This window comes from Candidatus Magnetaquiglobus chichijimensis (assembly GCF_045865675.1).
Classification (GTDB): Bacteria; Pseudomonadota; Magnetococcia; order Magnetococcales; family Magnetaquicoccaceae; genus Magnetaquiglobus; species Magnetaquiglobus chichijimensis.
Map to the genome: position 1 here is coordinate 1 of NZ_BAAFGK010000001.1, position 57,671 is coordinate 57,671.

Sequence of the window (57,671 nt, forward strand, 5' to 3'; positions counted from 1 at the left end):
AGTTTGACCGGTTTGTTGTTGAGGGCCCCCTTGTCCGGGGCCGGGTCGCGGGCCACCTCTCCCGACGGGGCAGGACGGGCCTGTCCGGCCTCGCCGTTGGTCAGAAAATGGGAGAGCCCCTCGACGCGGATGCCGCGTTTGGTGGCGGCAGGAAGCCAGTTGCGCAGGGCGGTCAGGGTTTCGGCGTGGGGGTGGCCGATGCCGATGGCCCGTCCGGTGTGGCGGGCGATCCGTTCCAACTCCGCCAAGCGGGTCTCGATGGCCGAAACCTTCTGCACATTGTCCAGAAAGACGTCGCGTCGGGCCGCGGGCACGCCGTTGGCCTTGGCGCGGGCGTAACCCACGCTGGTTTGACTGGTGCGGCTGTCCAGGAAAAAGAGATGCCGTTCCTTCAACACCCCCATCACCGTATCCATGGCCTCGCGGTTCTGGGTCAGTCGCGAACCCATGTGGTTGTTGATGCCGGTCACCTCCGGATACTTCTCCAGGTTGCGGATCAGAATCGTGCGGATCTCGTCATGCCCCATGCCGTTGAGCAGGGCGCCCGGACCCGGCTTGACGCGCGGATAGCCCAGGGGCTCCATGGGTTGATGAAGGATGATCTCCTTGTGGGTGGACTTGCCGATCGACACCACCTGCCGGGAGAAATCCCCACCCGGCAGAATCGCCAGGGTGATCGCCTCGGGCAGGCGGGCGATGCTCAGGGATACCGGTCCGTTGTAGCCGAGATCGTCGATCACCACCGCCACGCGCGGCGGTCCGCCCCTGGTGTCCGGCGGGGTGGCCGGCGGAACCTCTTCGGGAGTCGGCTCGTGGGGCAGGCTCTCTTCGTATTGCAGATCGAACTGCGGCGTCTCCTCCGTGGCGGGCTTGGGCTGCGCGCTCACCTCGTCGGAGAGCGGGCCGGTCTCGCCGGGGGGGTGTCCCTCCCTGGCGGGACTCCCCTCCTTGGCCGATCCGTTCTCCTTGGCGGGGGTCGTCTCACCCTTGGCCGGAGCGGTCACGGCTGGTCCTGCGTCGTTGACAGTGCCTGGCGCGCTGGTCCCGGAGAGGGCGCCGGGCACCCCCGGCGGGGGGACCGCCATGGTCACCAGGGTCTGTTTGTCGGCGTGGGTCGTTTCATGGCCAAAGGGCCAGCTCAAACCGTCCAGATAGCGTCCGGTGCCGATTCCGGCCAGAAAAAAGATCACCGCCGCCACCAGCGGCAAAATCCACCAGCGGTTTGTGGCCGGATCGTAGTCGTTCTCCTCTTCGGGCTCGTATTCGATCTCCTGACGCGCTGCCCGCTCGGGATCCCGGCCCGTCGCCACCTCGGTCAGGGGCGCGTCGGGCCTGGGGTTGTCCCCTGGGCGCGCTGCCGGCTCCTCTTCCGGCTCGTCGGGCAGATAGATCCGCTTGAGCAGGGTCACCGGACGGTCGTCGTCCGTGTCGGTGGAGAGCGGATGGACGGGCGCGGGTTCGTCCGTCGAAGCCTCCGGTTCGGAGGTTGGTGCGTGGAAGTCGTCTGTCTGAATGGGGCGCTTCTCGCCGACCCGCTCCCCCTGTTCGGACTGCGGCGGGGATGCGAACCCGTCGGCACCCTCTTCGCGCGTGCCGGGCGGCAGGAAGGCCGCGATTCGATCGTCCTCCTCGAACGGCTCTCCGGTCGCATCGGTCGCGATCGGATCGGAGACGGGCCGGTCCGCCTCGAGGGGCTGATTCTCCGCGCCGGTCGTCTCCGCCTCGAGGGGCTGATTCTCCGCGCCGGTCGTCTCTTCCTCAAGGGGCTGGTCCGCCTCAAGGGGCTGGTCCTCCTCGAGGGGCTGATCCTCTTCGAGGGGCTGATCCTCTTCGAGGGGCTGATCCTCTTCGAGGGGCTGATCCTCCTCGAGGGGCTGATCCTCCTCGAGGGGCTGATTCTCCGCGCCGGTCGTCTCCGCCTCGAGGGGCTGATTCTCCGCGCCGGTCGTCTCCGCCTCGAGGGGCTGATCCTCTTCGAGGGGCTGATCCTCCTCGAGGGGCTGATTCTCCGCGCCGGTCGTCTCCTCCTCGAGGGGCTGATTCTCCGCGCCGGTCGTCTCCTCCTCGAGGGGCTGATTCTCCGCGCCGGTCGTCTCCGCCTCGAGGGGCTGATTCTCCGCGCCGGTCGTCTCCGCCTCGAGGGGCTGATCCTCGCGACTCTCCAGGAGCGGCGCGTCCGCGGCGCGCGGGGATGCGCGCCCGTCCGACGGTTCGGATGGTCCATCCGAGCCGTTGCCGGACTCCGGGGAGAGGGGGCTGGTCAGGTCAGCGGTCAAGGTTTACTTGCTCCCCGCCGGCTTGCTCTTCACCCGACCCTCGAGAACCTGGAACCCTTTCAGCAGATCCAGGGCGCGTTGCAGTTGATGATCCTGTTTGATGTGACCGGTGATGCGATCGAGATTCTCCTCGTCGTTCTCCCCGCCCTCCTTTTTCGACCCCTTTTCCGGCTCGGCGCCCGGCTCGGGGGTCTCCTTCTCGTGCTTCGGCTCTTTGTCGGCGTCGGGTTTGGACTCCTCGCCGTTGCCGTTCTCGCCGGACGCACCCTTCTCCGGGGAGTCGGCGTTTTGCAGGTGGCCCTTGAGATCCGCCTCCTTGGGGCGCTGTTGACCTTTTTTGTCCTTCATATCCAGATCCTCGACCACGATATCCGGCGTGATCCCTTTGGCCTGGATGGAGCGTCCGTTCGGGGTGTAGTACTGGGCCGTGGTCAGACGCAGGCCCGAGCCGTCGGCGAGGGGAATGATGGTCTGTACCGATCCCTTGCCGAACGACTGGGTGCCCATGATCACCGCGCGCTTGTGGTCTTGCAGGGCGCCGGCGACGATCTCCGAGGCCGAGGCCGAGCCGCCGTTGATGAGCACCACGATCGGCGCGCCGTTGGCCAGATCGCCGCTCTGGGCGTCGAAGGACATATCCTTGCCCGGAATCCGTCCCTTGGTGTAGACGATGCGTCCCTCTTCCAGGAAGGCGTCGGAGATCGACACCGCCTGATCGAGCAGACCGCCCGGATCGTTGCGCAGATCGAGCACCAGACCCTTGAGCTTGCCGCCTTCGATCTTCCTGGTCAGATCGGCCATGGCGGTCTCCAACAGGGGCTGGGTCTGTTCGTTGAACTGGATGATGCGCACGTAGCCGATGCCGGGGGCCTCTTCGCGCCATTTGACGCTGCGGATCTTGATGATCGCCCGCACCAGGGTGAAGTTGAGCGGTTTGTTTTCGCCCTTGCGCACCACCTGGAGGGTGATCTTGGAGCCGGGTTTGCCGCGCATTTTTTTGACGGCCTCCAACAGATCCATGTCCGCGGTATTGACATCATCGATCTTGACGATGATGTCGCCCGACTTCATGCCGGCGCGGTAAGCCGGGGTATCCTCGATGGGGGAGACCACGCGCACCCCTTTGTCGTCGCGGGAGATCTCGATGCCCAGACCGCCGAACTCGCCGCGGGTATCGACGCGCATCTCCTTGAAATGTTCGGGGGTCAGGAACGAGGAGTGGGGGTCCAGGGTCTTGAGCATGCCTCCTATCGCACCGTAAAGAATGGATTTTTCATCCACCTCTTCGACGTAGTTCTGTTTGATGAGCGAGAAGACCTCCGAAAAGACGCGCAGCTTTTCGTAGGTGATCTGACTGACCGCCAGAACGTTTTCGGCAGTCAGACTGGCCCCGATCAGCACCACCGCCAGCACGCCGCCGAAGAGCCAGGGGCGCTTGCCCCGTTTTGGATTGTTCATACCGTCTCCTGAATCTCTCTTTTCGAAGTCTCGATGGATGCGCCCGAACGTCCCTTGGGTTCGGTCGAATGTATACAAGAATCAGACCCATTGGAATGGGTTCGTCGTTCACCCGGTGTTGGCCAGCCAGTTGAGGGGATTGATGGTCTTGCCGTTGACCCGCATTTCGAAATAGAGTCCGGGCACCCCGTCCAGAACTCCGGTATCGCCGCTTTCGGCGATGGTCGCGCCGGCGCGCACCCGATCGCCCAGGTTGACCAGCAGGCGATCGTTGTGGCCGTAGAGGGTGTAGACCTGCTCGCCGTGCTTGAGGATCAAAAGCAGTCCGAACCCCTTGAACCAATCGGCATAGACCACCTCGCCGGCATGGATTGCCGTGACCTGGGTGTGGGCCGCCACGGGATAGAACAGTCCCGGCGGACGTTTTTCCGACCTGCCGGGCACCGGATTGGGCAGATGACCGCGCCGTTCCTGGATGCGCTCCGGGATGGCCCCCCCGCTTTCGCCGGCCTCCTGGGCGAACGACACACCTTCCGGCTCCGAATAGCCGCTCAGCTTCTCCAGAAAGGCGCTCAAATGGCCCTTGGCCTGGCTCAACTCCTCGACCTTGCGTTGACGCAGCGACTCCTCCTCGCGGGCGCGCCGCAGCAACTCCTGACGCTTGAGCCGTTCCAACTGGCGGTTTTTCTGCTCTTCGGTGAGGCTCGCGGTGAGGCGGTCCAGGGTGGCGGTCAGCTCCTTGCCTTTTTCCAGATCGCCGCGCAGACGTGCCGCAGCGATGCGGAAGTCGATGAACTCCTGGTTGCGCGTCTTCACCAGCCGGCTGTAGTAGAGCATGCCGCGCCGTCCGGCATCCAGCCCTTTTTGCGACAGGAGCGTGCGTGCCACGCCCCCCTTGGCGCCCAGAAGGTACATCAGCCGCAGATGGTTGGCCAGGCGCTGTTTCTGACGCGCCACCTGTTCGCGATTGGTCTGGATGCGTGCCTCCAGCTCCGGTTGCAGCCGCAACGCCACGCTCTGCTCTTCGATCAGCCCCACCAGACGCCGTTCGCTTGCGCTCAAACTCCGGTCGATGGTCTCCAGTTCGGTCAAAAGCGACAGGCTTTGACCGCGCGCCTGCTCCAGGGCCTGCTGTTCCCGCACCAGTTCGCGCACCGTGCGGTTGAGCTGCAACCGTCCCCGTTCCAGGGTGGCGTGCTCCTGGTTGTCGATTTCGCTGACCGCGTTCGTCCGGGTCGTGGAGCCAAAGAACAATGCGCCGGTCAGGAACAGGGATGCGATGATGCGCGACGTGCGGGACACGCGGGTTCCTTGCCTGGTCACGTTCAGATGCGTTCGGCGTGGTCGGGTTTCATGGGCCATCCACCAGCGCCACCCCTTCCATCTCCGGCGGGATGGCGAGCCCCATGAGTTTCAGCAGCGTCGGGGCCACGTCGCACAGCCGGCCATCGGTCAGACGCGGCTCACGCGCGCCCACATGCAGCAGCGGCGCGGGGTTGAGGGTATGGGCGGTGTGCGGTCCGTCGGTCTGGTCGTCGAACATGCAGTCGGCGTTGCCGTGATCGGCGGTGATCAGCAGCTCTCCGCCCGCCGCCAGCACCGCTTGAGCCAGGCGACCGAGACAGCGGTCCACGGTTTCGATGGCCTGGATGGCCGCGTCGAACTTGCCGGTATGGCCCACCATGTCCGGATTGGCGAAGTTCACCACGATCAGGTCGTACACCCCGGATTCGACTCTGGCCACCACCTGGTCGGTCAACGCGATGGCCGACATTTCGGGTTGGAGATCATAGGTGGCCACTTTGGGCGAGGGGATGAGCAGCCGGTCCTCGCCGGGAAAGCACACCTCCTGACCACCATTGAGAAAGTAGGTGACGTGGGCGTATTTTTCCGTCTCCGCGGCGCGCAGCTGGCGCATGCCCAGACCGGAGAGCACCTCGCCGAGGGTCATGGTGGGGATTTGCGGCGGAAAGGCCACCACCACGCCCGGCAGGGTGGCGTCGTGTTCGGTCAGGCACATGTAACCGGAGAGTCGCACCCGGCGCGCGCGGGGGAAGCCGCTGAAACCGGGGCTCCCCGAGGCGGAATCCGGTTCCGGATCGAGCAGGGCGTGGGCGATCTCGCGGGCGCGGTCGGCACGGAAGTTCATCATCAGGATGGCGTCCCCATCCTCGAGCACCACCACCCGACCGGATTCATCCGGGATCATGCTCGGCTGGACGAACTCGTCATCCTCGCCGCGGTCGTAGGCCGCCTGGATGGCCGCCAGGGCTCCCCCGGCCCGCTCTCCCGTTCCTTCGAGCAGCATGGCATACGCGCGGGCCACCCGTTCCCAACGTTTGTCGCGATCCATGACCCAGTAGCGACCGCACACGGTGACGATGCGACCCGCGTTCAACGCCTGCAATCCGGCCTCGAAGGCGGCCACGTACTCCAGGGCGGAACGGGGCGGGGTATCCCGGCCATCGAGAAAGGCGTGCACGAAGATGCGTTTGGCCCCCAGATCCCGCGCCGCGGCCACCGCGCCGAGCAGGTGGTCCGAATGGGCGTGGACCCCACCCGGCGAGAGCAGCCCCATGATGTGGATGGCTCCGCCCGCCGCGCTGGCGTTGTTGACTGTCTGGACCAGGGCCGGGTTGCGAATCAGCTCGCCCGCGCGCACCGCGCGATCCACGCGGGTGAAATCCTGATAGAGTATCCGACCTGCGCCGAGATTGGCGTGACCCACCTCGGAGTTGCCCATCTGTCCTTCCGGCAGGCCGACGGCCTCCCCGGAGGTCTGCAACAGGGCATGGGGTCGGGTTTGCCACCACTGATCGAAATGGGGCGTGGCGGCATGGTGGATGGCATTGAAACGGGTCTCCCCGCGCATGCCCCAACCATCCAGCACCACGAGGGTCATGGGTCTGGGTCGCATGGTCCGTCTGGACTCCTTGCATGGTGTGCGAAATGGAGAAACAATATCTTCGGTCACCCGTGGGACGGTTCTTCAGGAGCGTTCCGCGGGGGGTTGTAGAGGGGATTCTTTCCCCCATCCAGTCAGTTTAGCACGCTTGCGACCTGGGTACCAATCATTAAAAAAAGTTGGCTCTTGACGAACGGGGGGGCAAGCCCCATTTTGTACGATAAGGTTCTTTCAACCGTTGTCCCTTTCATTCATGTTCGCTCGCGAGGTTGCCATGCCCATTTCGTTGACCAAGGGTCAAAGAGTCTCCCTGGAAAAGGATACCGGTAAATCCTATGACAAGATCGTCATGGGTCTGGGTTGGGATGCCCGTGTGCAACCCAAGAAGGGTTTCTTGAGTTTTCTGACCGGGGGCGGCGAAAGCGAAATCGATCTCGACGCCTCGGTGGGCCTGTTCGACAACCGGGGCAACATGGTCGATCAGGTGTGGTTCCGGCAACTGCGCAGCGTGGACGGCTCGGTGGAGCACACCGGGGACAATCTTTCCGGCCAGGGCGCAGGGGATGACGAGCAGATCATCGTCGCCCTGAATCGGGTTCCGCCCCAGGTCCAATCCCTGGTGTTCGTGGTCAGCTCCTACTCCAACGACACCTTCGACAGCATCGACAACGCCTTCTGTCGCATGGTGGACGCCAGCAACGGTCAGGAGATCCTGCGCTATCAACTCACCACCCAGGGTCCCCACACCGCGATGATCATGATGACCCTCTACCGCCGCGAAACCGGCTGGTCGGTGCGCGCCGTGGGCGAAACCGCCCAGGGTCGAACCCTGGGCGATCTGACGGAGCGGATGCGTCAGTACCTCTGAGTCGCGTTGAACCATCAATCTTTCGTTCTCATTCATAATCCAAGGAGAGTTCCAATGCCCGTTTCCCTCACCAAAGGTGGCAATGTGTCGTTGTCCAAGGAGGCCCCCGGCATGAAGGCGGCCATGATCGGTCTGGGATGGGATGTCCGTTCCACCGATGGCCAGCCGTTCGACCTGGATGGGGTGGTCTTCATTCTGGGTGCCAACGGCAAGGTCCGTTCGGATGCCGATTTCGTCTTTTACAACAACGCCCAGGGCGCGGGCGGCGCGGTGCAGCACCAGGGCGACAACCGCACCGGCGCGGGCGAGGGGGATGACGAGCGCATCCTGATGAATCTCGCGGGGATCCCGGCGGACGTGGACAAGGTGGTGATCGCCGCCACCATTCACGAGGGCGAGAGCCGCCGGCAGAATTTCGGTCAGGTCAACAACGCCTACATGCGGGTGATCAACGCCGAGGGTGGCGCCGAGATCGCCCGTTATGACCTTTCCGAGGACGCCTCCACCGAGGCGGCGATGATCTTCGGCGAGATCTACAAGCGCAACGGCGAATGGAAGTTCCGCGCCGTGGGACAGGGTTACGCCGGGGGTCTGGGGCCCTTGGCCAGAAGCTTCGGCGTGGACGTGGGTTGAGTTTCGCCGCGAACTCCCTTACAAGTATTCCAGAGGTTGGGGTGGGGCGCGTCTCCATCCCCACCCCTGGTTTCGTCCCATCCTTAATCACCGCACGGTCTTTGGGGTTCGCACGCGCATGGTCACGCAAACGGATTGGAAAGAGAAGGGTCAACGGGCCATGGGCGCGGCCACCGATCTGGCCACCGGGTTGTTCAAGGGGTTGCAGAATATCGGTTCGCGGGTTCAGTCCGCCCAGTACCGGCCCATCGTCGAGGCCTTCTGTGCCTGGACCGGCCTGATGGCTGCCCAGCACGGCAAGTTGCAACGCACGGAGATCGAGGGATTCCGCAATTTCCTGTTGCAGAATACCCAGCACCCGGTCTTTGGCGGGTTCCCCCTCGAAGAGTTGATCGACAAGTTCCGCGACTACGCCATCAAGGCCTTCCTGGATGAGCGCGCGGTGTTCGATGCCGTGCTCCATCCGATCCCCCAGGATTCGGAAGAGGCCAAACTGATCGTCACCGGCTGTCTCAACGTCATCTACGCAGACGGACAGTGCGACGAGAACGAACGGATGCTGCTGGAGCAGCTGGCCCAGCGTCTGGCGGTCAACACCGAGGTGCTGGCACGGCGCATGGGGATCATCCTGCCGCCTCCGGTGCATGCCGCTCCTTTCCGGGCTGCGCCTTCGCCCTTCCAGGCCGCGCCGCAACCGGCGCCGTACCAGGCTGCGCCGTCGCCCTTCCAGGCGGCTCCGCAACCGGCGCCGTACCAGGCCGCGCCCCCGCCGGTTCAGGCTGCGCCGTCGCCCTTCCAGGCGGCTCCGCAACCGGCGCCGTACCAGGCCGCGCCCCCGCCGGTTCAGGCTGCCCCGACCGCCGTGCGTTCCTCCGGGGGGGAGCCTTGTTCGTTGTGTCAGGGCAAGGGGTGTGTTTTCTGCAATCAAACCGGATTCAAGGGGTGAGTGGAGGGGTGCCATGGAGAGTGCCAGCGCCGCTCAGAAGGCTGAGCTTGTCCGTCTGATTCTCGAGTCCGAGGGGCGTGTCATGCTCTGTCTGGATGCCACCTGGCCCGGCGTGGCCGTGCCCAGGCGGTTCGCTTCGGACACCGGTTTGCGTCTGATCCTCAACCGTACCATGCCGCAACCGATTCACATCGGTCCCGAGGGGATCGAATCCGAGTTGCGTTTCGGGGGAATTCCGCATTATTGCGTGGTTCCGTATGATGCGTTGTGGGGTGCGTTCAATCCCGACAGTCGTCACGGCATGTTCTGGGCCGACTCCATGCCCGAGGAGATCCGTGTCCGGCATGGCATGGAGGAGTCTATGGTGCGGTTGCCGGAAGGGGTGGTGCTGTCCACCCCCCCGATCGAGCCTCTGGCGCCGCCGACTCCGGCGCGGGGCGAGCGGGTGGCCTTGCGGGTGATCGAGGGGGATGGTGCGGCGGCCCCATCTTCCGAAACGACCACCAAGCGGCCCAGGCCCAACCTGCGGGTCGTGTCGTAACCCTTATCATGAGCCGCGAAAAACAACGTTTTGTCTGCGAATCCTGCGGTGCCGATTTCGGGCGTTGGGAGGGCAAGTGTCTCTCCTGTGGCGCCTGGAACACCCTCAAGGCCTTCACGGTCGATCCCTCCGCGCCCAAGCGTGCGCATGTGCATTCCGCCGTTCCCGTCTCCAGGCCCTTGCCGCTTTCGGCCATCGAAGGGGATGTCCGTGTTCGTTTGAACACCGGTGTGGCCGAACTCGATCGGGCCCTGGGGGGCGGGTTGACTCCTGGATCGGCGGTGTTGCTGGCCGGGGATCCGGGCATCGGCAAATCCACCCTGCTCATGACCGCTTTGACCGCTTTATCCGAGCAGGGTGGGGTATTGTATGTTTCGGGCGAGGAGTCTCCCCAGCAGATCCGTCAGCGGGGCGAGCGGCTTGGCATTGCCGGGGACCGGTTGCTGGTGCTCATGGAGAACCGGCTGGAGGCGACTCTTGATGCGGTTTCCGCGTGCGAGCCGCGGGTATTGGCTGTGGATTCGATTCAGACCCTGGCCACGGATGCCGTGCCTTCCGGCGCTGGTTCGGTCTCTCAGGTGCGCGAGTGTGCGGCGCGGTTGATTCAGTTGGCCAAGCAGCGTGGCATGGCTCTGTTTCTGGTTGGTCACGTCACCAAGGATGGTCAGATCGCCGGTCCGCGGGTGTTGGAGCACATGGTGGACACGGTGCTTTATTTCGAGGGGGAGCGTGGTCACGACTACCGCATTTTGCGGGCGATCAAGAACCGTTTCGGTCCGGCCAACGAGATTGGCGTGTTCGAGATGCGCGAGTGTGGTCTGGTGGAGGTTTCCAACCCTTCCGAGTTGTTTTTGCCGGATCGGGGTGTGGGTTCGCCGGGTGGGGTGGTATTTGCCGGCATGGAGGGAACCCGTCCGTTGTTGGTGGAGATTCAATCCCTGGCTGCGCCGTCGCTCATGGCCCAGCCCAGGCGTGCGACGTTGGGGTTTGATCCCAACCGGTTGGCGATGTTGGCGGCTGTTCTCGAGAAGCGGCTGGGGTTGGGGTTGTTCAACCATGATCTGTTCTTGAACGTGGCTGGAGGGTTTCGCATCAGCGAGCCGGCGGCGGATCTGGCGGTGGCGGCATCGTTGTACGCCTCGTATCGCAATCGGGCGTTGGATCCGGGGTTGGTGATTTTTGGCGAGGTGGGGTTGGGTGGTGAGGTGCGGGCGGTATCGCATGTGGGGCCGAGGTTGAGGGAGGCGGACAAGTTGGGGTTCACCCGTTGTCTGGTGCCGGCGCAGAGTGTGAAGAGTCTGCCGAAAGCGCTCAATCTGGAGGTGCGGCCCGTGGCGACGTTGGGGGAGATGGTGGAGCAGTTGGGATAGACAAGTCATCACGGGGGTCCGGGGGCGATTATCGCCCCCGGCGGAGGTCCGGAGGCAGAGCCTCCGGTAGGGTGTGGGACGAAGTACCACGACTTTTCTTTTGACTTTATTTTTTGACTTTATCTTTTGATTTTCGCGCGCTTTACACGACAAGCGATTTTTCGCGTTTTTGCGAAAAATCGCGCAGCGCGCGCGTCTCATGTGCCCCCTCCTGATGCCCGTCAGGGCATAAGGAGGGGGCGAATTGCTCGGGGGCGGATAGCCGCCTCCGGAGGCCAGTTCTGGCAAGGGTCACGGGAGTTGGTTTTGCAAAAATCGCAAAACCAACTCCCGTGACCAAGGCAGCGCGCAGCGTTTTTTCGCAAAAGGCGCGAAAAAACGCTTTTTTGTAGAGCGCGCCAAAGGCAAAGGCAAAGGAAGAGTCAGAACCAAAACCTCGGAGGCTCTGCCTCCGAACCTCCGCCGGGGACCTTCGGCCCCCGGTCCCCCGTAACGGTTTTTCGGGGACCTTTGGCCCCCAGCCCCCGGCCCCCGGCCCCCACCGTTGTTACGTCGCATACCCGAGATGATTCACCAACCGCATCTCAAGAGCCTCCACCGACTCATTCCCAAACCGCGCCAACTCGGCCACCTGCTCCCGATCCAACCCGTCCACCCGCAAATAACGCGCCTGCGGATGGGCCAGATAAAATCCGGCTACCGCCGCCGCCGGATGCATGGCAAAACTCTCGGTCAACCGCATCCCGGTCACCGCACCCACATCCAACAAATCGAAAATCACCCGCTTCTGAGCATGGTCCGGACAGGCCGGATAGCCCGGCGCAGGCCGAATTCCTTGATACCGCTCGCGAATCAAAGCCTCGCTGTCCATCGGCTCACCCTCGGCATACCCCCAGAACTCACGCCGCACCCGCCAGTGCAACTGCTCGGCAAACGCCTCGGCCAACCGGTCCGCCAACGCCTTGAGCATGATCACCTCGAAATCATCCCCACGCGCCTCAAGCTCCACCACAGCCTCGTCCAATCCTAACCCGGCAGTCACCGCGAACATCCCCAAGGCATCCTCCAAACCAGTCGATAACGGCGCGATGAAGTCGGCCAACGACAAACAAGGCTGACCCTCGGGCCGCTCGGCCTGCTGACGCGGCCACCGCAACCTGGCCAACACCGCGTCCGGGAAACCGGCATGCGGACGGATCACCACCTCCTCACCCTCCAGAACATTGGCGCGGAAAATCCCGAATACACCCCGGGCCCGCAAAATCCCCTGGGCCAAAATCCGCTCCAAAGTGCGCTGCGCCTCCTCGAACAATCGCCGCGCCTCGGCACCTCGCTCCGGATGGTTCAAAATCTCCGGAAAACGACCGTTCAAACCCCAGGTCTGGAAAAATGGGGTCCAGTCGATGAAGGGAACCAAGGCCTCCAATGACTGCCCGTCGATCACCCGGATGCCGAGAAAACGAGGTGGGACAGGCGGTTGGACTGACCAGTCAATAACCAGCCGCCGGGCGCGGGCATCGGCGAGGGAGAGTGGCGGACGCTGACTTTTCTTTAATTGATATTGGGCGCGCAAATGGGCATGTTGGGCGGTGATTTCGGCACTGAATGGCCCTTTTTTGTCGTCATGAAGCAGTTTCGAGGCGGTTGAGGCCGCCTGGGAAGCATCACGGGCCTGAACGACCACGCCGGAATAATGGGGCGCGATCTTGACCGCAGTATGCAACGGCGAAGTGGTGGCGCCACCCACCATCAGCGGCAGGGTCATGCCACGCCGCTCCATTTCGGCGGCGACCAGGGCCATTTGCTCCAAAGAGGGGGTGATCAGACCCGACAGACCGACGATATCCACCCCTTCGGTCTGGGCACGATCCAGAATCACCTCGCCAGGCACCATCACCCCGGCATCGATCACCTCGTAGTGGTTGCATTGCAAAACCACCTTGACGATGTTCTTGCCGATGTCGTGAACATCGCCCTTGACCGTGGCCAAAAGGATTTTTCCCTTCGCCGAAGGGCCCCCCGCGCCGGCCAGACGGGTGGCTTCGATGTAGGGGGTGAGCTGGGCCACCGCCTTTTTCATCACCCGCGCGCTCTTGACCACCTGGGGCAGAAACATCTGCCCCGCGCCGAACAGCTCGCCAACCTGATTCATGCCGGCCATGAGCGGACCCTCGACCACGGCCAACGGATCGCTGGCCGCCAGACGGGCCTCCTCGACATCGGCGTCGATGAAGGCGTCGATCCCCTTGACCATGGCATGGACCAGCCGTTCATGCACCGGCAGACCGCGCCAGCTCTGCTCCTCGCTTTTTTCACGGACGCCGGGTTGCTGATCCTTCAGGGATTGGGCGGTCTCCAACAGCCGTTCGGCGGCATCCTCGCGCCGGGCGAGGATCAGATCCTCGATCTGCTCGCGCAGCACGGGTGCGATCTCGGCGTAAATGGCCAGCTGCCCGGCATTCACGATCCCCATGTCGAGTCCGGCGGACACCGCGTGGTAGAGAAACACCGCGTGCATCGCCTCGCGAATCGCGTCGTTGCCCCGGAACGAAAAGGAGACGTTGCTCACCCCACCGCTGGTGAGCACGCCGGGCATGTCGGCCTTGATGCGCCGCAACGCCTCGATGAAGTCGATGGCATAGCGGTCATGGGCGGCGATGCCGGTGCCGACCGCGAAGATGTTGGCGTCGAAGATGATCTCCTCGGGTCGGAAACCGGCCTTTTGGGTGAGCAGATCATGGGCGCGCCGACAGATGGCGACACGCCGTTCCAGGGTGTCGGCCTGCCCCTCCTCGTCGAAAGCCATCACCACCGCCGCCGCGCCATACCGTTTGGTGAGCCGGGCGTGTTCCAGAAACGCCGCCTCGCCCTCCTTCAGACTCAGGGAGTTGACGATCCCACGGCCCTGAAGACACTGCAAACCCGCCTCGATCGCCTCCCAGCGCGACGAGTCGATCATCACCGGCACGCGGCTGATCTCCGGCTCGGCGGCCAGCCGGTTGAGAAACCGGGTCATGGCCGCCGGCGCGTCGAGCATGGCGTCATCCATGTTGATATCGATGATCTGGGCGCCATCCTCCACCTGCTGGCGCGCCACCTCGATGGCCTCATCGTCGTTGCCGTCGCGGATCAGCCGCGCGAACTTGCGCGATCCGGAGACGTTGGTGCGCTCGCCGACATTCACGAACAGCGATTCTTTGGCGCCGATCTCCAGGGGTTCGAGCCCCGAAAGCCGGCAGAGTCCGTTCGACCGGGCCGGAACCCTCGGCGGCAGGTCGCGCACCGCCTCGGCGATGGCGCGAATGAAGGCCGGCGTGGTGCCGCAGCAGCCACCGGCGATGTTCACGAGCCCCTGTTGCGCGAAGTCGCGGATGATCGCCGCCATGGCCTCCGGGGTTTCGTCGTAGCCGCCCAGCTCGTTGGGGAGACCGGCATTGGGGTGCACCGAGATCAACGCCTCCGAGGCGCGCGCCAGATTGGCCAGGTGGGGACGCAGCTGCTCGGCTCCCAGGGCGCAGTTGAGCCCCATGGTCAACGGGTTGGCATGGGCGGTGGCATGCACGAAGGCTTCGATGGTCTGACCGGAGAGAATCCGTCCACTGCGATCCGAAATGGTGCCGGAGATCATGATCGGCAAAGGATCGGGGCGACTCTCGTTGAAGGCGAGAATCGCGAAAAGCGCGGCCTTGCAGTTCAAGGCATCAAACACCGTCTCCACCATCAAGGCATCCGCCCCGCCATCCGCCAGACCCCGGATCGCAGTGGTGTAAACATCCACCAGCGCGGCGAAGGTGACGTTGCGATAGCCCGGCTGGTTCACATCCGGCGAGATCGAGGCGGTGCGGTTGGTCGGACCCAGAATGCCGGCCACGAAACGCGGGCGTTCGGGTGTGGTCCGGGTGATCTGGTCCGCCGCCGCCCGCGCCACCCGCGCGGCGTGCAGATTGATCTCGTAAGCCAGCTCGGGCATGCCGTAATCGGCCAGGGATATGGCGTTGGCGTTGAACGAGTTGGTCTCGATCAGATCCGCCCCGGCCTCCAGATAGGCGGCATGGATCCCCTGGATCACATCCGGGCGGGTCAGACAGAGCAGATCGTTGTTCCCCTTGAGCTCGCCAGGATGGGAGGCGAATCGAGCCCCGCGAAAGTCGGCTTCGGTCAGGTCGTGCCCCTGGATCATCGTGCCCATGGCGCCATCCAGCACCAGGATGCGCTCTTTGAGCTGTTGGCCCAGAAGCGTGGATCGGTTCGTGGTCATGCGAGTTCCTTTTTTCGTTTTTTGATGATCTGGACCTTGTGAAAGCAGCATCTTTCTATCATGATAGGAGAGTCCCCGCCAGTCTTCGCCCCTCGGTCGGGCTGGGGGACTTCCAAACGTGCGTTGCTTGTCACTCTTTTGCATCAACCCAATCTTCCGATCCCGACAGGCTCGACGCAGAATCAACAGGAGGTCGATGGCATGCGGTTTTCCCGAATTTTCGCGACAACGGTGATGGCTTTGCTGGTCTTGGCGGTTCCGGGCGCGGAAAGCTCCTACAAGGAGGTCTACAAGAGCGGACGCTACACGGTTCGCAAGGTCGAAGGCACCTGCAAACTCGAGATCCTCCTCGCCAAGAACGAAAAGGATCATCAGGCGATCCTGGCCCTGTTCCCCTCCGAGGACTACTACGGCGAACTGTTCACCGAGCGCGAAAAGATCGGTCTGGCCCGCGACAAGGTTCTGATCTCCTTCGACAACAGCAAACCACGCAGCATCCCCTTCGTCCCCGATGCCGATGCCAAGGACAGCTTCTGGCGCTGGCAATACCTGGAAGATACCCAGGAACTGCTCGCCATGATCCAAAAACGTGGCGAAATGCGTGTCAGCTTCTCCAATGGCACCAAAACCTTCGAATACGTCGTGCCTCTCAAGGGCAGTGGCAAGGCCGTGGCCGCGCTGCGCGGTTGTCGATAAGCGCTGTTCTCCACCACGTTTCCGGGGGGTCCGCGCGTCGCCATCCCGGACCCCCCCCGACTGTGGCCGGACCTGCCGGGTCACACGCCCCACCTGCCAGGTCACACGCCCCAGAGCGCCCGATACCCCTGGATGGCCTCCAGATTTCCGGCCTGCGTCGCATCCCGGGCGAGCAATCCGATCAGATCCTCCAGCCGGGCGATGGCGATCACCGGTATGTCGTGGGTGGCCTGGATCTCCTGGGTGGCGCTGGTGGTTCCCGTGCCGCGCTCCTGGCGGTCCAGCGCGATCACCACCCCGGCCAGGGTCGCCCCGGCCTTTTGGATCCATTCGACCGACTCGCGAATCGAGGTGCCGGCGCTGATCACGTCATCGATCACCACGACCCGGCCCCGGAGCGGCGCGCCGATCAGATTGCCTCCCTCGCCGTGGTCCTTGATCTCCTTGCGGTTGTAGGCAAAGGGGAGATTCAGCCCATGATCGCGGCTCAAGGCGATCGTCGTGGCCGCGGCCAGGGGAATCCCCTTGTAGGCCGGTCCGAACAGCATGTCGAAACCCAAGCCGGAGGCGACCAGCGTGTCGGCATAAAAACTCCCCAGACGGGAGAGCCGTTCGCCATCGTGAAAGAGTCCGGCATTGAAGAAATAGGGGCTCGAACGACCGGCCTTGGTTTGAAAGGTGCCGAACCGCAACACCTCGGCCTGGATGGCGAAGGTCAAAAACCGTTCCGCCAGGGTGGATGGTGCGGGTGAGTCCGGTTGCATGGTCATGGCGAGGATCCATCGGCAAGATTGGAATGGGCAAAAAACCGGGAGAGTGTACGGCATGAACGAGGGAACTTCCAAGGGGGTGTTGATCGGTCTGGCGCTTTTGGTGGCCAATGCCTGGGCCCAGTATCTGTTGTGGTTCGGCGAGCAGGGTCTGATCCGGTGGCGGCATACGGAGAAGGAGTTGATGGCCGTGCGTGCCGAGGTTGGCGAGGTGGAAAACCGCATTCACGAACTCAAGGAGGAGATCCGGTTGCTGGAAAAAGATCCTTCCGCGGTCGAGGGGGTGGCCCGGCGTGATCTGGGACTGGTCTATCCGGACGAGATCATCTTCATCCTGCCGAACTGAGGCGGTACGGGTTCGAAAAAAGGGAAACGGTCGCGCGATCGGGAAGCGACGTCATGGATCTGGACCCCGCACGTCTGCTCCTGAAACCTCGACAAACCGGGGAGTCTGAATCGTCACCCATGTTGATCGCCCATCTGATCCATCGCCTCGACATCGGCGGCCTGGAAAAGGTCGTGGCCGATCTGGTCAACCATCTGCCCCACGACCGGTTCGACCACGCGGTGATCAGCCTGACCGAGATCACCGCGTTCAAAGAGCGACTCCACCATCCGCGCGTCACCTTTCATGCCCTGGGCAAGCAGCGCGGTCAGGATCCGGCGGTCTGGTGGCGCTACTGGAAACTGTTGCGACAGCTCAAGCCCGATCTCGTGCATGCCTGCAATCTGGCCACCCTCGAGGCCGCCATCCCGACCCGACTGGCCGGAGTCAAACGGTTCATCCACGCCGAACATGGCCGCGACAGCCACGACCCGGATGGCACCAGACGCAAATATCTGCTGCTGCGACGCTTTCTGATCCCCTGGGTGGATGGTTTCGTGCCGGTCTCCCGCGACCTGCACGACTGGATGCTCCACACCGTGCATATCCCGCCGGAGAAGATCCATCCGATCGTCAACGGCGTTCGGCTCCCGCCGGTTCCCAACCGGTCACGCCCCGGCACCGATCCGAACCGACCGTTCACCATCGGTCATGTCGGTCGTCAGTGGCCCATCAAGGATCCGCTCAACCTGATCGAGGCCTTTTTCCAGTTGCGCCGCTCTTATCCGGAGACTCCGCTGCGCCTGATCCTGGTGGGCGACGGACCGGAACGACCGGCCATCGAGGCGCGCATCGCCGAGTATCGCCTCGCGGATACGGTTCATCTGGCTGGTTGGCAGAACGATGTCACACCATTCTGGGAGCGGTTCGATCTGTTCGTGCTCCCTTCCCGGGCCGAGGGAACCCCGCTCACCATTCTCGAGGCCATGGCCCACGCCCTGCCGGTGGTGGCCACCCGCGTCGGCGGGGTGGGGGATCTGGTGGTGGACGGTCAAACCGGTCGGCTCGTGCCCCGCAGCGATCCCTGCGCGCTGGCGGATGCGATCGGGGAGTATCTCTTCGATCCGGCCCGCCGTGCGATGCATGGCGCCGCCGGACGGGAACGGGTGGCGGCCCGTTTCTCCCAGGAGCGGATGATCGCCGCCTATCTGGCACTGTTTTTGGGTGTTTCGGTTACGAAAGATCAAGAATTTTGACAATTCTCTTTTTGATTTTTGACGTGAGAATGGCTATCCTGCCAAAATCCGATCCAAGATCCCGGCATTCATGAACAGCTCTGTCCGCGAGGGCAGGAGAGATCGAGCATGACCCCATCTTCCGACGCAACGCCACCGATCCCGCAACCCGACGGCACGCAGTCCGACGCGACGACGGCGCGTTCCGTCGCGCCCCAGGACGCACGACGCCGGCGGCTGCTCAAGGGGTTGATCGGCGTCGGCACGGCGGTTCCGATGATCTTCACCCTGCAACGCAGCGGACGCGCGGCCTTTTTCGGCAGCAATCAGGCCTGTTTGAACGACATGCCCGATGCCAGCACCATTACCGAGCCCTGTCAGACGGCTGCCGATGACAAAGTGCGCGCCATACGGAGCAGCTTCATCAACAGGACGGCACACAGCGATCCTGGCGACGCCCCCAATTACACCTTGCAGCCGGGTACCGGCACCCCGGCCACCGACGACGATGACATGTGTCTGGTCTACTATCATCCGGATTCAGGTTGGTTTCCTCACGGAACCAGTGAAGGCGTCGGTGGAACGTATGGAAGAAGCGAGGTGGGCGGTGGTTACAAAGTGATGACCTACTCCTGCTGGACCTCCCTGCACAACACACCGGGATCGACATCCGACACAGGACACCCATGACCATCCCCTTGGCCAACCCTGGGCGCTGGGTGGCTCGCGACGGCGAACCCTGGCTTTTGGAGCGGTTCGGCGAAAGTCACATTCTTTTCAACACCGCTTCCAACGACACCCATGTGCTCAATGCGTTGGCCATCGCCACGCTCGAGGCGTTGCGTGGGGCGCCGGCCACGCTTGCCGAGTTGTTCGACCGTCTTGATCTCGATTCCGACGATGCCGAGGTTGCCCAGGCCTATCCGCGTCTGTTGCGCGAGTTGGACCTGCTTGGCCTGATTCAGCCCGTGGACGCATGAGGATTGGCGATCCGACCTTGCCGGAGCTGATGCGTCGTGCGCGCGGGTCCGGTTTGATCTGGCGGGTTGGTCCGTTTCTCGTGCGGTTGCGGAGCCGTTCGGCGTCGTTCCTGGCGACCTTTCAGACTTTGTATGCCGATCATCGCTTGTGCGAGTCGGATTGTGGGGAGGTGGTCGAATTTCACATCGAGCTGCGTCAGGATCGTTTCTTGCGGCGTTGGTGGCATCCACGGGTATTCTTTGAGCTGGACGGTCCCACCGAGTTGTTGCCCTTTCCGTTGGATCATGCTTTTCCGTTCTTCGAATGGGGTTTCAATTTTGGCATTGCCTTGCGAGCCAACCGTTATTTGATGTTGCATGCCGGGGTGGTGGCGCGTGGGGATCGGGCCTTGATTCTGCCCGCGCTGCCCGGATCGGGCAAGAGCACCTTGAGTGCGGCGTTGGTGGCGCGAGGTTGGCGGTTGTTGTCGGACGAGTTTGGATTGGTGGAGCCGGAGCGCGGGTTCATGCAGCCGCTTCCCCGACCGATTGCCTTGAAGAACGAGTCGATTGATGTGATGCGTCAGTTTGCGCCTGGGGCGGTGATTGGTCCGGTGTTTCCCAAGACCCGCAAGGGGCGTGTGGCGCACATGAAGCCGCCGCTGGAGAGTGTGCGGGATGAAGAGTCGCTGGCCTGTCCGGCGTGGGTGGTGACGCCCCGGTTTCGGCGTGGAGCGGCTCTGAGTCTGGATGCCATGGGTGAGGATCATGGTTTCATGCGTCTGGCCGGGCATTCGTTCAATTATGAGATGATGGGGGAGCGTGGGTTTCGGGAGGTGGTGCGCATGACGAGGCGGTGTCGGTTTTTCGAATTGACCTTTGGGGATCTTGGGGAAGCGGTGGATTGTTTGGAGCGGTTGGTGGAGGGGCAGGGGGAGAGTCGGGTGTTGGTTTGACGGTGGCATCGGACCGCAACCCCCGTTCCCTGCCACCGTTTCATTCACCACCACCACACTCCTCATACGCTCTCCAGACTCAGGCATGCCACATCATCCTCCCGACACGCCGGCCACCTGGCTCCTGACCGCCTGGCTCACCCCCACCACCCTCCCGGCCATGCCCCCCGCCCGCCAGGAGGTCATCCTGCGCCTGGCACGCACCAGCGGGATTCTCGCCGCACTCGAAAAACGGCTGGAACGCTCCCGCTGCCTCGATCAACTGACACCCCGCATCCAATCCATCCTCGAAGGGGCGCGCATGGTCGCCCTGGATCGGGAACGGTCGATCCGCTGGGAGGTGGGACGCATCCAACGGGCCTTCTTCGGCACCGGATTGCCGGTGATCCTGCTCAAGGGGGCGGCCTACCACATGCGGAACCTGCCGTTCGCCGAAGGCCGCCTGACCGGTGACGTGGATCTGCTGCTTCCCCGCCAGGACCTCCCCATGGCCGAACAGACCCTGAAAGCCTGGGGCTGGATGACCGCACTGCCGGATGATTACGATCAACGCTACTACCGGGAGTGGATGCACGAACTCCCCCCCATGCGCCATCGCGACCGGTTGAGCGAACTCGATCTCCATCACGCCATCCTGCCGCGCACCGGACGACTGGTGACCGACTCGACCCCCCTGCTCGAAAACGCCCAGGAGGTGGCTGGCCATCCGGGGATCTGGACGCTGGCCCCGGCGGACATGCTCCTGCACGCCGCGGTGCATCTGTTTCATGATGGCGCTTTCCAACGCATGGCCCTGCGGGATCTGCTCGACCTGGATGGCATGCTGCGCCACTTCGGGGATCAGCCCGGCTTCTGGGAGTCGCTGCTGGAACGGGCCGAACGACTCAACCTGATCCGGCCCCTGGATCACGCCCTGTGGAGCTGCATGCGCTGGTGCAACAGCCCGGTCCCGGAGACGACCCGCCGCGAACTCGCGAAAAAGAGCAAAACCCCACCCCTTGCGCGTTTCATGCGCAACCATTTGATTCCGAGCGTGATGTTTCCAAAACATCCGGACCGGCGCGGCCCCGGTCCCCGGACCGCCGTGGCCGCCTGGCTGCTCTATATCCGTTCCCACTGGCTGCGCATGCCGATGAACCTGTTGATTCCCCATCTGACGCGCAAATGGACCCGGAGATGGTCGTTCCATGTGTGGTATCGTCGGACTGTTTGATCTGAATGGGACGCGGCGTCCGGATCCGGCGCGCCTCGAACGCCTGAACGACGCCCAGAGTCATCGCGGACCGGACGGCGCGGGCCGGATGATCGCGCCGGGTGTGGGGTTGGCCCACCGACGCCTGGCGATCATCGATCTGGCCGGCGGGGATCAGCCGATCTCCAACGAGGATGGCACGGCGTGGCTGGTGTTCAATGGCGAGATTTACAATTTTCTCGAGTTGCGCCAGGAGCTGGTCGATCTGGGTCACCGGTTCAAGACCCGCTCGGACTCCGAGGTGATCCTGCACGCCTGGGAGTCGTGGGGAAGGGAGTGCGTGTCGCGCTTGAGCGGCATGTTCGCCTTCGCGATCTGGGATGAAAAGGCGCGCGGGCTCTTTTTGGCCCGCGACCGGCTGGGCATGAAACCCCTTTATTATACGCGCCATGCCGATGGCTGGCTGGGATTCGCCTCGGAGCTGGGGGGGATCGTGGCCGCAGACGAGATGACGCGACCCTGGTCGATCCAGGCGCTGGAGAGCTACTGCGCCCTCGGCTACGTGCCGGATCCGCTCACCATCCATCCCGATGTTCATAAACTCCCGCCAGCCCACCATCTGTGGGTGCCGCGCGGGGGTACCCGTGTTGCGGAACCATCCTGCTACTGGCGACCGCGCTTCGAGGTCGAACAGCCGCCGCGCGATCTGGACGCCGCCGCCGGGGAGCTGCGCGAACGACTCGCCGCGGCGGTCAAAAGCCACCTGATCGCCGATGTGCCGGTGGCGACCTTCCTGTCCGGTGGACTGGACTCCTCGGCGGTCGCGGCCCTGATGGCCCGTTACACCCCGGATCCCCCGGAAGCCTGCACCGTCTCCTTCGCCGATCGCGATCACGACGAGAGCCACCATGCGGCCCTCGTCGCCACCCGTCACGGTCTGCGCCATCATGTGGAGCGGGCCGATCCGGAACGGTTCGATCTGCTCGAAAGCCTGGCACGCCACTACGGCGAACCGTTCGGCGATCCGTCGGCCCTGCCGACCTGGCTGGTCTGCGGCATGGCGCGACAACATGCCAAGGTGGTGCTTTCCGGCGACGGCGGGGATGAGAATCTGGCCGGATACAGCCGCCATCGCGCCCTGCTCGCCGAGGAGCGGCTGCGCGGAACGGTGCCGGAAACGCTCAGGCGGATCCTGTTCGGCTGGCCGGGGCGCTGGTATCCGAAACTCGACCGGGCCCCGCGCTGGCTCCGGGCACGCAACACCTTGCGCTCGCTCGGCGGGAATTGGATCGACGCGGCCTTGCAAGCGGTCGAGATCATGCCGATCGAGATCCGCCAGGGTCTCTATACCGATCGGGCCCGACGCGAATTGCAGGGATTCGAAACCCGCGAGATCTGGCGCGCCTACGCGACGGATGCGCCGGAACACCCCCTGTCACGCTTGCAGGCTCTGGATCTCAAGGGGTTTCTGGCCGGTCGGGTGCTCGTGAAGGTGGATCGCGCCAGCATGGCCCATGGCCTGGAGGTGCGCGCTCCGCTGCTCGATTACCAGCTGGTGGAGTGGCTCGCCGGGCTGCCGCCGGACTGGAAACTACATAAAGGAATTGGAAAATATCTGCTCAAACAGGCCATGCAACCCGTGCTGCCCGAAGAGATCCTCTGGCGCCCCAAACAGGGGTTCAATCTGCCGCTCGCGGCCTGGACGCGGGGTCCGCTGGCGGGTCGGTTGCGGGATCCGGCTTTTGTGAAAACCCTCGCCGCCACCGGCTGGTTCGAACCTGGGGCGGTCACACGGATGATCGATCGCCATCTGGCCGGGGGACGGGATTTCTCCGCCGCGCTTTGGGCGTTGTGGATGTTGGCGGCATCCGCGCGACAGGCGGGTATGCGATAACCGTGCAGGATGGGGGAAACTTCTCCGTACCCCCCAACCGTGGGGTTCGCTTCGGGCGATCCGCGGGAAAAAACCACACCGTTCAAAATCCTGGTTGCATGGGTTGCGCATGCTTGACATGATGATTCCACGTCGCGAATCTCGCGAATGGCGAGTCCATTTCTCTTGCTTATTGATTTGGCAAAACGTATTTTAGGAGGGATTACCCGCCAGAAAATCAGGCCATGGGGAGGGGCATGCGCACATGGAAACAACGGACGACCATACCACGCCGACCGGCGCGTCGGAACACAGAAGATATCGCGGTCGCAGTCTGCTGATTCCCATTGTCGGTCTGCTGATTCTGACCGTATTGGCCACCATGTCGGTCGGATATTTCATCAATTATCCCTTCCTGAACGAAACCCTGCACACCAAGGCCAAAATCGAGCACGAGGCGCGCGCCGCGCAGATCGGGTTTCTGATCGATCACGAGGCGAGCGTGTTGTCGCAGTTGGCCAATGCCGTGTCGCGCGACGGCGAGTTGCAGGAGGCGGTGACGGCCTTCAATCAGGATTTTAACCGTCTGATGCGCAAGGTGCTGTTTTTGTCCGAAACGATCCGCGGGGTGGATTTCATCAGCGTGCTCGATGTGAGCGGCAAGAGTCTGTTCGCCACCGAGGGGTTGGTCGGGGAGAAGCCGTTGCCTTCCGAGGCGGTCTCCAAGGGGATCAAGACCGGCGGTCATCTGGTCTCGATCGCGATCGAATCCCGTTGGGCCATGGTTTCTCTGGCGCCGATCACCGTGCAGCGCAAGGCGGTCGGTCTGCTGGTGCTGGGACGTTGGATCCATCCGGATCTGGCGCGCGGGCAGGGGACGAAATCCACCGGCATGGCGATCGGTCATCCGGACGGTTTTCTGGCGAGCACGCTGGATGGCACGATCTGGCCGATACCCGATCCGGATCGGGTCCGCGCCTGCCCGGAGGGGAGCGCGGCCTTGACCGATCGGGTCGCGGAGTCCGACCTCGGCCTGCTCTACGCGCCGTTGTCCATCGTCGGTCGTACCTTCTGTGTGATCCTGCCGGTTGATTTCAGTGCGATTCGCCTGGCGTTGCGTGACAATGCCCTGCGTCTGGGGTGGTCCTCGCTGATCATCATCCTGATGATCGGGCTGTTGGGTTTGACCATGCATTTCCTGATTCTGCAACCGCTGAACCGGTTGCGTGACAAGGCGATGATCCTGGTCGAGGTCTGCTCCAACGAGCGCATCGACACGCCGCAACTCTCCAAGTCGGGGAAAGGCAACGAAATCCAGATCCTCGACCACGCCTTCGAAACCGCTTCCACGGCGATCTACTCGTACATCGGCGAGCTGCACCACCAGAAGGAACATTTCGAGGACATGGCGATTCGCGATCCGTTGACCGGATTGGGCAATCGTCGGCTTTTTTCGCAACTGGTGGAGAAGACCCTGGCGGTCTGTCAGCGCTATCGGCGGCGCATGGCGGTGATGTATCTGGATCTGGACCGTTTCAAACCGATCAACGATACGTTGGGTCACGATGTCGGCGATCTGCTGCTCAAGGCGGTGGCCGGTCGTCTGAAGCAGGCGTTGCGCGAGTCGGACGTGGTGTTTCGTCTGGGTGGGGACGAATTCGCCGCCCTGCTGCCCGAATGCGCGGAGGGGGAGGTGGCCCGTCAACTGGGCGAGCGGCTGATTTGCGAGGTGGCCAAGCCCTATCATCTCAATGGTCACGATTGCACCATCGGGGTGAGCGTGGGGATCGCCATTTTTCCGGATCACGCCGAGCAGCTCGAGGGGTTGCTCAAGTGCGCGGACGTGGCGCTCTATGCCGCCAAGGACGCGGGACGGGGTGTGTGCCGGTTGCATGGGGATCCGTGATCTGCGGGGTTTGAAAACCGTTGCGGGGGACCGGTGGCCGAAGGTCCCCGGCTCAAGTTCGGAAGCAGCGCCTGCGAGGTTCTGATTGTGGATTGTGGTGCGGCCTTCTAAGTAACGCGTTGTTTCGCAGTCCTTTGCGAAAAAACGCGGTGCGTATGCTTGGCTGCGGGATCGTTTTGCGGTGTTGGCAAAACGATCCCGCGAACCTGCCCCAAAAACAGGTCGCCGAACAACCGATCCTCACAAGGGAGATCACCCCTCCTCGGAGGAGGCGGAACGCAGGGTCTCCCCTCCGGTCATGCAGGTGACCAGCTCCTCGCCGAACGGTTCGAGGATCTCCACGAACATCTCCAGCCAGTCGGGGTGATGGTTGCGGACGAACTCGGCTTGCCGCTCCAGAACCCACTTGGCGATCGCCAGCCGCGACAACTCGGGGCTGGCCTTGCCCAGGGCCCGCAAGGTGCGATCCAGCGCCTGGGACAACTTCGAAAGGGCATCCACCCGATCCAGGGGCTTGACCTCCCCGTTTTTCACCGCGGCCACCGCCTCCTTGTGGAGTTCCAGATACTCCTCCAGCATGGCGCTTACCATCCGCTCGCGTCGATTCCCGACCAGACAGCCGGCGGCACGGTCCAGGAGCGTGCCATTCGGTTGACTCTCCCAGGGCACCCCTTCTTGCTGATCCATCCGCCGCCAGCGACGGGCGGTGCTCTCCGCGACCCCGTGTTGTCTGGCTGCCAACGCCAGATTGCCGCCACTCTCCAGGAAGGCGGCGCGTACTTGTGCCCGTTGCCCACTCCGCTTTGCCCCTTCGATCCGCTCCGCTCCGGCCATGTTGGTCGATCACCTCGTCGATTGATGGAAGCCCTTGTGATTGAATGCGTCAATTGATTGATGAGACTAAGAAAAATCGGTATTCTCGCCAAGGTGAATCCGTTCCGCCTGGACATGGTACGCGCCCGGCGAAGATTCTCGGACTTTTTTGAACAAATTCCATGACCTTGCATTCAAACGTGTGCTATCCTGACAAAGGACGATAAATAATCGGTCAGACGTGCGCCATCCCGCCCCGAACAAATAAAGAATCTTGGCTTTTGTCTTGCATTCGGGTTTAGTGATCGCGCTTTCCATCAAGATCGACCGCAACACACAGTGATCCGGCACCACGGGGTGGAACGACTATGGCAACCAGTGAACATGGCAAGAAAATCGGCATCATCGGTGCCGGCAAGGAAGGCTGCGAGGTCTTGGAACTCTTCTCGCACAACAAGAGCGTGGAAATCCTCTTCGTGGCCGACCCCGACTCCGCAGCTCCCGGTTTGGCCATGGCCAAGAAACTGGGCATCAAGACCGTTTCCAAACCCGAAGTCGCGCTCAAGAACTTCAAAACCGATCTGATCGTCGATTGCAGCGGCTCGCCGGATGTCTATCGCATGGTTGTCGAGGCGGTCGGCAAGGATGGCGTCATCGACGTATCCCTGATCCTGATGCTCTACAAGATCTTCAGCGAACAGCGCGGTCAGGCCAATCACCAGGTCTTCACCGATCTGGCCAGCGTTCGCCAGGAGATCGATCGCAATACCCGCGACGTTTCCAAAACTCTGCACGGCATCGAGAAAATTTCCAACGAACTCGAGGTGTTGGCTATCAACGCCGGCATCCAGGCCTCCCGTGCCGGTGAGTTCGGCAAGGGGTTCGCGGTGGTGGCCGGCGAGGTCAAAAGCACGGCCCGCGTGGCCCGCGATCTGGCGGGCGACATCGATCGGGTCATCAGCGAAATCTCTTCGATGTCCAAGCGGATCGATCAGTCCTTGAAAAAAGTGCTATAGAATCCGTTTGCTTTGTGGTCGTTCAAAAAAAGGATCGACGCGCCCGCGTCGATCCTTTTTTGCTGAGGCACTCGCGCAAGAAAGTCCCCCGAGAGGTGAAAATCCTCCCCATCCCGTGCGTTTCGGGCCCCATCGACAGCCGATCCGACGGCTCCTGTCATCACATGGACGTTGAGAGAATCGCGTAGATTTGACGCTCGGTAAGGGCATTCTCCCGCGCCAATTGACGTACACCGTCCCCCGCGTCGTAGCGGCGGATGATCTCCCGGTTGCGGCGTCGGCGCAGCAACTCCGCGGCGCGTACCACGGTGAGGGTTTCGCCTCCGAAATGGCTCGACAACTTGCGGGCCTGTTCAAAGCCCAGCAGCGTCACCAACTTGTGTTGAACCCGCAGCTTGCGCGGCACGAAAATGCGTGTCCCTCCGCAGGCATGGACCAACTGCAAGGCCCCTTCCCGCCCGATCACCTCGGCGATCTCCTCGAGTGAACCGGGCAGATCCTCTTTCAAAATCAGCTCCAAACTTTCCATCATGACACCTCCCCGCTTTGCGTAGTTTCAGAATGGTCCGTGGTGGGCATCACATTCTGACTCATGTTGTCCCACTTCACATCATACCAAAAGAGATCGGACCGCACGCTCTCGATCCCCAATTGGGCCAATCTTCTCACCGACCAGCCGCGCAGAACGGCGCGATTGACATCCTCGCGCACGCGGATCGCTTCGGTTGCGCCAAGCTCCTTGATTTTTTGCAAGACCCCCGCCCAACCCCCTCGTACCGGTGGACGCAGTGCCCGGACGCGACGGAAGCCCAATGCGCCGAATGTCAGATCGAGCCCACGCCTTTTGGCGAACAGGATCGCTTTGTTTTCGAGCGCGAACAGGGACAATCCCGCCACCAACGCCTCCAGACGGGCGCGGCGTGGGGCGGCAAAGGCCTCGGAGGAGCGTTTGATCCGTGCGATGCTCTCTTGTCTGTCCATTTCGATGGCATCGAGGCTGCGTTGCAGTTGGGCGATTTCGCCCAGGACGCGATTGGCATCGCGCAGATCCTTGATGACGATGGCATCCACGGATTTGGAACGATTCTGGCTCCCCATGCTCTCCTCCTGGTTGAGCGACTTGGTTTTTGAAGACGCGATATCATGAATACTCGGTTCATTCTTTCGGTTTGTCAAGAAAAAAGATGTTAAAAATGGACTTCACAAATGATTATAAATCATATATGATCATATTATATTGCATTCACTCATACAATTATTGAAACTTTTGATAGTATTATCATACGCACATCAATCCAGTTGGCAATCACGGGACAAATCCTGACAAAGAACCGGATCTTTCATTCGGGGAGAGGGCATGGATCGTGAGAATCGATCCGAAGCCAGGGCCGATGCAGGTGAAAAACGGAGGAATTCTGGCGGATTGGAAGCCGGGTATTTCGGAAAACAGCGGGATTTTTGGGCCGGTGACCTGACCGGGCGTGTGTTGAGGGCAATCTTCGAGAAACTGACTTGCATGTTACCGTGGACCTCCCTTCGGGAGTTCCACGGTAAAGCGGGTTGTGAAGAAGGGGGCGCAGGAACAATCGGGTCAGAGTCGAGCGTTATTCATGAACATTTGGCAACCATGCAGGACCCCTGCATTGGACGGGGTCCCGAGACCCATGGCCCCTGCTGGGATACGCTTCTTTGGTCTTTTGCGCATTTTTACGCATCAGCGATGAACCCCTCGCGGGCAAGGGATCTCGTCGTTGCGATCACCCCGCGTCGCACGCCGCCTTGAACCGTTCGTAGGCGCGGATTTCATCGTCGCGATCGCGGACGCGTCGAACATGTCGCAGAGGATTGTTTTCATCGGTGGGGTCGATCTCCACCTTGCCATCCCACTCGAAGGTGGCATTGCCAGCCAAAAGGCCGGCGTGGTTTTCGCCTTCGGTGGCGCGCAGGGCGGTGCAGATCACCTGTCCGCCGGCATTGAACACCCGGATGGGACGACCGAAGGGGAAGGCTCCGTCCAGACAGGCGGCAAAGGTGGAGGCGGTCATGGCGGTGCCGCAGGAGTGGGTCCATCCCACGCCGCGCTCGTAGGTGGCCACGAAGAGGCTCTCTTCTCCGGTGACGCGGCGCAGGCTGACGTTCACCCCATCCGGGAACAGGGGATGGGCGCCGTTGGCCAGACGTCCGACGCGGATCAGGTCATCCCGATCGACCGTCTCGACCGGCGCGCTGATGTGGGGATTGGGGGCCGAAAGGGCGGTGAAGCGCAGATGGGTCGAGAGCGACGGCAGGATCTCGCCCACCACCTGCGGTCCGTCCCAGACCATGGGCAGGGTGGTTGGATGAAGGGAGATCGGTCCGATTTCGGTTTCGCAGGCCGTGACGCCGGGAAAGAAATCAGGCATGCGCCGAATCCGCAACACCCCTTGCATCACCGCCACCGTCACGGTGTCGCGACCGGTCAACTCGAGGGTGAAACGGCCCAGGCAGCGGATGCCGTTGCCGCACATGCGCGCCTCCGAGCCGTCGGCGTTGAAGATGCGCATGCGGGCGTCCGCGCCGTGGGCAGGTTGATGAAACAGCACCCCATCCGCGCCGATTCCCCCGTTCCGGCGGCACAGGGCCGCGACCAGGCGGCTCCGGGTCGTCTCGGACACCTCCAGGGGGGTGGTCATCTCGTCGATGAGCAGGAAATCGTTGCCGGATCCGTGGCATTTGATGAAGGGTAGAAGCATGGCGATCCTCCTGGGAAAGGGCACGATTCAGCGTTACAGGGGCTGCACACCCTTTGCGAAAAATCGTTTTTTTTTGAAGAGCGCGCGTCCCTTGCATGACGGGGGGAGACCCCCTCTCACCCCCCATCATGCAAGGGACTTGAAATCGTTGACATCACAACGACATCCGAACGATTCCACCTCACAGAATATACCGCGACAGATCCTCGTTTTCGGAGAGATCCTGCAACTGACCGCGCACGAACGCGCCATCGATCACCAACCTCTCCCCGCGTCGGTCCGGCGCGGTGAAGGAGAGCTCATCCAGCAGCTTCTCCATCACCGTGTGCAAACGCCGCGCGCCGATGTTCTCGGTGGTCTCGTTGACCTTGGCGGCGATTTCGGCCAGGGCGCGAATGCCATCCTCGGCAAACTCCAGCGTCACCTCCTCGGTGGCCAGCAACGCCGCATACTGCCGGGTCAGGGCGTTTTCCGGCTCGGTGAGAATGCGCAGAAACTCCTCCACCCCGAGACTCTTCAACTCCACCCGGATCGGCAGACGCCCCTGCAACTCCGGAAGCAGATCCGACGGCTTGGCGAGCTGAAACGCGCCCGAGGCGATGAAAAGAATGTGATCGGTCTTGACCATGCCATGCTTGGTGCTCACCGTGGTCCCCTCGACGAGGGGAAGGAGATCCCGTTGCACCCCCTCGCGGGAGACATCCGCGCCGCCGCGGAACTCACCGTTGCGCGCGCACACTTTGTCCAGCTCGTCGATGAAGACGATGCCCGCCTGTTCGACCCGCTCCAGCGCGGCGCGCTTGGACTTCTCCCGATCCACCAGCTTGCCGGCCTCCTCGTCGATGAGGAGCTTGAGGGCCTCCTTCACGGTCGCCTTGCGGCGCGTCGGACGGGCGCCGCCGAAGACCGAGCCGAGCATTTCGGAGATGTTGATCCCCTCCATGCCTTGTGGGGTGAACACCTCCAGGGTGGGACCGTTGCGCGGCTCGCGCAGATCGATCTCGATCTCCCGGTCATCGAGCTTGCCTTCGCGCAGCATCTTGCGGAACTTCTGGCGGGTGCCCGAATCCCCCGGCAGGGCGGATACGCTCTCCACCGTGCCATAGGAGACGTTCGAACCCGGAAGCAGGCCATCGAGCACCCGATCCTCGGCGGCCTCCTCGGCCTGTCGGCGCACCTCTTGCTTGGAACGCTCCAGCGCCATCTTGACCGCCATGTCGGTCAGATCGCGGATGATCGACTCCACATCCCGACCCACATAGCCGACCTCGGTGAATTTGGTGGCCTCGACTTTCAGGAACGGGGCATCGGAGAGTTTGGCCAGGCGTCGGGCGATTTCGGTTTTGCCCACGCCGGTGGGACCGATCATGAGGATGTTTTTGGGATAGACCTCCTCGCGCAGGGCCGGATCGAGCCTTTGCCGTCGCCAGCGGTTGCGCAGGGCGATGGCCACGGCCCGTTTGGCGTCGTTTTGGCCAATGATGAAGCGATCCAGTTCGGAGACGATCTCGCGCGGCGTGAACTCGGACATTTACAGCTCTTCAAGGATGAGATTGGAATTGGTATACACACAGATTTCAGCCGCGATGCCCATGGCCCGTTCCACGATTTCGCGCGGGGGCAGCTCGGTGTGACGCAACAGCGCCCGCGCCGCAGAGAGCGCGTAAGGAGAACCCGAACCAATGGCCAGGATCCCCTCTTCCGGTTCCAGGACATCCCCGGTGCCGGAGATCAACAGACTGTGGGTGGCATCGGCCACGGCCAGCATCGCCTCCAGCCGTCGCAACATCCGATCGGTGCGCCAATCCTTGGCCAGCTCCACGGCGGCGCGGGTCAGAATGCCGCCGTGCTTGACCAGCTTGGCCTCGAACCGTTCGAACAGGGTGAAGGCATCGGCGGTGGAACCGGCGAATCCGGCCAGGGCGCGGCTCTCTTTCAAAAAGCGCACCTTGCGGGCATTGGCCTTGATCACCGTCGCGCCGAGCGTCACCTGGCCATCACCGGCCATCACCACGCTCGCGCCGCGTCGGACCGAAAGGATGGTGGTCCCCTTGAACATGCTTGCAACTCCCGTGAAGAAACCTGCATGATGGGGGCAGAACCCCTGACCCCCCGACCGTGTTGTTTCCGCAAGGGCGTTCCACACGGCAAGAAAAAACATGGTGCGTTCTTTCCCAACGGATTGCAAGGTGGTGTTGCATGACCGAACCCCTCCCCATCGAAAACGGCCATCGACCGTTGGAGCTGATCCTGAGTCCGCCTCATGCATGCGGGTATCTGACCGGGCCGGTGGCCAGCACTCTGTATGTGAACCCGGAATTCCCCATGGAGATGGAGCGCTACGATTTTCTGCTCGCCACCGGCTTCCGGCGCAGCGGCAATCTGGTTTACCGTCCCTGGTGCCGGGAGTGCGACGCCTGCGTGCCGGTGCGGGTCCGCGCACGGGAGTTCGTGACCACATCCTCGATGCGACGGGTGATCCGGCGCAATCGCGATCTGGTGGTGCAGTCGGGCCGACCGGTCTTCTCCGACGAACATTTCGCCCTCTATCGCCGCTACATCAACAGCCGGCACGGCGATGGTCCCATGGCCGATCCGGAACTCGAGGAGTTCATGGAGTTTCTGCACTCCGACTGGTGCGCGGTCCGCTTCGCCGATTTCCGCGTGCAAAGACGGCTGGTACTCACCGCGGTCTATGATGTGACCAACACCAGCCTTTCGGCGGTCTACACCTTTTTCGACCCCCAGGAGCATCCCCGCGGACTCGGCACCCTGGCGATCCTGTGGGAGGTGGAGCTGGCCCGGCAGTTGGGGCTCGACTGGGTTTATCTCGGCTACTGGATCGACGATTGTCCAAAAATGCGCTACAAGTCGCGCTATCAACCCCTGGAAGCCTACATCAACCGGCGCTGGATCCCCATGCCGGATGCGCGGGAGTGACCTCCATGCCCGCGCGTGCCTATGCCGCCTTTCTTGCCCAATGCGCGCGCGCCGGGCAGACCCGTCGGCTGGTGCCGATGCTGCCGGCATCCGGCGGGCGGATCGACAAGGCGGGACAACGGCTGATCAACTTCTCCTCCAACAACTACATGGGCCTGGCCGACCATCCGCTCCTCATCGAACGAGCCCGGGACTGGACCGCCCGTTGGGGCTGTTCGGCTTCGGCCTCGCGGCTGGTGTGCGGCAATCTGGAGCCCTTCGAACAGGTCGAGGCGCGTCTGGCGGCAGGAAAGGGGAGTGGCGCGGCCCTGGTCTTCAATGCCGGCTTCCAGGCCAATGCCACGCTGCTGGCCGCGCTCCTCGACCGGCAGGTGCTGGGTGGCGAGCCCCTGGTCTTCTGCGATCGGCTCAACCATGCCAGTCTCCATCACGGCTGTCTGGCCGCCGGGGTCCGGCAGATCCGTTACCGTCACAACGACCTGAACCATCTGGAAGAACTGCTTGACAAACAGGCCCGGCATCCGGGTCCGCGGTTCATCGTCACCGAAAGCCTGTTCAGCATGGATGGGGATCCGGTGGATCTGCCCGGCCTGATCGCGTTGAAGGACCGTTTCGGGGCCTTTCTGTTTCTCGACGAGGCGCATGCCACCGGGGTGTTCGGTCCGGGCGGGTTCGGTCTGGCCGCCGCGCATCCGGGCGCGGTCGAGCTGGTGATGGGGACCTTCAGCAAGGGGTTGGGAGGGTTCGGGGCCTATGTGGCCTGCTCTCCGGCGTTGCGGGATTATCTGGTGCAGCGCTGCGCGGGCTTGATCTACTCGACCGCCTTGCCGCCGGCGGTGCTCGGGGCCATGGACGCGGCGTTGGAGCTGCTGCCCACCTTGGATGAGACCCGGCAAGCGTTGCTCGAACGGGCAGCCTGGTTGCGGCGGGAGTTGCAGGGGTTGGGTCTGGACACCGGACGTTCCGCCAGTCAGATCATTCCGGTGCTTCTCGGGGAGAGTGGGGTGGCGCTGGAGGCGAGTCGGCGGTTGGAAGTCGAACATGGGATTCTGGCCATGGCGATTCGTCCGCCCACCGTGCCCAAGGGGACGGCGCGGTTGCGGGTGTCGTTGAGCGCGGCGCATGGGACGGGGGATCTGATCCGGTTGCTTGATGGATTGCGCCACGCGGAACCACGGCATCCCCCTCTTTTGCAGAGCGCGCCAACGCCAAAGACAGAACCACCGGGGCTCTGCCTCCGCACTTAAGCCGGGAACCTTGCGGTCCCCGGATCCCTGCAATGGTGGGGTGGTTACCTCAATGCCGCGCCGAATCGCTCCACCACCCGCGCAATGATCCGCTCCGCCACCCCCTTGCTCTCCGCATCGGTCAACGTGCGATCGTCCGCCTGCAACAACGTGCTTAACGTCAGACTCTTCCACCCCTCCGGCACGCCGGTACCGGTGTAGATCGCCACCACCCGCGCCTGCCGGATCAATCCCGCATCCACGGCCATCACCTCGGCCACCACCGCACCCGCAGGGGTCCGCTCGGGCATCAGGAAGGTGAAATCACTCTGGATGCCGGGAAAACGACTCGCCACGATCTCCTTTGAGCCACTCTTGACCTTGGCGGGCAGCGCGCCCAGATCCAGCTCCAACACGAACAACTCACGACGCAGATCCAACGCCCCCTGCTCGGCGGGGTGCAGCTGTCCCATCCAGCCGATCGCATCCCCATCCGCACCTTGAATCACCGCCTTGCGCAACGGATGCAGAAATGCCGGTCCACCCGCGACCAGATCCGGGGCCATGCCGGTCAGACCATGCATCAGCACCTCCAGATCCCCCTTGAGATCATGGAAGTCCACCGCGCGCGCCGCGGCATGCGCGGAGGGCTCCTCCGCCGGACCGCACAGCACGCAAGCCAACCGCTCGACCTCCTCGAGGATGCCATCTTCGGCGCGGGGCAGAAAGACCCGTCCCATCTCGAAGAGCCGCAACCGCATGTTGCCGCGATTCAGATTGCGCTGCGCGCTTTCGATCAATCCGGCGATGAGCGAGGTGCGCAACACCGATTGCTCCTCGGAGAGGGGATTGAGCAAACGCACCGGGGTGATGGCGCCATCGAAACGGGCCTGAATCTCCGGGCCGACAAAGGCGTAATCGATCGCCTCCTGATAGCCCAGTCCCACGAGAATCTCCCGCACCCGTTCGGTCAGCACCCGTTGCGGATCCGGCACCGGGGGGGAGGCCGGCACGCGGGGCAGGGCGGTGGGAACCTGGTCATAGCCGTACAGACGCACGATCTCCTCGACCAGATCCTCCTCGCGTTTGAGGTCATGGCGCCAGCTCGGCGGAATCACCATGAAACGGGGCTCATCCCCGGAGATCGGCATCACCTGACACCCCAAGGCGTCGAGCATGCCGTTCATGGTCTCGGCGGCGAGGTCGATGCCCCCCAGCCGGTTGACCCGCTCGGGCCGGTAGAAGATCTCGGCGGGGGCATGCCAGGTGCCGCCGTCGAGCAACGTCACCGGGCCGGCCTGACCACCGGCCAGATCGAGGATCATTCGCGTGGCCCGCTCCATGACGTGCGGGATCGCTTCCGGATCGGTGCCGCGCTCGAAACGGTGCCGCGATTCGGAGACCAGCTCCAGCCGCCGCCCGGTGCGCGCCGTGGCGATCGGATCGAAATAGGCCACCTCCAGAAAGATGTCCGTGGTCGCCTCGGTGACCCCGCTCTCCGCGCCGCCCATGATGCCGGCCAGAGCCAACACCCGCTCCTGATCCGCGATCACCGTCATGGCCGGGGTCAGGTTCCGTTCCACGCCGTCCAGGGTGCGCAGGATCTCCCCTTCGGCGGCGCGACGCACCACCACCGGTCCGTGAAGTTTTTCCAGATCAAAGGCGTGCAAGGGTTGGTTCAGGTCGAGCAACAGATAATTGGTCACATCCACCACGTTGTTGATGGCACGCAACCCCACGGCCTCGAGCCGGTTCTTCAACCATGCCGGACTCGGACCCACCTTCACCCCGCGAATCACCCGACCCGCGTAACGGGGACAGCCGATCGGATCCTCCAGCCGCACCTCGGCGATCGCCTCCGGGGCCCCGATCCCCACCTCCGGGAGTTCCAGGGGGTTGAGGCTCTTGCCGGTGAGCGCCGCCACCTCCCGCGCCACGCCACGCACCCCCAGGCAATCGCCGCGATTCGGGGTGATGCCCAGTTCCAGCACCACATCGTCGCGACCCAGCGCCTGGGCGATCGGCTGACCATCCGGGGTGGCCGGATCCAGGATCAACACCCCCTCGGACTCCGTGGCCAGTCCCAGCTCCTTGAGCGAGCAGAGCATCCCCTGCGAGGTGACCCCGCGGATCTGTCCGAGCTGGATCGCCATGCCGTTGGGAAGGTTGGCTCCGACCCGCGCCACCGCCACCTTGTCGCCGGGACGGTGGTTCCTGGCCCCGCAGACGATCTGCAAACAGCTCTCGCCGATGCGCACCTGACACAACGTCAGCCGATCGGCGTTCGGATGGGGATCCACGGTCTCCAGCCGTCCCACCTGCACCATCTCCAGTCCCTGATCCAACCGGTACAGGGCATCGAGTTCCAGACCCGCCATGGTGAGCCGGGCGCCGAGGGTGGTCGCGTCGAGATCGAAATCAATATGGTCGCGCAGCCAATCGAGGGTGATTTTCATGATAAAACATCCAATCCATCTATCAGGGTTTGTTCAGACCTGGGATCGGCAAGACGGTGGGCCGTTCCACAAGGTCAGGGTGTTTTTTCCAGTCGAACCGTTTCACCGCCCATTCACAAAAGGGTTGCCATGGTGAAAAATCATCAGAATGGTCTCGGTTCCAAATCCTTGCGGTCCCTCGTCCCCTGCAACGGCGGGGGTCCTGAATGTTGCCTTCAAACTGCTTGAGATTTTTGATGTTGAATGACCATACCTTCATGGCCGCTTCAACGTCTCACGCATGCCGCGTCAGAAAGCGGGTATCGTTGTCGAACAGGGCGCGGATGTCGTTGATGCCGTATTTGAGCATGGCGAGCCGTTCCACGCCCATGCCGAAGGCGAACCCGGAGTAGCGTTCCCGGTCGATGCCGACGTTGGTGAGCACATTGGGGTGGATCAGGCCGCAGCCGAGCACCTCGAGCCAGCCGGTGCGCTTGCAGACCCGGCACCCCTGGCCTTCGCAGAACAGGCACCCCATGTCCACCTCTGCCGACGGTTCGGTGAACGGGAAGAACGACGGACGAAACCGCACCGGCAACTCCCGTTCGAAAAACCGTACCAGAAAGGTCGCCAGCAATCCTTTGAGCTGCCCGAAGTGGACCCCTTCGTCCACCATGAACCCTTCCACCTGATGGAACATCGGCGTATGGGTGAGATCCGAGTCGCAGCGGAACACCTTGCCCGGCGCGATGGCGCGCAACGGGGGTTGTTTCCCCTCCATGACGCGGATCTGCACCGGCGAGGTGTGGGTGCGCAGCAGCCGTTTGCGACCGTCCAGGGCGGGCGGCAGGTAGAAGGTGTCGTGCATCTCCCGCGCCGGGTGGTCCGGCGGGATGTTCAGCGCCTCGAAGTTGTGCCAGTCCGACTCCACCTCCGGACCCGACGCCGGCGGGAAGCCCATGGCCGTGAAGATGGCGATGATTTCGTTCTGGGCCCGGGTCACCGGGTGGATCGTACCGTGTGGGCGCGGGCGGCCCGGCAGGGTGATATCCACCCACTCCCGTTCCAGCTTTTGGTTCAACTCCGCCTGCTTGAGCGCATCCGAGCGTTCCGCGAGCCGGTTGGCGAAGCTCTCCTTGAAGGCGTTGGCCGAGGCGCCGAACGCGGCGCGCTGGCCTTCGTCCATGTGTCCGAGGCCGCGCAGGATCTGGGTCAGATCCCCTTTTTTGCCCAGCGTCTGGACGCGGATCGCCTCCAGTTCGGCGGGGGTGGCGGCGGCATCGAGGGCGGCGAGGGCGGACTCTTTGAGTTTGGCCAGATCATCTTCGAGCATGGTGGGTTCCCGACTGAAAAAAAAGGTGGGGCGACTGGCGGGTGCTTGGTCGTGGATCGCGTCATCACCGGGGTCCGGGGTGGTTCGGTCCCCAAACCCTTGGACGCATCATTTCCGACTGCATAAAAGACAAAAGGGTTCCAAGGATTGGAACCCTCTCATCCCTCTTGTCTTTTGAGACGATCAGGCCGCCGCCAAAGCAACCTTGGCCTGCTCGGCGACACGCGCGAAATCCTCCGGCGCATGCACGGCCATGTCGGCCAACACCTTGCGGTCCAGCTCGATGCCGCTCTTGGTCAGACCGGAGATCAACCGGCTGTAGGAGAGACCGCTCAAGCGGGCCGCGGCGTTGATGCGCACGATCCACAGCTTGCGGAAATCCCGCTTGCGGGCGCGACGATCGCGATACGCGTATTGCAGGCCATGCTCGACCTTTTGCAGGGCGATGCGATAGCAGCTGTTGTTGCGGCCTTGATACCCCTTGGCCAGATCCAGAACTTTCTTGTGACGTGCGTGGGCACACACACCCCGTTTAACGCGCGGCATGGGTGAGTACTCCTTGAAAAAAGATCTTATAAATAAGGCATCATCTGCCGGACCGCTGGCGCATCCGCCGCAGCCATCAGACAGGTGCCACACATGTTGCGTTTGTTCTTGGGCGCCTTCTTGGTGAGAATGTGGCGCTTGAACGCATGGTTGCGCTTGAGCTTACCGGTGCCGGTGGCGGAAAACCGCTTGGCCGCGCCCCGGTGGGTTTTGATCTTGGGCATTGCCGATCCTTCGGTTGGGGTTGATGTCATCCGCAATCGCGCGTTCACGTCAACTGCGAATCAGGGTACTTTCTTCGTTTTGGAGGGCGCCACCACCATGGTGATCTGCCGACCCATCAGCTTGGGCACCTGCTCCACCTTGGCCAGATCCGCGACCGCCTCCTCGACCCGTTTCAACAGGGCGAGTCCGAGATCCTGGTGGGCCATTTCACGTCCGCGAAAACGCAAGGTGCATTTCACCTTGTCGCCGTCCTCCAGGAATTTTCGCATGCTTCTGAGCTTGACGTCAAAGTCGTGCGTATCGGTTCCGGGACGGAACTTGACCTCCTTGATCTCGATGCGCACCTGCTTTTTCCTGGCCAGCCGTTCGCGTACCGATTTCTGGTACTTGAACTTGGCGTAGTCCATGATCTTGCAGACCGGGGGACGGGCATCCGCGGCCACCTCGACGAGATCCTGACCCGCCTCCGTGGCGCGTCGCATCGCTTCGTAGGTGGTGACCACGCCCACCTGTTCACCTTTTTCGTCGATCAGCCGCACTTCCGGCACGCGGATCTGTTCATTGATGCGCGTGTTGTCGGTCTGAACCTGGGGAGCGGGGCGTTCCCGGTTGTCCCGGTTGCCGGAGGGGCCGCCGCTGTTGTGGGGTATGGAAGGCTTGATGATGATCGACTCTCCCTTGTGGTGAATGTTTCACGAATGGCTTGCGTGGGCACGCCCCCAAGCGTCTACCACGGATGGTTTTTTTCCATCACGCACGTCATGCCCGCTGTCTGCTTTCGACCAGCAGGCGTTGAATCATCTCGTCGAGCGGAATCAGACCCAGCTCCTTGCCATGTCGGTCACGGGGACTCACCGCCCCCTCGGCGCGTTCGCGTTCGCCGACGATCAGCAGCCATGGGATTTTCTGCATGGCGTGCTCGCGGATTTTATAGCCAATTTTCTGATTGCGCAAATCTGTTTGCACGCGCAGACCCGCGGCGCGCAATTTTTGTTCCACTTCCACGGCCCAATCGTTGTAGGCTTCGGTGATCGTCAGCACCACGGCTTGCACCGGCGCGAGCCACACGGGAAAATGGCCGGCGTGGTGTTCGATGAGAATGCCGAAAAACCGTTCCAACGATCCCATCAAGGCGCGATGGATCATGATGGGTCGATGTCTGGCTCCATCCTCGCCAATATAGCCGATATCGAACCGTTCTGGAAGGTTGAAGTCCAGTTGAATCGTCGAACATTGCCATTTTCTTCCGATGGCGTCGGTGATCTTGACATCGATCTTCGGTCCGTAGAAGGCGCCGCCTCCCACATCCTCGCAATAATCCAGTCCGTGATGCAGGATCGCCCCGCGCAACGCGGCGGTGGCCTTCTCCCAGATCGCGTCCGAACCCACCGCTTTTTCCGGGCGCGTGGAGAGGTTGATTTCGAACTTCTCGAATCCGAACGTCCGCAGGGTCTGCAAGGTCAGGTCCAGAATCGCGCTGATCTCCGCTTCGATCTGCGATTCGCGGCAGAAGATGTGCGCGTCGTCCTGGGTGAAGCCGCGCACCCGGAACAGACCATGCAAAACCCCAGACATCTCATAACGATACACCGTTCCCAACTCTGCCCAGCGCATCGGCAGATCCCGATGGGAGCGGATCTGGGAGCGGTACACCAGAATATGGAACGGGCAGTTCATGGGGCGGATCTGGTATTTCTGTTCATCCACCGTCATCGGATTGAACATCGAGTCGTGGTAGAAGTCCAGATGACCCGAGGTGCGCCAAAGATCCAGGTTGGCCATGTGCGGGGTGAACAGAAACTCGTAGCCTGCCGCGCGATGGGCCTCTTTCCATTGATCCTCGATGATCTGCCGAACCCGCGCGCCCATCGGATGCCACAGCACCAGGCCACCGCCGGCGTCATCCTGGATCGAGAACAGATCCAGCTCCTTGCCGATGCGGCGATGATCCCGTTTGGCCGCCTCCTCGAGCAGGGTGAGGTGGGCTTCCAGGGCTTTCTTGTCCGCGAAGGCGGTGCCGTAGATCCGTTGCAGCATCTTGTTTTTCGAATCGCCGCGCCAGTAGGCCCCGGCCAGACGGGTCAGCTTGAACACCTTGAGCCGTCCGGTGGAGGGGACATGCGGACCTCGGCACAGGTCCATGAACGCCCCCTGGCGATAGAGCGAGATGGCCTGATCCTCGGGAATCTCGGCGATGATCTCCGCCTTGTACCGCTCCCCCTGATCCAAAAACCAGTCGATCGCCTCCTGGCGACCCATGAGTTGTCGTTTGACCGGCAGATCCCGTTTGACGATCTCCTCCATGCGAGCTTCGATCGCGGTCAGATCTTCCGGCGTGAAGGGGCGTTCGTAGTCGAAATCGTAATAAAATCCGTCCGCCACCGCCGGACCGATGGTCACCTGGGCGCCAGGAAACAGCTCTTTGACCGCCTGGGCCATCAGATGGCTGGTGGAGTGGCGCAGGATTTCGAGTCCATCGGGGGTCGAAGGGGTGATGATGGCGATGGTGGCATCCTGATCGACCACGGTATCCAGATCGACCAGACGGCCATCCACGCGACCGGCGATGGCCGCGCGGGCCAGACCGGCGCCGATCGTCGCCGCGATCGTGGCCACGCTCGCGGGCGTGGCGCTCTCCTGGAACGATCCATCGGGAAGGGTATAACGCGGCATGGGAATCACTCTCCTGAGGCTTGCGCAGCCTTTTGTATGCGTTGGCAAAGATCATCGACGCAGGCCGCGATGATCTCGTGGGAATCCCCCTCGGCCATGACACGGATTTTCGGTTCCGTGCCCGAGGGGCGTACCAGCAGGCGTCCCTGGCCTTGCAGGGTGGCGTGGGCGGCCTCGATGGCCGTTTGGACCGTGGGATCGGCCAAGGGATTGGAGCCGCGGGGGATGGTGACGTTCTTGAGAATCTGCGGCACGGTATGCAACTGTGCGGCCAGCTCCGAGAGCGGGCGTTGTTGGGTCACCATCCGTTCCAGGATCTTCAAGGCGCTCACGATGCCATCGCCCGTGGTGTTGTAATCCAGAAAGATCATGTGTCCCGACTGCTCGCCACCCAGGTTGCACCCTTCGGCGAGCATGGTTTCCAGCACGTAGCGATCCCCGACGTTGGCGCGCAGCAGTTTGAGATCCAGAGAGTGGAGAAACCGTTCCAATCCCAGGTTCGACATCACCGTGCCAACCACCGCGTCCCCTTTCAGGGTATTGTTCTCTTTCATCATGATGGCGCTCAAGGCCATCATCTGGTCGCCGTCGAGCAGGCGTCCCCGATCGTCGCACACCAGCAGCCGGTCGGCATCGCCATCCAGGGCCAGGCCGATATCCGCCCCGGTTTCGCGCACCTTGTCGCGCATCAGTTCCGGGTAGAGGGAGCCGCAGTTTTGATTGATGTTCAGGCCATCCGGTTTCACGCCCAGCGGGATCACATCCTCGGCGCCCAGCTCCCACAGCACTTCCGGCGCCACCCGATAGGCGGCGCCGTTGGCGCAGTCCACCACCACCTTCAATCCCGTGAGTCGCAGGTCGCGGGGAAAGGTATTCTTGCAAAATTCAATGTAGCGTCCCCGTGCATCTTCGATCCGTTGGGCGCGTCCGATGTGGGACGGGTGGGGCAGGTCGCGGATCACCGGGTCTTGGAAAAACTGTTCCTCGATGGCCCGTTCCACCTCATCCGGGAGTTTCATGCCGTTCGGGCCGAAGAATTTGATCCCGTTGTCGTGATACGGGTTATGGGAGGCCGAGATCACGACGCCGATTTCGGCGCGAAACGCGCGGGTGAGGTACGCGACCGCAGGGGTGGGGATGGTGCCCACCTGGACGCAGTGCATGCCCACCGAGTTGAAGCCCGCGCGCAGGGCGGATTCGAACAGGTAGCCGGACAGGCGGGTATCCTTGCCGATCACCACAACGCCGCCACGGTGATCCGGGCGGCGCAGCACCTGGCCCGCGGCCTGGCCGAGTCGCAGGGCGGTTTCGGCGGTCATGGGGTGGACGTTGGCCAGACCGCGCACGCCGTCGGTGCCGAAGAGGCGGGGGGGAGAGGAGTTCATGAATGCCGATCCTGGTAAGATCCGTCGATCCAAACTGTTGAAAAAAAAGAGGAGGTCTGGGGGATTCCTCCCCCAGGATTTTGCCTTTATCCTTTGTCTTTGTTGGTCTTTGTGTCTTTCGCGCGCGTGACACAGATAAGCGGTTTTTCGCGAAAAAACGCTTTTGTAAAATGCACGCGAAAAGAAAACAGCAACAATCAGACAGCAGAATCAAAATGACGAGGAAGAAGCAAGAATCATGATAATAAGAATTGTTTGTATAAAGAAAAGTAAAAAAGAAAAAAATTAAAAGGCAAAACCTCGGAGGCTCTGCCTCCAAACCTCCGCCGGGGGCCTTCGGCCCCCCGTCCCCCGCAACGGTTGGAGCCAGTCGTCAGCGCCTCATCCCCGTCCCCCGCAACGGTTGGAGCCAGTCGTCAGCGCCTCATCCCCGTCCCCCGCAACGGTTGGAGCCAGTCGTCAGCGCCTCATCCCCGCCGCGACCCGCATGGCCATCTTCGCCCCCGCCACATCATGCACCCGCAAAATCGCCGCGTCCGCCAACAAACTCAACAGATGCCCAACCCCATCCCGCGCCATCGGTCCCTCGATCCCACTCAACTCCCCCAATACCCGCTTGCGGGAAAAACCCAACATCAACGGCACACCCAACCCACGAAATACCCGCCGCCGCCGCAACAAGGCCAGATTGTGTTCCCGACTCTTGCCAAATCCAATGCCTGGATCACACGCCAACAGCCGGATCCCGCACCTCTCCGCCAAAACCTGACGCCGCGCGAGAAAATCAAAAACCTCCACCACCACGTCATCGTAACGCGGGGCGCTCTGCATCACCTCCGGACGATCCGCCATGTGCATCAACAACACCGGCACATCCGCACCCGCCAACCAACCGGCATCCTCCTCATCATCCAAACCCGGTCCACGCAACGCGGTGACATCGTTGATCATCGCCGCGCCCGCCTGCAACGCTGCCCGCATCACCTCGGGCTTGGAGCTGTCCACGGCCACGGGAATGGAAACCACGCGCGCCAAACCAGCCACCACCGGCACCACCCGCTCCAGCTCCGCATCCAGCGACACCGGCAACGATCCGGGTCGGGTCGATTCCCCACCCACATCCAACAGGTCCGCTCCGGCCTCGGCCATGGCCACCCCATGCGCGATGGCCGCCTCGACACGACCGGCCAACCCGTCCCCGGAAAACGAATCAGGCGTGACGTTGACGATCCCCATGACACGCGGCCCGGTCAGATCCACACGCCAACCCGGCGATCCACCCCAATGCCACACCGGATCCGCCTGCCGATGCCGCGCCAGGGCGATCTCGATGGCCGTGGCTTCCGCCTCCAGCCCCACCGCGCGCAAGACCTCCGTCAGACCCCGCAATCCGGCGCCATTCAAACGCCCCTCGGCCAGACGCCAAAGGCCGGCTTCCCGAATACGCATCCCCTCGGGCAACAGCCGATCCCACCCCTCGCGCCATCCGGCCAGCGTCACCAACCAGACCGTGATCGGATCATCGAGCAGCTCCACCAAGGGAACCGGATCCCCATGTCGCCCCGCGAACCAGGATCCGTCACCCAACATCGGCTCCAGCAACACCCGCATCGGCGCTGCCAACGGCCTCATCCCCTCCGTCACACGCGCCTCAGCCACGGTTGGAAGCGGGCGGATCCGGGTCGGACGGCTCGTTCCCACGCCCGGCAACCGGGAGCGGAACCTCGACCGTCACGGGCGAACCATCCAGGGTTGGCCGCGCCGCGCTTTCAGAGGTAACCGCCGTCTCCGCGGAAACCACACCCGCAGCCGCCTCACCAGACGCACCCGCCACCGCCTCACCAGACGCACCCGCCGCACCCGCGTCAACCACCGGGCGCGCATCCGCCTCGCCTGCCTCGGCCACGGTCGCACCATTCGGTTTGGTCAGCGAAACCCGATCCATCTCAGCCAGGGCAGGGGAGCTGTCGTCCTCCCGTTCGGACTTGGCCAGATTCGGTCGCACGGCGCGCGCCGGACGAACCGGTTTTGCTTCCTCCTCCTCGTCCTCCTCCTCGTCGTCGTCCACCTCGTCCACTTCCGGCTCCTTGGCCAGATGTACCTTGCCGCGCGGGGCGGAACCACCCTCCGGACCCTCGGCATCGGCCATGGCAGCGGACTTGCCCTTGTTCTTGCGCTTCTTTTTCGGCGGCGGCGGCAGGGGCTTCAACGCCTCTTCGGCGGACATGCCGGCCATCAGATTGGCCACTTCGTCCGCATCCAGGGTCTCTCGCTCCAGCAGAGCCTGGGACATGATGTGCAGAATCCCCATCTTCTCGATGAGAATCTGCTTGGCGCGTTGATAGTTGCGATCGATCAGACCGCGCACCTCCGTGTCGATGGTCAGCGCCGTGGCCTCGGAGATCAACTTGTGCTGGGTGATCTCGCGACCCAGGAAGATCTCCTCCTCCTTGGAGCCGTAGGTCATCGGACCGAGCTTGTCGCTCATGCCCCACTCGCAGACCATGCTGCGCGCCATGTCCGTGGCGCGCTTGATGTCGTTGCCCGCGCCGGTGGTCAATTGGTTGAGCACCAGTTCCTCGGCCAGACGTCCACCCATCAACACCGAAATGTTGTTTTCCAGCTGCTGCCGCGAGTAGGTGTGCCGGTCCTCGGTGGGAAGCTGCATGGTGAGTCCCAGCGCCCGACCGCGCGGGATGATCGTCACCTTGTGAACCGGATCCGTGCCCGGTATCGAGGCCGCGACGATGGCGTGTCCGGCTTCGTGATAGGCGGTGGTGCGTCGTTCGTGCTCCGGGATGATGGCCGACTTGCGCGGCTTGCCCATCATCACCTTGTCCTTGGCCGTCTCGAAATCCTCCATGTCCACGAGTTTCTTGTCGGCCTGGGCCGCGCCCAACGCCGCCTCGTTGACCAGGTTGGCCAGATCCGCGCCGGAAAAACCGGGCGTGCCGCGCGCCAGAACCTCGACATCCACCGACTCGTCTATCGGCACCTTGGCCATGTGCACGCTCAGAATCTGCGTGCGACCGCGAATATCCGGATTGGGCACGGTCACCTGACGGTCGAAGCGTCCGGGACGCAGCAGCGCCGGATCGAGCACGTCGGGTCGGTTGGTGGCCGCCACCAGAATCACACCCTCGGCGGATTCGAAACCATCCATCTCCACCAAAAGCTGGTTCAAGGTCTGTTCGCGCTCGTCGTGGCCGCCGCCGAGTCCGGCGCCGCGATGCCGACCCACGGCATCGATCTCATCGATGAAGATGATGCATGGGGCATTCTTTTTGCCCTGCTCGAACATGTCGCGCACCCGCGCCGCGCCCACGCCCACGAACATCTCCACGAAGTCCGATCCCGACAGGTTGAAGAACGGCACGTTCGCCTCGCCGGCGATCGCCCGCGCCAAGAGCGTCTTGCCCGTGCCCGGCGGACCGATCAACAGCACACCCTTGGGGATCTTGCCGCCCAGGCGCTGGAACTTCTGCGGATTGCGCAGAAATTCGATGATCTCCTGCAACTCCTCCTTGGCCTCGTCGATGCCGGCCACGTCCGCGAAGGTCACCTTGCCCAGGGTCTCGGAGAGCATCTTCGCCTTGGAGCGTCCGAACGACATGGCGCCGCGTCCGCCTCCGCCCTGCATCTGGCGCATGAAGAACACCCAGACCCCGATCAGCAACAGCATCGGGAACCAGGAGATCAGGATCGTCACCAGCAGTGGCGTCTCCTCGGGCGGACGCGCGGTGATGTTCACCTTCTTGTCGCGCAGCATGCGCATCAGGTCCGGATCGTTCGGGGTGTAGGTCGTGAAGGCCACGCCATCCGAGAAAACCCCGGAGATGCGGCGATCCTGCACCACCACGTCGGTGATCTTGCCCTGGTCGAGCTGAAAGAGAAAATCGGAAAACGGGATGCTCTGATCCCGCGGGGTCGGCTGATTGAACAGGTTGAACAGCATGATCAAAAGCAGGCCGATCACCAACCACAACGACAAATTCTTATAAAATCCGTTCAAGCAGACTTCTCCTGGATCGGATGATGTTACCGTGGAACGCCCGCAAGAGAGATCCACGGCGGGGTGAGGGGGGGTTCCCCCATCTTGCAAGTCAACAAGGATTGGAAAGATTCAGATCGGGAGCAGGGCATCCGGATGGGTGAACCGTCCACGCTCATGATAAGGATCCCACACCGAAAATTCAACCATCTCCCACATCTCTTTTTCTCCCGCGCCTTGGGAACTTTTTCGCGGGGCCTCCACGAAACGTTGCCAGTAGATCCGGGACTCCGACCTTCCGATGCGCAGGCCATTCACATGCATGTGCCATCTGCGACCCTTGCCATGGGTCATCCGGGTCAATTGCGCCATGGCGCGGGCGCCGGGCGGGTGTGCGCATCCGGTCAACGCGGCATGGCAGCGGGTGAGCACACGGTGGGCCATGGCCTCGGGAAGCGTGGTAAACGCACGGCAATCCAAGGAGATGACCCCTGCCGCCTGGTTCCACCGGGCATCGAGTCGGGGCCAGTAATCCGCCAGCGCCCATTCGAGCGCCGTGTCGGCCTGGGCCAGTCGTTCCGCGCTCTCGGCCAGACGAAGGGCGAGATCGTGATTCGGCAGCGCCTCGTTCAGAAGCGGCATCAGCCGCTGGCGCAGCCAGTTGCGGCGGTACCGCTCTTTCGTGTTCGAGGGATCCTCGCGCCACGCCACTCCGTGTTGCGTCAGCCAGTCGCGCAGTTCCGCGCGTCCCATCCCCAGCAACGGGCGCAGCAGGCGTATGCCGTTTCCGAGCGGTCGTTCGGCTCGCATCCCCGCCAGACCCGTCACGCCGCCGCCTCGCAACAGTCGTTCCAGGAAGGTCTCGGCCTGGTCATCCCGATGGTGACCGGTCAGAATCGCTTCGGCTCCGAAGGATCGGGCACACTCCAGGAGAAATCCCAGTCGGGCATTCCGGGCCCGTTCCTGGAGATTGCCACCCGATGGCGGGGATTCCCACCTCCCGATCCGACAGGCCAGCCCCAGCTTTTCCGCCTGTTCGCCCACGAAGTGGGCATCCAGGTGGGAATCGTCACGCAAGGCGTGGTCGAAGTGAACCACCAGCAACCGCGTCCTGTCGAGGGCCGTGCCGGCAAGCAGCAGATGCAGCAGGGCCAGGGAGTCGGCGCCTCCCGATACCGCGATCACCACCCGTGCCGTCGCGGCAAGCAACGGTCGGAGCGTGTCATGCAAACGGGTCGAAAGCGGATCGCGAATCGGGCGGTTCATGGTGGGTTCATGGGGCGAAAGAACCAGGAGTTCAAGACGCCACGGGGGGTGAGGGGTATCTCCTCCCATCATGCAGGTTTACGAAAATGGGCGTAAGCGCGCGGTCTTTCGTGTCCCCCTCGTTGCCTGCCAGGCATACGGAAGGACGAACCGCTCGCGTCAGCCAAAGCCGCCTCCGGCAGCCCGTTCTCATGCAAGGCGAAGGTGCGTCGTTTTGCCAAAATCGCAAAATAACGCATCTTCCAAGGCGGCGCGCAAGCGTTTTTTCGCAAAAGACGCGAAAAAACGCTTTTTTTGTAGAGCGCGCTCAAGTCAAAGGAATTGAAACATAAGTCCAGAATCACAAGAAATCGGGTTCAGAATCGAAAAAAAGTCCAGAATCACAAGAAATCGGGTTCAGAATCGAAAAAAAGTCCAAAATCACAAGAAATCAGGTTCAGAATCGAAAAAAAGTCCAGAATCACAAGAAATCAGGTTCAGAATCGAAAAAAAAGGCCAGAATCACAAGAAATCAGGTTCAGAATCGAAAAAAAAGGCCAGAATCACAAGAAATCAGGTTCAGAGTCGAAAAAAAAGTCCAGAATCGATAAAGAACAGGGCCAAAGTCGAAAGTCAAGATACCGGAGTCGCAAGTCATACAGTCACAAGAATCAAAGGAAAAGTCGCGGGGCGCTGCCCCGCCCCCGCCGGGGACCTTCGGCCCCCCGTCCCCCGCAACAATGGGAACACGATCCCAGCTCATTTCAATACGAACAATCCCGCCACGCCTACGCCCTAACTTTTGACATAGCCAATCGGATCATGCGTCCCGGCAGCCTCGAAACCCGCCAACCGCAACCGACAGGCATCACACCGCCCACACGCCAACCCCTCCACGGTCGGATCGTAACAGGAACGGGTCAACGCGAAATCCACCCCCAACTCCAAACCCTTGCGCACGATCTCCGCCTTGGACAGATGCAACAACGGCGCACGAATGACAAACGACTGCCGGGTCACCCCCTCGCGGGTGGCCAGATTGGCCAGACGCTCGAAGGCCTCGACAAAGATCGGACGACAATCGGGATAACCGGAATAATCAATGGCGTTGACGCCAATAAAAATCTCATGGGCCTGCAACGTCTCGGCCCAACCCAACGCCAGAGAAAGGAAAATGGTATTGCGGGCAGGCACATAGGTGGCGGGAATCCCCTCGCCGGAACCACCTTTGGCAGGCGTGAGCGCCGGATCGGTCAGAGCGGAACCGCCAATGCGGTCCAAAGGCAGATCGAGCACCAGCCAACGGGCTACCGGCAGCCGTGCGACGATCGCCTCGGCAGCGGCCAGCTCCTGCTGGTGACGCTGTCCGTAACGAAAGGAGATCGGATAAAGCTCCCGTCCCAACGCATGGGCCGCATGCAGACACACGGCGGAATCCATCCCGCCGGATAGCAGAACAACAGCCCGCTCGACCAAGGTCAACGTCCCAGTTTCTGCTTGATTTGCGCCAGTCGTGGCTTGGCCAGGGAGGCGGACGGGGAGGTGGGGAAGTCCTTGACCAGCCGTTGCAGACTGGTGTTGGCGTTCTCCAGGTCGTTCAGCTCGTAGAACGAAAAGCCGATCTTGAGCAGACTGTCCGGCACCTTCGCGCTGTTCGGCCAACGCAACAGAACCTGGTTGAAGGCCATCAACGCCTCCGGGAACTGCCGTTGCACATAATGCAGCTCGCCGAGCCAGTACTGGGCGTTATCCGCCGTGCCATCTTTCGGATGGTTCTTCAAGAAGTTCTGGAAGCCGGTCTTGGCCGCGTCGTACTGCTTTTCCTTGAGCAGCTGGAAAGCGGCTTCGTAGGCCTCCTTGGGATTGGAGGAGTTGGTGGCCTGGGTGGCCGCCGCCGATGGGGGCTTGGCCGGAGCCGCCGCCGGAGCCGTGGGCGCTGGCTTGGCGGGAGCCGCCGCCGGAGCCGCCGGAGCCGCCGGAGTCGCTGGAGCGGGTGCCGCCGCCGTGCTCGCGGATGGGGGGGCCACGACCGGAGTCGGAGCCGCGGCCTGGGTCGCCGCCGGTTCCGTAACCGCCGGGGGTTGCACGCTGGCCGCCGCCTGGGCCTTGGCTTCGGCGTGCGAGACCTGCTCGACCCGCTCGTTGAGCTTCTTGCCGTCGTGACGCACCTCCTCGACCGAACCTTGCAGCTGCCCGATCTGCTTCTCCAGAAGTGCCAGGCGATTGTTCAGATCGGCCAGGGCGTTGCGCTGATTCTGTTCCGACTGGTCCAGACGCGCGGCGACATCGCTGGCGCGCACCGGCTTGGGTGGCGGTTCGCCGTCCGCCTCGGGCGGCGCGCCAAGACCGCCACAGCCGGCGATCAGGGAGAAGGTTCCACAAAGAATCATCAGGCGCGCGCGCCGGGCGAGGGCGCGACGAGATTCGGTCACCGCGATACGCATGGTCGTCCACACATCCGGTCGGTTGATGGCGTGATGGGGGGAAGTGTTACCTCTCGCCCCCCAGGACGTGGAACACCCACAGGGCGCGCCACGCTGAAAAACGTGATTCGCTTCGAAGCTGGACGGCGGCGGATCGTCCCATCCCGACGCCCCCCCTTGGAACACCCTCGCGGAGGTTCCAAGGGGGAGGCGATGAGATCAAACTGGATCAGGGGACCAGATCGGCGCGGCGATTCTTGCTCCAGGCCGCTTCGTTGTGTCCGTTCACCAGGGGACGCTCCTTGCCGTAGCTGACGGTCTTGATGCGGGAGCCATCCACGCCTTGGGAGATCAGATACTGCTTGGCGGCATCGGCGCGCTTTTGACCCAGGGCGAGGTTGTACTCGCGGGTGCCGCGCTCGTCGCAGTGACCCTCGACGGTGACGTTGCGCTTGCCGAGCCAACGGGCATTCTGGGCCAGGACATCGGCGGCAGACGAGTCGATGATCGAGGAGTTCAGGTCGAAATAGACCCGATGTTCGGGCTCGCCGCCCGCACCGCCGCGACCGGAGGGATCGTTCGGGCCGCCACGGCCATCGAGGTAGGCCGAGGAGCCGTCATGACGGCCCAGGGCGCGACCATCGTCGCCCGCCTTGCCGCCCGCGCCGTCGCCGCCTTGACCGTCCGCACCGGGAACCGTGCCGCAGCCGGCCAGAAGGCCCAGGGAGAGCAGGGAGATGGCCAGAAAATGAGAACGCTTCGTGATCATGATTCGTCAATCCTTGTAGTACTGTGTTTGGGTGCGCGGCAGACCGCGTTGATGATCATACCTTGCGACACGACCGATTCGCCGTCCCTGGTGGAATCCAGGGCGGAACTTCTCATGGGAGAGTATCGTTCAAATTGCGATAATCGTGCAAGGTGTGATCGTTTGTAAACGAAAAAAAGGTGATGAAGCAGAACATTTGGATTAAGCAGAATTCGCGCCATATTTTATAAATAATTGATAACAATGAATTCTGATCGGAATTCCGAATGCGTGCGCCAAGCGCGCACGACCAAATCCTGACGCAGATCACCAGGACCGGGGCGTCGTGCCGACGTTCCGGTCCTGGCGCGCCCGATCGGGCCTGGAATCAGCGCAGCAGCGGCGACCAGGAGGGGTCCGAGGCCCGGATATCGGCCTCCATCGGAACGATGCGTTCGTTTTGTCCGGTCAGATCGATGGTATAGAGCTTCGACCCCTTGCCTTGCATCTCGCGGGTGAAGGCGATGACGCGTCCGTTGGGCGCCCATGCCGGGGACTCGTCCATCCAGGAGCTGGTCAAGGTCCGTTCCTGATTGCCCTGGGGATTGACCACCGAGATGCCGAAACCACCGCCACCCCCCTTGACGAAGGCGATCAGATCACCGCGCGGGGACCAGGAAGGGGCGGCGTTGTAGTTGCCCGCGAAGGTGATGCGGGTTTGATTCGAGCCGTCGGCGTTCATGGTATAGATCTGCGGCGAGCCACCCCGATCGGAATTGAAGACGATGCGCCGTCCATCCGGCGACCAGGAGGGGGAGGTGTCGATGCCCGGATTTTGTGTCAGGCGGGTCAAGGTGCCGGAACCCAGATCCTTGACGTAGATTTCCGCGTTGCCGTCCTTGTTGAGGGTCATGGCCATTTTCGAGCCGTCCGGCGCCCAGGAGGGAGCGCTGTTGAGCCCCGGATAGTCCCCTTCCGGATAGGTTTTGCCGGTGTACAGCTCGCGGCGATAGATGCGCGGCTCGCCGGAGACGTAGGAGACGAAGAAAATGGTCTCGCCACTCGGGGAGAAGCGCGGGGTGAGCACCAGGGAGCGCCCTTCGGTCAGATCGGTGCGGTTGAGACCGTCCTGGTCCATGATCGACAGCCACTTCTTGTCACCCCGTTCGGCCACGAAGACGATCCGCGAGCTGAAATAGCCCGATTCCCCGGTCAAGCGGGAGTAGATCTCATCGGCGATGCGATGGGCCACCAGGTGCCACTCCGGCTTCGGGGCGGAAAAGCGTTGACCTTTGCCCACCGGGGCGCCGCGATAGACATCGTGCAGAAAGAAATCCGCGTTCACCTGGCCGCCGGAGTCGATCACCGCGCCGGACACCACCGCCTCCGCGCCGTTCTTGCGCCAGTCGGAGAAATTCGGTCCCTCTTTCCACAACGAGGCGGAATCCTGCAGGAATCCTTTGCGATCCAGGATCTGGAACAGTCCGGAGCGTTCCAGGTCCGAGGCGATCACATCCGCGATGCGATTGCCCATGGCCGCCGAGGGATTCACCGAACCATCCGGATTGGTGTCGAGGAATTTCGGAATCGCGATCGGCATGGGTTGCAGACCACCCTTGGAGATGTCGATTTGCAGCCCGGCCCGCGCCATGCCGGGAAGGCACAGCACGAGAAGCGACACCAGAAGAAGATACGAAAAGGAAAGACCCTTATGGGTGGCACGGTTCATGGCGGCAAGATACCCGTCTTTTCAAGTGGCGATAAGGTTTTGTAACGATTCAGAACCCCCCACGATTGCAGGGGTCCGGGGACCGCGAGGTACCCGGCTTGAGTTCGGAAACGGAGTCTCCGAGGTTTGGCTTCTGACTTCTGTTTTAGCAGGCTCTTCAAAAAAAGCGTTTTTTGCGAATTCGAGTCCGGAACCTCAATGGATTACCATAACACGATTTTCGCGCCAAGCCCAACATTTTTTACCGTGGAACGCCCGAAAGGGAGGTCCGCGGTCGAGGGTGAGGGGGCTCTTCCCATCATGTCCGTTTTCCGGGCCATGTTTGCGTGAACGTTTTGCCAACGACGCAAAACGTTCACGCAAACATGGCCGTGTGCAGCGTTATTTTCGCAAAAAACGCTCTTTTGTCGAGCGCACCAAAGGCAAAAGCAAAACCTTCGGAAGGCGCGCCGCCTGGGCCGAGCCGGTTCCCGGACTTCTGCGATCATGGGGGGGTGAACGGTTGCGAATTTTTTACAATTCAATAATAGCTCAATTTTAAGTGTATGATATTGAAATATTATTTTTTATTAACCGAGATTCGAAAGAAATGACCATTGCAAATTTCAACAATAGACTCTAACATATTAGAGTATCAGTGCAAACTGATGCATCCGATCCCACCTCTCTAGAAACCATCGAAACGCCCATGAATTCACAAAAATTGCGCTGGAATCAAGGAGCATGGATGCTGGGCCTCGCCGGTCTGCTGATTTTCATGGCCACGGATGGCTTTGCCGCGGAGAGTGCCGCCACCAGCGCGGCCACCACCCCCTGGTGGGTGTGGGCGGCGGCCCTGTTTGTCACCTCCTTTCTGCTCGGCATCGTCGCCGTGCTCGGCGGGGTGGGCGGCGGCGTGCTGTTCGTGCCGATCGTCGGCGGCTTTTTCTTCCCTTTCCATCTCGATTTCGTGCGCGGCGCCGGTCTGCTGGTCGCCCTGGCCGGAGCCCTGGCCGCCGGCCCCGGCCTGCTCAAAAGCGGCATGGCCAACCTGCGCCTGGCCATGCCACTCGCCCTGATCGCCTCGGCCTCCGCCATCGTCGGCGCCATGATGGGACTCGCCCTGCCCACCAACGTCGTCCAGACCTCTCTCGGCGCCACCATCCTCGGCATCGTGGCCTTGATGTGGACCGCCAAGAAGTCCGAACAACCCGATGTCCCCAAGGCCGATTCCCTCTCCAGCGCCTTGGAAATTCACGGCCTCTACTTCGACGCGGCCAAAAATCAGGAGATCGACTGGAAGGTCCATCGCACCCCGATCGGACTCTTCATGTTCATCATCATCGGCATCATGGCCGGCATGTTCGGACTGGGCGCGGGATGGGCCAATGTCCCGGTGCTCAACCTCCTGATGGGCGCCCCCCTCAAGGTGTCGGTGGCCACCAGCAAGTTCATGCTCTCCATCGTCGATACCTCGGCGGCCTGGGTTTATCTCAACAAGGGCGCTGTTCTGGCCCTCATCGCCGTCCCTTCCATCCTGGGGATCATGCTCGGATCCCTGGTCGGCGTCCGGCTGTTGCGCAAGGCCAACGCCTCGATGGTGCGCAAGGTGGTGATCGGCATGCTGCTTCTGGCCGGCTCCCGCGCCTTGATGAAGGGCCTGGGCTTTTGATCGAACCCATCCACAATCCGGATTGATGAGGATACCCACGCCATGGCCGACTACACCCCTGACCCGAAATACGCTTCCGAGGAGCAGGTGGCCTATGCTTCCATCCTGGATCTCGGCTGGAAGATCGGCTTCGTCCTGATGGTGATCTTCTTTGGACTCTACGTCTTCGGGGTGCTTCCTTCCCACGTCTCCATGGAACAACTCGCCCAATACTGGGTGCTGCCCGCCGATCAGTATCTCAAGGCGGTCAACGGTCCCACCGGTTGGGATTGGGTTGCCCTGGTTCATCGGGGGGACTACCTCAACTACATCGGCATCGCGATCCTGGCTGGCATCACCGTGGTTTGCTACGCCAAGGTTTTGCCCCTGTTCCTGAAAAAAGGGGAGAAGGTCTACTCGGCCATCATGATCGCCGAAATCCTGGTGCTGGTGCTGGCCGCTTCGGGCATCCTCGGCGGCGGGGCCCACTGATCCATCCGGATGCGGAGCCCGCTTCCGGCACCCCCGGAAGCGGCGCGCATCCCCAACACCTTCCAAGCGAGGCCCGATCCTCATGAGCGAAATGCGCCCCCTGCTGCCCACCGGTCGCTTCTCCCACATCCTGGTCGCCACGGAGTGCTCGGAGTACTCCCGCAGCGCGGTGGCGTTGGCCGTGGAACTCGCCCAGCTTTTCTCCGGTCGCATCACCGCGATGCACATGCTCTTTTCCAATCCCGAGTTCGAATCCATCGCCCTGGAACAGCTCCGGACCCAGGAACTCAACGCCGCCCGCTCCACGGGCGAGATGAAAAAATGGGTCGAGAGTCAAGGAGTGGCCTGCAACGTCGAAATCCGTCGCGGGGTCCATCCCCACCGCGAGATCATCGACGCGGCCAACGCCTGCGACGCGGATCTGGTGGTCATGGGCCGGCGTGGCCGGCGTGGACTGGCCCGCTGGATGGTCGGTGACGCCACTGCCCGCGTGGTGGCCGAGGCCCCCTGCAAGGTGCTGGTGGTGCCGCGTGGCGCCACCTTGTGGCGCAAGACCATTCTGCTGGCAACCGATGGCTCACGTTACAGCGAACGGGCCGGCGTGGTGGCGACCATTCTGGCCAGGCAGAGCGCCATCCCGCTGCGCGTGGTGTCGGTGGTGGAGAGCAAGGGAAACCAGAAACGGATGGCCTTGGCCACCGAGGCGGTGGATCGGATGCTCGAGCATGCCAGAAGTCAGGAGGTGGTGGTTAGCGGTGAAGTGCTCGAAAGCCATCCCCCGGCGGATGCCCTCGCCGCCGAGGCCCTTCGCGTCGGCGCCGATCTGGTGGTCAGCGGCAGCCATGGCCGTACCGGCATCGAACGGGTCTTTCTCGGCAGCGTGGTGGAACGGTTGATCGGCAAGGTCTCCTGCCCGGTTCTGGCCATCAAGGGGGGGTGAGTGCGTGCCGCGCGCTCGAGCGATTTTCAGGAGGTGAGAATCGCGCATTAAACCGCGCCTGGTTTGGAACAGGTGGTTTTTACCATGGAACTCCCGAAGGGCGGTCCGTGGTACGGGGGGTGGGGGTTCTCCCCCCCCCATCATGTCAAGTTACCATCGAAAAAAAAGAGAGCGTCTGGGAGATTCCTCTCCCAGGGTTTTGCTTTTGACTGTAGCGCGCTCTTTAAAAGAAGCCTTTTTCGCCTCTTTTGCGAAAAAGGCGTCGCGCGCAGCCTTCATGAGCGTCGTTTCCGATTTTTGAAAACAAAGATCATATCTTGCACGGCAGCCGTGCGGAAAACGATGCATCCCATGATGGTTGCGGTTTGATGGCGAGCGCACCGATATAAACGAGAAGTATGACGGTTCAGGACGCCCGTTATGGCAGGCTTTTGGGGATCTTCGTGCCTACCATGGCGCTCCTGAAGGGCGGTCCGTGGCACGGGGGGGTGAGGGGGGCTCCCCTCATCATGCAAGTGACACCAGGGCCCCGCCTCAGTAATCGCCCCGATACGCCATCGGATTCCACTCCAAGGGTGGCTCCTGCATGAGCAGTACCTGCTCCCGCAACGAAAGAATGTGATTGTCCCAGTAACGCGGGGCGTCGAACCAGGGAAAGGCGCGCGGAAACGCCGGGTCATCCCACCGCCGGGCAATCCAGGCGGCGTAGTGGATCATCCGCAACGTGCGCAAGGCCTCGATCAGATGCACCTCGCGCGGGTTGAAATCGTGAAACTTCCGATAGCCCCGCAACAGGGCGGCCAATTGGGTACCCTGCTCATTCCGATCACCCGACAGACACATCCAGAGATCCTGGATGGCCGGTCCCATGCGTGCATCGTCGAAATCCACGAACAATGGTCCATGTTCGGTCCAGAGAATGTTGCCGGAGTGACAATCCCCATGCAGGCGGATCAGACGCACCTCGCCGGCCAGCGAGAAACAACGGCGGATGCGCTGCAACAACTCTTTGATCAAGGCGTCGTAGGTGGCGCGCAAATCCAACGGAATGAATTTCGAGGCCATCAGGAAGCGATGCGGCTCCTCGCCGAAACTCTCCACATCCAGCGTGGGGCGGGCCACGAAGGAACGGGTTGCGCCCAGGGCGTGAATCCGTCCCAGGGCCAGGCCCAACCGTTCGAGATGGTCGAGGTTTTCCAGATCCGGCGCGCGACCTCCACGGCTCGGATAGAGCGCATAACGAAACCCCCGCCAGGTGTGCAGGGTTGCATCCCCGGAATCGGGCAGGGGAGATACCACCGGGATTTCCAGGTCCGCCAACTGGCGGGTGAAGTGATGCTCTTCGAGGATGGCTTCGCGACTCCAGCGACCCTTGCGGTAGAATTTCACCACCAGGGCGCCACCCCCTTCCAGACCGACCTGATAGACCCGGTTCTCGAAGCTGTTGAGCGCCAGCAACCGGCCATCGCAACGCGCTCCAAGCCGTTCCGTGGCCTGGAGGATCACCTCCGGGCTGAGATTCTTGTATGGGGTTTTGTTCGGGGTTCCAGCCATGTGATGTCTGCATCCGTGCGGTCGATCGAGTGGGGCCGGGACCGGCCAGAGCATGCGCAAGGAGCTGATTTCCGCCGTGGTCCGCCCCCGCGTGGAGTGCCGAGGATGGGACCGGAGAGCGGTTCTCCCCAGGTCATGCCCTGTCAGGTCGCAGCGCGGATTATGAGCCAGCCGGGCGCGCTTGGGAAGGGATGTGCGTGAAATTTTCCCCCGGCCCTTGCCGTTGGACTCCCGCGAGGGGAGGGGGCCGGCATGCGTGGTGGTGGCAACGCTTTCGTGTCGTCAGGCGGAGGGATCGGAGGGTGGCGCGGGAGAGGGATTGAAGCGTGAGGTGGCGTGTGGACGCTCATCCCGGTCGCATGACCGACCGGGATGGATGGGCGTTTCGGCTCAAGAGCTGAATGACGCCCTGAACTCAAAACCGGGTG

General features: G+C 62.5%; 47 protein-coding genes. 20 read left to right on the forward strand and 27 right to left on the reverse strand.

The features are described 5' to 3' along the window. The 4 genes from ACOY6C_RS00005 to gpmI form a co-directional block, all read right to left on the reverse strand. A partial coding sequence (locus tag ACOY6C_RS00005) for a divergent polysaccharide deacetylase family protein (protein ID WP_420903420.1) occupies positions 1 to 2,276 on the reverse strand: 2,276 nt, incomplete at its 3' end. Positions 2,277 to 2,279: 3 nt separating this feature from the next. After that, positions 2,280 to 3,734: a S41 family peptidase gene (locus tag ACOY6C_RS00010; RefSeq protein WP_420903421.1), complete on the reverse strand. Its 1,455-nt coding sequence runs from the start codon at positions 3,732 to 3,734 to the stop codon at positions 2,280 to 2,282. A 108-nt stretch (positions 3,735 to 3,842) separates the two neighbouring features. Beyond that, the gene (locus ACOY6C_RS00015; RefSeq protein WP_420903422.1) at positions 3,843 to 5,036 is read right to left on the reverse strand and encodes a murein hydrolase activator EnvC family protein; all 1,194 of its coding nucleotides are present in this window, start codon (positions 5,034 to 5,036) and stop codon (positions 3,843 to 3,845) included. Between the two features lie 49 nt (positions 5,037 to 5,085). Beyond that, entirely contained in the window at positions 5,086 to 6,651 is a 1,566-nt protein-coding gene (gene gpmI / locus ACOY6C_RS00020; RefSeq protein ID WP_420903423.1) for a 2,3-bisphosphoglycerate-independent phosphoglycerate mutase, read from the reverse strand. A 262-nt stretch (positions 6,652 to 6,913) separates the two neighbouring features. Between gpmI and ACOY6C_RS00025 the strand changes: the two genes are divergently transcribed. From ACOY6C_RS00025 to radA, 5 genes are all read left to right on the forward strand, one after another. Further along, positions 6,914 to 7,507, forward strand: a complete 594-nt coding sequence (locus ACOY6C_RS00025; RefSeq protein ID WP_420903424.1) for a TerD family protein — start codon at positions 6,914 to 6,916, stop codon at positions 7,505 to 7,507. A 54-nt stretch (positions 7,508 to 7,561) separates the two neighbouring features. Continuing rightward, positions 7,562 to 8,140, forward strand: coding sequence for a TerD family protein (locus ACOY6C_RS00030; RefSeq protein WP_420903425.1), 579 nt, complete (start codon positions 7,562 to 7,564; stop codon positions 8,138 to 8,140). A gap of 118 nt (positions 8,141 to 8,258) precedes the next feature. Beyond that, complete coding sequence (locus ACOY6C_RS00035; protein WP_420903426.1) at positions 8,259 to 9,086, forward strand: tellurite resistance TerB family protein; 828 nt, start codon at positions 8,259 to 8,261, stop codon at positions 9,084 to 9,086. A 13-nt stretch (positions 9,087 to 9,099) separates the two neighbouring features. Further along, positions 9,100 to 9,627 (forward strand): ClpXP protease specificity-enhancing factor SspB, encoded by a 528-nt coding sequence (locus tag ACOY6C_RS00040; RefSeq protein WP_420903427.1) that lies wholly within the window; start codon positions 9,100 to 9,102, stop codon positions 9,625 to 9,627. An 8-nt stretch (positions 9,628 to 9,635) separates the two neighbouring features. Continuing rightward, entirely contained in the window at positions 9,636 to 10,997 is a 1,362-nt protein-coding gene (gene radA, locus ACOY6C_RS00045) for a DNA repair protein RadA (protein WP_420903428.1), read from the forward strand. Positions 10,998 to 11,544: 547 nt separating this feature from the next. Here radA and metH read toward each other — a convergent pair. Further along, positions 11,545 to 15,255 (reverse strand): methionine synthase, encoded by a 3,711-nt coding sequence (metH, locus tag ACOY6C_RS00050; protein ID WP_420903429.1) that lies wholly within the window; start codon positions 15,253 to 15,255, stop codon positions 11,545 to 11,547. 201 nt (positions 15,256 to 15,456) lie between these two features. Between metH and ACOY6C_RS00055 the strand changes: the two genes are divergently transcribed. Beyond that, on the forward strand, positions 15,457 to 15,951 hold the full coding sequence (locus ACOY6C_RS00055) for a hypothetical protein (RefSeq protein ID WP_420903430.1): 495 nt from the start codon (positions 15,457 to 15,459) through the stop codon (positions 15,949 to 15,951). A gap of 101 nt (positions 15,952 to 16,052) precedes the next feature. Here the strand turns inward: ACOY6C_RS00055 and pyrE are convergent, their stop codons facing one another. Further along, entirely contained in the window at positions 16,053 to 16,721 is a 669-nt protein-coding gene (gene pyrE / locus ACOY6C_RS00060) for an orotate phosphoribosyltransferase (RefSeq protein WP_420903431.1), read from the reverse strand. 55 nt (positions 16,722 to 16,776) lie between these two features. On the opposite strand from pyrE, the gene ACOY6C_RS00065 reads away from it, so the two are divergent. From ACOY6C_RS00065 to ACOY6C_RS00100, 8 genes are all read left to right on the forward strand, one after another. Beyond that, entirely contained in the window at positions 16,777 to 17,067 is a 291-nt protein-coding gene (locus ACOY6C_RS00065; protein WP_420903432.1) for an FtsB family cell division protein, read from the forward strand. Between the two features lie 53 nt (positions 17,068 to 17,120). Further along, positions 17,121 to 18,302 (forward strand): TIGR03088 family PEP-CTERM/XrtA system glycosyltransferase, encoded by a 1,182-nt coding sequence (locus ACOY6C_RS00070; protein ID WP_420903433.1) that lies wholly within the window; start codon positions 17,121 to 17,123, stop codon positions 18,300 to 18,302. 108 nt (positions 18,303 to 18,410) lie between these two features. Continuing rightward, positions 18,411 to 18,971 (forward strand): hypothetical protein, encoded by a 561-nt coding sequence (locus tag ACOY6C_RS00075; protein WP_420903434.1) that lies wholly within the window; start codon positions 18,411 to 18,413, stop codon positions 18,969 to 18,971. Then, the gene (locus ACOY6C_RS00080) at positions 18,968 to 19,261 is read left to right on the forward strand and encodes an HPr-rel-A system PqqD family peptide chaperone (RefSeq protein ID WP_420903435.1); all 294 of its coding nucleotides are present in this window, start codon (positions 18,968 to 18,970) and stop codon (positions 19,259 to 19,261) included. Before ACOY6C_RS00075 ends, ACOY6C_RS00080 begins: the two co-directional genes overlap by 4 nt. Continuing rightward, positions 19,258 to 20,196 (forward strand): HprK-related kinase A, encoded by a 939-nt coding sequence (locus ACOY6C_RS00085; RefSeq protein WP_420903436.1) that lies wholly within the window; start codon positions 19,258 to 19,260, stop codon positions 20,194 to 20,196. Before ACOY6C_RS00080 ends, ACOY6C_RS00085 begins: the two co-directional genes overlap by 4 nt. An 85-nt stretch (positions 20,197 to 20,281) precedes the next feature. After that, positions 20,282 to 21,409: a nucleotidyltransferase domain-containing protein gene (locus ACOY6C_RS00090; RefSeq protein ID WP_420903437.1), complete on the forward strand. Its 1,128-nt coding sequence runs from the start codon at positions 20,282 to 20,284 to the stop codon at positions 21,407 to 21,409. Continuing rightward, a complete protein-coding gene (gene asnB / locus ACOY6C_RS00095) occupies positions 21,384 to 23,282 on the forward strand; it encodes an asparagine synthase (glutamine-hydrolyzing) (protein ID WP_420903438.1) in 1,899 nt (632 codons plus the stop codon). Before ACOY6C_RS00090 ends, asnB begins: the two co-directional genes overlap by 26 nt. Before the next feature lie 244 nt (positions 23,283 to 23,526). Continuing rightward, on the forward strand, positions 23,527 to 25,167 hold the full coding sequence (locus tag ACOY6C_RS00100) for a diguanylate cyclase domain-containing protein (RefSeq protein WP_420903439.1): 1,641 nt from the start codon (positions 23,527 to 23,529) through the stop codon (positions 25,165 to 25,167). 252 nt (positions 25,168 to 25,419) lie between these two features. On the opposite strand, the gene ACOY6C_RS00105 is transcribed toward ACOY6C_RS00100, so the two are convergent. Next, the gene (locus tag ACOY6C_RS00105; protein ID WP_420903440.1) at positions 25,420 to 26,001 is read right to left on the reverse strand and encodes a DUF1804 family protein; all 582 of its coding nucleotides are present in this window, start codon (positions 25,999 to 26,001) and stop codon (positions 25,420 to 25,422) included. Between the two features lie 347 nt (positions 26,002 to 26,348). Between ACOY6C_RS00105 and ACOY6C_RS00110 the strand changes: the two genes are divergently transcribed. Beyond that, positions 26,349 to 26,996 carry a methyl-accepting chemotaxis protein gene (locus ACOY6C_RS00110; protein WP_420903441.1) on the forward strand — a complete coding sequence of 216 codons (648 nt, stop codon included), beginning with the start codon at positions 26,349 to 26,351 and terminating at the stop codon, positions 26,994 to 26,996. 160 nt (positions 26,997 to 27,156) lie between these two features. Here the strand turns inward: ACOY6C_RS00110 and ACOY6C_RS00115 are convergent, their stop codons facing one another. The 5 genes from ACOY6C_RS00115 to hslV all read right to left on the reverse strand — a co-directional run bounded on the left by ACOY6C_RS00115 (position 27,157) and on the right by hslV (position 31,787). Further along, positions 27,157 to 27,528: a Mor transcription activator family protein gene (locus ACOY6C_RS00115; RefSeq protein WP_420903442.1), complete on the reverse strand. Its 372-nt coding sequence runs from the start codon at positions 27,526 to 27,528 to the stop codon at positions 27,157 to 27,159. Beyond that, the gene (locus ACOY6C_RS00120) at positions 27,525 to 28,094 is read right to left on the reverse strand and encodes a host-nuclease inhibitor Gam family protein (protein ID WP_420903443.1); all 570 of its coding nucleotides are present in this window, start codon (positions 28,092 to 28,094) and stop codon (positions 27,525 to 27,527) included. The genes ACOY6C_RS00115 and ACOY6C_RS00120 overlap by 4 nt, the downstream gene beginning before the upstream one ends. 659 nt (positions 28,095 to 28,753) lie before the next feature. Further along, the gene (dapF, locus tag ACOY6C_RS00125; RefSeq protein WP_420903444.1) at positions 28,754 to 29,728 is read right to left on the reverse strand and encodes a diaminopimelate epimerase; all 975 of its coding nucleotides are present in this window, start codon (positions 29,726 to 29,728) and stop codon (positions 28,754 to 28,756) included. 181 nt (positions 29,729 to 29,909) lie between these two features. Next, on the reverse strand, positions 29,910 to 31,259 hold the full coding sequence (gene hslU, locus ACOY6C_RS00130) for an ATP-dependent protease ATPase subunit HslU (protein WP_420903445.1): 1,350 nt from the start codon (positions 31,257 to 31,259) through the stop codon (positions 29,910 to 29,912). After that, positions 31,260 to 31,787: an ATP-dependent protease subunit HslV gene (hslV, locus tag ACOY6C_RS00135; RefSeq protein ID WP_420903446.1), complete on the reverse strand. Its 528-nt coding sequence runs from the start codon at positions 31,785 to 31,787 to the stop codon at positions 31,260 to 31,262. It abuts the gene before it with no gap. A gap of 140 nt (positions 31,788 to 31,927) precedes the next feature. Between hslV and ACOY6C_RS00140 the strand changes: the two genes are divergently transcribed. Beyond that, the gene (locus ACOY6C_RS00140) at positions 31,928 to 32,668 is read left to right on the forward strand and encodes an arginyltransferase (RefSeq protein WP_420903447.1); all 741 of its coding nucleotides are present in this window, start codon (positions 31,928 to 31,930) and stop codon (positions 32,666 to 32,668) included. Between the two features lie 5 nt (positions 32,669 to 32,673). Next, positions 32,674 to 33,915, forward strand: a complete 1,242-nt coding sequence (locus ACOY6C_RS00145) for an aminotransferase class I/II-fold pyridoxal phosphate-dependent enzyme (protein ID WP_420903448.1) — start codon at positions 32,674 to 32,676, stop codon at positions 33,913 to 33,915. A 44-nt stretch (positions 33,916 to 33,959) separates the two neighbouring features. On the opposite strand, the gene pheT is transcribed toward ACOY6C_RS00145, so the two are convergent. The 14 genes from pheT to tolB form a co-directional block, all read right to left on the reverse strand. Next, entirely contained in the window at positions 33,960 to 36,350 is a 2,391-nt protein-coding gene (pheT, locus tag ACOY6C_RS00150) for a phenylalanine--tRNA ligase subunit beta (RefSeq protein WP_420903449.1), read from the reverse strand. 274 nt (positions 36,351 to 36,624) lie between these two features. Then, a complete protein-coding gene (pheS, locus tag ACOY6C_RS00155) occupies positions 36,625 to 37,662 on the reverse strand; it encodes a phenylalanine--tRNA ligase subunit alpha (protein ID WP_420903450.1) in 1,038 nt (345 codons plus the stop codon). A 183-nt stretch (positions 37,663 to 37,845) separates the two neighbouring features. After that, positions 37,846 to 38,208, reverse strand: coding sequence for a 50S ribosomal protein L20 (gene rplT / locus ACOY6C_RS00160; RefSeq protein WP_420903451.1), 363 nt, complete (start codon positions 38,206 to 38,208; stop codon positions 37,846 to 37,848). A 26-nt stretch (positions 38,209 to 38,234) separates the two neighbouring features. Beyond that, positions 38,235 to 38,432: a 50S ribosomal protein L35 gene (rpmI, locus tag ACOY6C_RS00165; protein WP_420903452.1), complete on the reverse strand. Its 198-nt coding sequence runs from the start codon at positions 38,430 to 38,432 to the stop codon at positions 38,235 to 38,237. A gap of 60 nt (positions 38,433 to 38,492) precedes the next feature. Next, entirely contained in the window at positions 38,493 to 39,083 is a 591-nt protein-coding gene (gene infC, locus ACOY6C_RS00170; RefSeq protein WP_420903807.1) for a translation initiation factor IF-3, read from the reverse strand. A 109-nt stretch (positions 39,084 to 39,192) separates the two neighbouring features. Then, positions 39,193 to 41,106, reverse strand: coding sequence for a threonine--tRNA ligase (gene thrS / locus ACOY6C_RS00175; protein WP_420903453.1), 1,914 nt, complete (start codon positions 41,104 to 41,106; stop codon positions 39,193 to 39,195). Positions 41,107 to 41,111: 5 nt separating this feature from the next. Then, the gene (gene glmM / locus ACOY6C_RS00180; protein ID WP_420903454.1) at positions 41,112 to 42,491 is read right to left on the reverse strand and encodes a phosphoglucosamine mutase; all 1,380 of its coding nucleotides are present in this window, start codon (positions 42,489 to 42,491) and stop codon (positions 41,112 to 41,114) included. 459 nt (positions 42,492 to 42,950) lie between these two features. Then, complete coding sequence (gene folP / locus ACOY6C_RS00185) at positions 42,951 to 44,114, reverse strand: dihydropteroate synthase (RefSeq protein WP_420903455.1); 1,164 nt, start codon at positions 44,112 to 44,114, stop codon at positions 42,951 to 42,953. A gap of 28 nt (positions 44,115 to 44,142) precedes the next feature. After that, the gene (gene ftsH / locus ACOY6C_RS00190) at positions 44,143 to 46,503 is read right to left on the reverse strand and encodes an ATP-dependent zinc metalloprotease FtsH (protein WP_420903456.1); all 2,361 of its coding nucleotides are present in this window, start codon (positions 46,501 to 46,503) and stop codon (positions 44,143 to 44,145) included. A 111-nt stretch (positions 46,504 to 46,614) separates the two neighbouring features. Further along, positions 46,615 to 47,748: a tRNA lysidine(34) synthetase TilS gene (gene tilS / locus ACOY6C_RS00195; RefSeq protein WP_420903457.1), complete on the reverse strand. Its 1,134-nt coding sequence runs from the start codon at positions 47,746 to 47,748 to the stop codon at positions 46,615 to 46,617. 774 nt (positions 47,749 to 48,522) lie between these two features. Next, positions 48,523 to 49,203, reverse strand: coding sequence for a 7-cyano-7-deazaguanine synthase QueC (queC, locus tag ACOY6C_RS00200; protein ID WP_420903808.1), 681 nt, complete (start codon positions 49,201 to 49,203; stop codon positions 48,523 to 48,525). A 2-nt stretch (positions 49,204 to 49,205) separates the two neighbouring features. After that, on the reverse strand, positions 49,206 to 50,171 hold the full coding sequence (gene ybgF / locus ACOY6C_RS00205) for a tol-pal system protein YbgF (RefSeq protein WP_420903458.1): 966 nt from the start codon (positions 50,169 to 50,171) through the stop codon (positions 49,206 to 49,208). Between the two features lie 208 nt (positions 50,172 to 50,379). Then, a complete protein-coding gene (pal, locus tag ACOY6C_RS00210; protein ID WP_420903459.1) occupies positions 50,380 to 50,919 on the reverse strand; it encodes a peptidoglycan-associated lipoprotein Pal in 540 nt (179 codons plus the stop codon). A gap of 367 nt (positions 50,920 to 51,286) precedes the next feature. Continuing rightward, complete coding sequence (tolB, locus tag ACOY6C_RS00215; protein WP_420903460.1) at positions 51,287 to 52,627, reverse strand: Tol-Pal system beta propeller repeat protein TolB; 1,341 nt, start codon at positions 52,625 to 52,627, stop codon at positions 51,287 to 51,289. 727 nt (positions 52,628 to 53,354) lie between these two features. On the opposite strand from tolB, the gene ACOY6C_RS00220 reads away from it, so the two are divergent. The 3 genes from ACOY6C_RS00220 to ACOY6C_RS00230 all read left to right on the forward strand — a co-directional run bounded on the left by ACOY6C_RS00220 (position 53,355) and on the right by ACOY6C_RS00230 (position 55,689). After that, the gene (locus tag ACOY6C_RS00220) at positions 53,355 to 54,278 is read left to right on the forward strand and encodes a sulfite exporter TauE/SafE family protein (RefSeq protein WP_420903461.1); all 924 of its coding nucleotides are present in this window, start codon (positions 53,355 to 53,357) and stop codon (positions 54,276 to 54,278) included. A gap of 42 nt (positions 54,279 to 54,320) precedes the next feature. Next, positions 54,321 to 54,749, forward strand: coding sequence for a hypothetical protein (locus tag ACOY6C_RS00225; protein ID WP_420903462.1), 429 nt, complete (start codon positions 54,321 to 54,323; stop codon positions 54,747 to 54,749). An 82-nt stretch (positions 54,750 to 54,831) separates the two neighbouring features. Continuing rightward, positions 54,832 to 55,689 (forward strand): universal stress protein, encoded by an 858-nt coding sequence (locus tag ACOY6C_RS00230; RefSeq protein WP_420903463.1) that lies wholly within the window; start codon positions 54,832 to 54,834, stop codon positions 55,687 to 55,689. 534 nt (positions 55,690 to 56,223) lie between these two features. Here the strand turns inward: ACOY6C_RS00230 and ACOY6C_RS00235 are convergent. Then, on the reverse strand, positions 56,224 to 57,243 hold the full coding sequence (locus ACOY6C_RS00235; protein WP_420903464.1) for a serine/threonine protein kinase: 1,020 nt from the start codon (positions 57,241 to 57,243) through the stop codon (positions 56,224 to 56,226). Positions 57,244 to 57,671: the final 428 nt, after the last annotated feature.

Coding starts and splice junctions, on each gene's coding strand:
- ACOY6C_RS00010 (WP_420903421.1), bottom strand. CDS start 3,734: ATGAACAATCCAAAACGGGGCAAGCGCCCCTGGCTCTTCGGCGGCGTG.
- gpmI (WP_420903423.1), bottom strand. CDS start 6,651: ATGCGACCCAGACCCATGACCCTCGTGGTGCTGGATGGTTGGGGCATG.
- ACOY6C_RS00025 (WP_420903424.1), top strand. CDS start 6,914: ATGCCCATTTCGTTGACCAAGGGTCAAAGAGTCTCCCTGGAAAAGGAT.
- ACOY6C_RS00030 (WP_420903425.1), top strand. CDS start 7,562: ATGCCCGTTTCCCTCACCAAAGGTGGCAATGTGTCGTTGTCCAAGGAG.
- ACOY6C_RS00035 (WP_420903426.1), top strand. CDS start 8,259: ATGGTCACGCAAACGGATTGGAAAGAGAAGGGTCAACGGGCCATGGGC.
- ACOY6C_RS00040 (WP_420903427.1), top strand. CDS start 9,100: ATGGAGAGTGCCAGCGCCGCTCAGAAGGCTGAGCTTGTCCGTCTGATT.
- radA (WP_420903428.1), top strand. CDS start 9,636: ATGAGCCGCGAAAAACAACGTTTTGTCTGCGAATCCTGCGGTGCCGAT.
- metH (WP_420903429.1), bottom strand. CDS start 15,255: ATGACCACGAACCGATCCACGCTTCTGGGCCAACAGCTCAAAGAGCGC.
- ACOY6C_RS00055 (WP_420903430.1), top strand. CDS start 15,457: ATGCGGTTTTCCCGAATTTTCGCGACAACGGTGATGGCTTTGCTGGTC.
- pyrE (WP_420903431.1), bottom strand. CDS start 16,721: ATGACCATGCAACCGGACTCACCCGCACCATCCACCCTGGCGGAACGG.
- ACOY6C_RS00065 (WP_420903432.1), top strand. CDS start 16,777: ATGAACGAGGGAACTTCCAAGGGGGTGTTGATCGGTCTGGCGCTTTTG.
- ACOY6C_RS00070 (WP_420903433.1), top strand. CDS start 17,121: ATGGATCTGGACCCCGCACGTCTGCTCCTGAAACCTCGACAAACCGGG.
- ACOY6C_RS00075 (WP_420903434.1), top strand. CDS start 18,411: ATGACCCCATCTTCCGACGCAACGCCACCGATCCCGCAACCCGACGGC.
- ACOY6C_RS00080 (WP_420903435.1), top strand. CDS start 18,968: ATGACCATCCCCTTGGCCAACCCTGGGCGCTGGGTGGCTCGCGACGGC.
- ACOY6C_RS00085 (WP_420903436.1), top strand. CDS start 19,258: ATGAGGATTGGCGATCCGACCTTGCCGGAGCTGATGCGTCGTGCGCGC.
- ACOY6C_RS00090 (WP_420903437.1), top strand. CDS start 20,282: ATGCCACATCATCCTCCCGACACGCCGGCCACCTGGCTCCTGACCGCC.
- asnB (WP_420903438.1), top strand. CDS start 21,384: ATGTGTGGTATCGTCGGACTGTTTGATCTGAATGGGACGCGGCGTCCG.
- ACOY6C_RS00100 (WP_420903439.1), top strand. CDS start 23,527: ATGGAAACAACGGACGACCATACCACGCCGACCGGCGCGTCGGAACAC.
- ACOY6C_RS00105 (WP_420903440.1), bottom strand. CDS start 26,001: ATGGCCGGAGCGGAGCGGATCGAAGGGGCAAAGCGGAGTGGGCAACGG.
- ACOY6C_RS00110 (WP_420903441.1), top strand. CDS start 26,349: ATGGCAACCAGTGAACATGGCAAGAAAATCGGCATCATCGGTGCCGGC.
- ACOY6C_RS00115 (WP_420903442.1), bottom strand. CDS start 27,528: ATGATGGAAAGTTTGGAGCTGATTTTGAAAGAGGATCTGCCCGGTTCA.
- ACOY6C_RS00120 (WP_420903443.1), bottom strand. CDS start 28,094: ATGGGGAGCCAGAATCGTTCCAAATCCGTGGATGCCATCGTCATCAAG.
- dapF (WP_420903444.1), bottom strand. CDS start 29,728: ATGCTTCTACCCTTCATCAAATGCCACGGATCCGGCAACGATTTCCTG.
- hslU (WP_420903445.1), bottom strand. CDS start 31,259: ATGTCCGAGTTCACGCCGCGCGAGATCGTCTCCGAACTGGATCGCTTC.
- hslV (WP_420903446.1), bottom strand. CDS start 31,787: ATGTTCAAGGGGACCACCATCCTTTCGGTCCGACGCGGCGCGAGCGTG.
- ACOY6C_RS00140 (WP_420903447.1), top strand. CDS start 31,928: ATGACCGAACCCCTCCCCATCGAAAACGGCCATCGACCGTTGGAGCTG.
- ACOY6C_RS00145 (WP_420903448.1), top strand. CDS start 32,674: ATGCCCGCGCGTGCCTATGCCGCCTTTCTTGCCCAATGCGCGCGCGCC.
- pheT (WP_420903449.1), bottom strand. CDS start 36,350: ATGAAAATCACCCTCGATTGGCTGCGCGACCATATTGATTTCGATCTC.
- pheS (WP_420903450.1), bottom strand. CDS start 37,662: ATGCTCGAAGATGATCTGGCCAAACTCAAAGAGTCCGCCCTCGCCGCC.
- rplT (WP_420903451.1), bottom strand. CDS start 38,208: ATGCCGCGCGTTAAACGGGGTGTGTGTGCCCACGCACGTCACAAGAAA.
- rpmI (WP_420903452.1), bottom strand. CDS start 38,432: ATGCCCAAGATCAAAACCCACCGGGGCGCGGCCAAGCGGTTTTCCGCC.
- thrS (WP_420903453.1), bottom strand. CDS start 41,106: ATGCCGCGTTATACCCTTCCCGATGGATCGTTCCAGGAGAGCGCCACG.
- glmM (WP_420903454.1), bottom strand. CDS start 42,491: ATGAACTCCTCTCCCCCCCGCCTCTTCGGCACCGACGGCGTGCGCGGT.
- tilS (WP_420903457.1), bottom strand. CDS start 47,748: ATGAACCGCCCGATTCGCGATCCGCTTTCGACCCGTTTGCATGACACG.
- ybgF (WP_420903458.1), bottom strand. CDS start 50,171: ATGCGTATCGCGGTGACCGAATCTCGTCGCGCCCTCGCCCGGCGCGCG.
- pal (WP_420903459.1), bottom strand. CDS start 50,919: ATGATCACGAAGCGTTCTCATTTTCTGGCCATCTCCCTGCTCTCCCTG.
- tolB (WP_420903460.1), bottom strand. CDS start 52,627: ATGAACCGTGCCACCCATAAGGGTCTTTCCTTTTCGTATCTTCTTCTG.
- ACOY6C_RS00220 (WP_420903461.1), top strand. CDS start 53,355: ATGCTGGGCCTCGCCGGTCTGCTGATTTTCATGGCCACGGATGGCTTT.
- ACOY6C_RS00225 (WP_420903462.1), top strand. CDS start 54,321: ATGGCCGACTACACCCCTGACCCGAAATACGCTTCCGAGGAGCAGGTG.
- ACOY6C_RS00230 (WP_420903463.1), top strand. CDS start 54,832: ATGAGCGAAATGCGCCCCCTGCTGCCCACCGGTCGCTTCTCCCACATC.
- ACOY6C_RS00235 (WP_420903464.1), bottom strand. CDS start 57,243: ATGGCTGGAACCCCGAACAAAACCCCATACAAGAATCTCAGCCCGGAG.